This window comes from Acinetobacter sp. ANC 4805 (genome assembly GCF_022549495.1).
In the GTDB taxonomy this organism is placed as follows: Bacteria; Pseudomonadota; Gammaproteobacteria; order Pseudomonadales; family Moraxellaceae; genus Acinetobacter.
Map to the genome: position 1 here is coordinate 1 of NZ_JAKZGD010000004.1, position 57,671 is coordinate 57,671.

The 57,671-nt window shown below is 38.2% G+C and carries 47 protein-coding genes (1 of these 47 running past the window's edge); 21 read left to right on the forward strand and 26 right to left on the reverse strand.

Going from position 1 to position 57,671, the window contains the following annotated elements; genetic code table 11:
- The 3 genes from MMP60_RS06415 to MMP60_RS06425 all read left to right on the forward strand — a co-directional run.
- Positions 1-4,083: BapA/Bap/LapF family large adhesin (locus tag MMP60_RS06415; protein WP_241335507.1), on the forward strand; the 4,083-nt coding region annotated here is incomplete at its 5' end.
- 111 nt (positions 4,084-4,194) lie between these two features.
- The gene (locus MMP60_RS06420; protein ID WP_241335508.1) at positions 4,195-5,859 is read left to right on the forward strand and encodes a poly alpha-glucosyltransferase; all 1,665 of its coding nucleotides are present in this window, start codon (positions 4,195-4,197) and stop codon (positions 5,857-5,859) included.
- Between the two features lie 17 nt (positions 5,860-5,876).
- The gene (locus MMP60_RS06425; RefSeq protein WP_241335509.1) at positions 5,877-7,601 is read left to right on the forward strand and encodes a CapA family protein; all 1,725 of its coding nucleotides are present in this window, start codon (positions 5,877-5,879) and stop codon (positions 7,599-7,601) included.
- On the opposite strand, the gene MMP60_RS06430 is transcribed toward MMP60_RS06425, so the two are convergent.
- Positions 7,598-8,329, reverse strand: a complete 732-nt coding sequence (locus tag MMP60_RS06430; RefSeq protein ID WP_241335510.1) for a metalloprotease — start codon at positions 8,327-8,329, stop codon at positions 7,598-7,600. The two genes, MMP60_RS06425 and MMP60_RS06430, sit on opposite strands and share 4 nt — an antisense overlap.
- 92 nt (positions 8,330-8,421) lie before the next feature.
- Between MMP60_RS06430 and MMP60_RS06435 the strand changes: the two genes are divergently transcribed.
- Positions 8,422-8,739 carry an MGMT family protein gene (locus MMP60_RS06435; protein WP_241335511.1) on the forward strand — a complete coding sequence of 106 codons (318 nt, stop codon included), beginning with the start codon at positions 8,422-8,424 and terminating at the stop codon, positions 8,737-8,739.
- A gap of 96 nt (positions 8,740-8,835) precedes the next feature.
- Here MMP60_RS06435 and MMP60_RS06440 read toward each other — a convergent pair whose 3' ends face one another.
- The gene (locus MMP60_RS06440) at positions 8,836-9,273 is read right to left on the reverse strand and encodes a universal stress protein (protein ID WP_018676940.1); all 438 of its coding nucleotides are present in this window, start codon (positions 9,271-9,273) and stop codon (positions 8,836-8,838) included.
- Between the two features lie 211 nt (positions 9,274-9,484).
- Entirely contained in the window at positions 9,485-10,108 is a 624-nt protein-coding gene (locus MMP60_RS06445) for a CatB-related O-acetyltransferase (protein ID WP_241335512.1), read from the reverse strand.
- Positions 10,109-10,601: 493 nt separating this feature from the next.
- On the opposite strand from MMP60_RS06445, the gene MMP60_RS06450 reads away from it, so the two are divergent.
- A complete protein-coding gene (locus tag MMP60_RS06450) occupies positions 10,602-11,084 on the forward strand; it encodes a hypothetical protein (RefSeq protein ID WP_241335513.1) in 483 nt (160 codons plus the stop codon).
- An 89-nt stretch (positions 11,085-11,173) separates the two neighbouring features.
- Here MMP60_RS06450 and greA read toward each other — a convergent pair whose 3' ends face one another.
- The 3 genes from greA to carA form a co-directional block, all read right to left on the reverse strand.
- Positions 11,174-11,650 (reverse strand): transcription elongation factor GreA, encoded by a 477-nt coding sequence (gene greA, locus MMP60_RS06455; protein ID WP_018676937.1) that lies wholly within the window; start codon positions 11,648-11,650, stop codon positions 11,174-11,176.
- 91 nt (positions 11,651-11,741) lie between these two features.
- On the reverse strand, positions 11,742-14,975 hold the full coding sequence (gene carB, locus MMP60_RS06460) for a carbamoyl-phosphate synthase large subunit (protein WP_241335514.1): 3,234 nt from the start codon (positions 14,973-14,975) through the stop codon (positions 11,742-11,744).
- A gap of 14 nt (positions 14,976-14,989) precedes the next feature.
- Positions 14,990-16,129, reverse strand: a complete 1,140-nt coding sequence (gene carA, locus MMP60_RS06465) for a glutamine-hydrolyzing carbamoyl-phosphate synthase small subunit (RefSeq protein WP_241335515.1) — start codon at positions 16,127-16,129, stop codon at positions 14,990-14,992.
- Positions 16,130-16,490: 361 nt separating this feature from the next.
- Between carA and MMP60_RS06470 the strand changes: the two genes are divergently transcribed.
- Positions 16,491-17,099, forward strand: coding sequence for a hypothetical protein (locus MMP60_RS06470; RefSeq protein ID WP_241335516.1), 609 nt, complete (start codon positions 16,491-16,493; stop codon positions 17,097-17,099).
- A 51-nt stretch (positions 17,100-17,150) separates the two neighbouring features.
- Here the strand turns inward: MMP60_RS06470 and MMP60_RS06475 are convergent, their stop codons facing one another.
- Both MMP60_RS06475 and yhbY read right to left on the reverse strand, forming a co-directional pair.
- Positions 17,151-17,687 carry a DOMON-like domain-containing protein gene (locus MMP60_RS06475; RefSeq protein ID WP_241335517.1) on the reverse strand — a complete coding sequence of 179 codons (537 nt, stop codon included), beginning with the start codon at positions 17,685-17,687 and terminating at the stop codon, positions 17,151-17,153.
- A gap of 5 nt (positions 17,688-17,692) precedes the next feature.
- The gene (gene yhbY, locus MMP60_RS06480) at positions 17,693-18,019 is read right to left on the reverse strand and encodes a ribosome assembly RNA-binding protein YhbY (RefSeq protein ID WP_023274485.1); all 327 of its coding nucleotides are present in this window, start codon (positions 18,017-18,019) and stop codon (positions 17,693-17,695) included.
- A gap of 230 nt (positions 18,020-18,249) precedes the next feature.
- Here yhbY and rlmE point away from each other — a divergent pair, with 230 nt between their 5' ends.
- The 5 genes from rlmE (at position 18,250) to MMP60_RS06505 (ending at position 24,086) form a co-directional block, all read left to right on the forward strand.
- Positions 18,250-18,900, forward strand: coding sequence for a 23S rRNA (uridine(2552)-2'-O)-methyltransferase RlmE (rlmE, locus tag MMP60_RS06485; protein WP_241335518.1), 651 nt, complete (start codon positions 18,250-18,252; stop codon positions 18,898-18,900).
- A gap of 136 nt (positions 18,901-19,036) precedes the next feature.
- Entirely contained in the window at positions 19,037-20,932 is a 1,896-nt protein-coding gene (gene ftsH / locus MMP60_RS06490) for an ATP-dependent zinc metalloprotease FtsH (protein ID WP_241335519.1), read from the forward strand.
- A 133-nt stretch (positions 20,933-21,065) separates the two neighbouring features.
- Positions 21,066-21,920: a dihydropteroate synthase gene (folP, locus tag MMP60_RS06495; RefSeq protein WP_241335520.1), complete on the forward strand. Its 855-nt coding sequence runs from the start codon at positions 21,066-21,068 to the stop codon at positions 21,918-21,920.
- A 118-nt stretch (positions 21,921-22,038) separates the two neighbouring features.
- Positions 22,039-23,664 (forward strand): VWA domain-containing protein, encoded by a 1,626-nt coding sequence (locus tag MMP60_RS06500; RefSeq protein WP_241335521.1) that lies wholly within the window; start codon positions 22,039-22,041, stop codon positions 23,662-23,664.
- 107 nt (positions 23,665-23,771) lie between these two features.
- A complete protein-coding gene (locus tag MMP60_RS06505; RefSeq protein WP_023274488.1) occupies positions 23,772-24,086 on the forward strand; it encodes a DUF5713 family protein in 315 nt (104 codons plus the stop codon).
- Between the two features lie 28 nt (positions 24,087-24,114).
- On the opposite strand, the gene MMP60_RS06510 is transcribed toward MMP60_RS06505, so the two are convergent.
- Together MMP60_RS06510 and MMP60_RS06515 are read right to left on the reverse strand one after the other, a co-directional pair.
- A complete protein-coding gene (locus tag MMP60_RS06510; protein ID WP_241335522.1) occupies positions 24,115-25,716 on the reverse strand; it encodes a CocE/NonD family hydrolase in 1,602 nt (533 codons plus the stop codon).
- Positions 25,717-25,837: 121 nt separating this feature from the next.
- Complete coding sequence (locus MMP60_RS06515) at positions 25,838-26,791, reverse strand: DMT family transporter (protein WP_241335523.1); 954 nt, start codon at positions 26,789-26,791, stop codon at positions 25,838-25,840.
- 421 nt (positions 26,792-27,212) lie between these two features.
- On the opposite strand from MMP60_RS06515, the gene pnuC reads away from it, so the two are divergent.
- A complete protein-coding gene (gene pnuC, locus MMP60_RS06520; RefSeq protein ID WP_241335524.1) occupies positions 27,213-27,788 on the forward strand; it encodes a nicotinamide riboside transporter PnuC in 576 nt (191 codons plus the stop codon).
- A 39-nt stretch (positions 27,789-27,827) separates the two neighbouring features.
- Here the strand turns inward: pnuC and MMP60_RS06525 are convergent, their stop codons facing one another.
- Both MMP60_RS06525 and MMP60_RS06530 read right to left on the reverse strand, forming a co-directional pair.
- Positions 27,828-28,973: a glycerophosphodiester phosphodiesterase gene (locus MMP60_RS06525; protein ID WP_241335525.1), complete on the reverse strand. Its 1,146-nt coding sequence runs from the start codon at positions 28,971-28,973 to the stop codon at positions 27,828-27,830.
- A 136-nt stretch (positions 28,974-29,109) separates the two neighbouring features.
- Positions 29,110-30,723 carry a phosphoethanolamine transferase gene (locus MMP60_RS06530; protein WP_241335526.1) on the reverse strand — a complete coding sequence of 538 codons (1,614 nt, stop codon included), beginning with the start codon at positions 30,721-30,723 and terminating at the stop codon, positions 29,110-29,112.
- A 325-nt stretch (positions 30,724-31,048) separates the two neighbouring features.
- Between MMP60_RS06530 and MMP60_RS06535 the strand changes: the two genes are divergently transcribed.
- The 3 genes from MMP60_RS06535 to MMP60_RS06545 all read left to right on the forward strand — a co-directional run bounded on the left by MMP60_RS06535 (position 31,049) and on the right by MMP60_RS06545 (position 36,466).
- Positions 31,049-34,147 (forward strand): multidrug efflux RND transporter permease subunit, encoded by a 3,099-nt coding sequence (locus tag MMP60_RS06535; RefSeq protein ID WP_241335527.1) that lies wholly within the window; start codon positions 31,049-31,051, stop codon positions 34,145-34,147.
- Between the two features lie 312 nt (positions 34,148-34,459).
- Positions 34,460-35,800, forward strand: coding sequence for a magnesium transporter (mgtE, locus tag MMP60_RS06540; protein ID WP_241335528.1), 1,341 nt, complete (start codon positions 34,460-34,462; stop codon positions 35,798-35,800).
- A 72-nt stretch (positions 35,801-35,872) separates the two neighbouring features.
- Complete coding sequence (locus MMP60_RS06545) at positions 35,873-36,466, forward strand: DUF4112 domain-containing protein (RefSeq protein ID WP_241335529.1); 594 nt, start codon at positions 35,873-35,875, stop codon at positions 36,464-36,466.
- Positions 36,467-36,523: 57 nt separating this feature from the next.
- Here MMP60_RS06545 and htpX read toward each other — a convergent pair whose 3' ends face one another.
- The 3 genes from htpX to MMP60_RS06560 all read right to left on the reverse strand — a co-directional run bounded on the left by htpX (position 36,524) and on the right by MMP60_RS06560 (position 38,860).
- Entirely contained in the window at positions 36,524-37,429 is a 906-nt protein-coding gene (gene htpX / locus MMP60_RS06550; protein ID WP_241335530.1) for a protease HtpX, read from the reverse strand.
- A 211-nt stretch (positions 37,430-37,640) separates the two neighbouring features.
- Positions 37,641-38,501: a lytic transglycosylase domain-containing protein gene (locus tag MMP60_RS06555; RefSeq protein ID WP_241335531.1), complete on the reverse strand. Its 861-nt coding sequence runs from the start codon at positions 38,499-38,501 to the stop codon at positions 37,641-37,643.
- Positions 38,502-38,608: 107 nt separating this feature from the next.
- On the reverse strand, positions 38,609-38,860 hold the full coding sequence (locus tag MMP60_RS06560; protein ID WP_241335532.1) for a hypothetical protein: 252 nt from the start codon (positions 38,858-38,860) through the stop codon (positions 38,609-38,611).
- Positions 38,861-38,993: 133 nt separating this feature from the next.
- Between MMP60_RS06560 and ttcA the strand changes: the two genes are divergently transcribed.
- Complete coding sequence (gene ttcA, locus MMP60_RS06565; RefSeq protein WP_018677096.1) at positions 38,994-39,899, forward strand: tRNA 2-thiocytidine(32) synthetase TtcA; 906 nt, start codon at positions 38,994-38,996, stop codon at positions 39,897-39,899.
- Between the two features lie 200 nt (positions 39,900-40,099).
- Positions 40,100-40,483, forward strand: a complete 384-nt coding sequence (locus MMP60_RS06570) for an SCP2 sterol-binding domain-containing protein (RefSeq protein ID WP_018677097.1) — start codon at positions 40,100-40,102, stop codon at positions 40,481-40,483.
- Between the two features lie 51 nt (positions 40,484-40,534).
- On the opposite strand, the gene MMP60_RS06575 is transcribed toward MMP60_RS06570, so the two are convergent.
- From MMP60_RS06575 to trxB, 5 genes are all read right to left on the reverse strand, one after another.
- A complete protein-coding gene (locus MMP60_RS06575; RefSeq protein ID WP_241335533.1) occupies positions 40,535-41,644 on the reverse strand; it encodes a transglycosylase SLT domain-containing protein in 1,110 nt (369 codons plus the stop codon).
- Between the two features lie 875 nt (positions 41,645-42,519).
- Entirely contained in the window at positions 42,520-42,993 is a 474-nt protein-coding gene (gene greB, locus MMP60_RS06580; RefSeq protein WP_241335534.1) for a transcription elongation factor GreB, read from the reverse strand.
- A 229-nt stretch (positions 42,994-43,222) separates the two neighbouring features.
- Positions 43,223-44,038, reverse strand: coding sequence for an arginyltransferase (locus MMP60_RS06585; RefSeq protein ID WP_241335535.1), 816 nt, complete (start codon positions 44,036-44,038; stop codon positions 43,223-43,225).
- A gap of 28 nt (positions 44,039-44,066) precedes the next feature.
- Complete coding sequence (gene aat / locus MMP60_RS06590; protein WP_241335739.1) at positions 44,067-44,798, reverse strand: leucyl/phenylalanyl-tRNA--protein transferase; 732 nt, start codon at positions 44,796-44,798, stop codon at positions 44,067-44,069.
- A 93-nt stretch (positions 44,799-44,891) separates the two neighbouring features.
- Complete coding sequence (trxB, locus tag MMP60_RS06595) at positions 44,892-45,842, reverse strand: thioredoxin-disulfide reductase (protein WP_018679648.1); 951 nt, start codon at positions 45,840-45,842, stop codon at positions 44,892-44,894.
- Between the two features lie 281 nt (positions 45,843-46,123).
- Here trxB and MMP60_RS06600 point away from each other — a divergent pair, with 281 nt between their 5' ends.
- Both MMP60_RS06600 and rhtC read left to right on the forward strand, forming a co-directional pair.
- Positions 46,124-49,204: a DNA translocase FtsK gene (locus tag MMP60_RS06600; RefSeq protein ID WP_241335536.1), complete on the forward strand. Its 3,081-nt coding sequence runs from the start codon at positions 46,124-46,126 to the stop codon at positions 49,202-49,204.
- Positions 49,205-49,332: 128 nt separating this feature from the next.
- Positions 49,333-49,950, forward strand: coding sequence for a threonine export protein RhtC (gene rhtC / locus MMP60_RS06605; protein WP_241335537.1), 618 nt, complete (start codon positions 49,333-49,335; stop codon positions 49,948-49,950).
- 43 nt (positions 49,951-49,993) lie between these two features.
- Here the strand turns inward: rhtC and MMP60_RS06610 are convergent, their stop codons facing one another.
- The 6 genes from MMP60_RS06610 to MMP60_RS06635 form a co-directional block, all read right to left on the reverse strand.
- Complete coding sequence (locus MMP60_RS06610; RefSeq protein ID WP_241335538.1) at positions 49,994-50,281, reverse strand: PA4642 family protein; 288 nt, start codon at positions 50,279-50,281, stop codon at positions 49,994-49,996.
- Between the two features lie 125 nt (positions 50,282-50,406).
- A complete protein-coding gene (minE, locus tag MMP60_RS06615) occupies positions 50,407-50,679 on the reverse strand; it encodes a cell division topological specificity factor MinE (protein WP_004663449.1) in 273 nt (90 codons plus the stop codon).
- Positions 50,680-50,681: 2 nt separating this feature from the next.
- On the reverse strand, positions 50,682-51,494 hold the full coding sequence (gene minD, locus MMP60_RS06620; RefSeq protein ID WP_018679653.1) for a septum site-determining protein MinD: 813 nt from the start codon (positions 51,492-51,494) through the stop codon (positions 50,682-50,684).
- 65 nt (positions 51,495-51,559) lie between these two features.
- Positions 51,560-52,294 (reverse strand): septum site-determining protein MinC, encoded by a 735-nt coding sequence (gene minC, locus MMP60_RS06625; RefSeq protein WP_241335539.1) that lies wholly within the window; start codon positions 52,292-52,294, stop codon positions 51,560-51,562.
- Between the two features lie 118 nt (positions 52,295-52,412).
- Positions 52,413-53,471: a preprotein translocase subunit SecA gene (locus MMP60_RS06630; RefSeq protein ID WP_241335540.1), complete on the reverse strand. Its 1,059-nt coding sequence runs from the start codon at positions 53,469-53,471 to the stop codon at positions 52,413-52,415.
- A gap of 24 nt (positions 53,472-53,495) precedes the next feature.
- A complete protein-coding gene (locus tag MMP60_RS06635; RefSeq protein ID WP_241335541.1) occupies positions 53,496-54,413 on the reverse strand; it encodes an acyltransferase in 918 nt (305 codons plus the stop codon).
- A gap of 391 nt (positions 54,414-54,804) precedes the next feature.
- Here MMP60_RS06635 and MMP60_RS06640 point away from each other — a divergent pair, with 391 nt between their 5' ends.
- Together MMP60_RS06640 and rep are read left to right on the forward strand one after the other, a co-directional pair.
- Entirely contained in the window at positions 54,805-55,458 is a 654-nt protein-coding gene (locus MMP60_RS06640) for an OmpA family protein (protein WP_241335542.1), read from the forward strand.
- Positions 55,459-55,640: 182 nt separating this feature from the next.
- A protein-coding gene (rep, locus tag MMP60_RS06645; RefSeq protein WP_241335543.1) for a DNA helicase Rep crosses the window boundary here: on the forward strand, positions 55,641-57,671 show its 5' portion. The gene runs 9 nt beyond the window's last position; 2,031 of the gene's 2,040 nt are visible here — the first part of the coding sequence; it begins with the start codon at positions 55,641-55,643; its stop codon lies off the right edge, out of view.

Sequence of the window (57,671 nt, forward strand, 5' to 3'; positions counted from 1 at the left end):
GACCCAAGCGCAACCATCATCGTCAATGTGAACGGCATCGACTACACCGCCACCAACAACGGTGATGGGACTTGGACCTTAGCAGACAACACCTTGCCACTGTTGGCGATTGCAGCTTATCCAGTGATTGTAACTGCCACTGATACTGCTGGTAACATTGGTACAGATACGGGCACATTAACGATTGATGTGACAGCACCAACTGTAACCTTTGATGATTTAACGACTAATGATGCTACGCCTCAATTAACAGGTACGACTGATGATCCAACAGCAACAATTGTTGTCACTGTAAATGGCATCGACTACACCGCGACCAACAATGGTGATGGAACTTGGACATTAGCTGACAATACATTGCCTTCTTTAGCGGATGGAGGTTATACGGTCACTGTAACCGCAACTGATCCAGCAGGAAATGTTGGATTGGATACAGGTACTTTAGCGGTCGATGCAAATCCATTAGCAGCATTTGATAATTTTGATAATGCTGTGATCAGCCCACAACCTTTATTGGTGGTTGATGATCAAGTATTAGGAAGTGCAAGCTATCTCATCCTTACTTCATTAGTTGGGTTAGATCTTCAACTTGGAGCAAATTCAGTTGGTTTCACGGTCGGTGCAAATCAAGAAGGAACAGCAACATTTACCTATAGTTCCTTAATTGATGCGAGTTTGTTATCTGATTACCTTCTTGTTGTTCAAAAATATAATACGACAACTGGTCAATGGGAGTCATTGCATGGAGACAGTGATGCTTCTCTAATTAGTTTGAGCCTATTAGGTATAGGTGCGACACCAGGTGCAATTTTAGAAGGTTTAGATGAAGGACAATATCGTGCTTTCATGACTTTTGATGGATTATTGGGTGCAAGTGTACTCGGTACTTTATCTGGCACAATGGATGTTTATGACTTGACCCAAGTGGGTGGATATGAACTTGGTGATGCACAAGGTAATGTAATTACCGATGTAAACTCTAGTGGTGATGTCGATATTGTAACACCAACGACTTATGTAACTAGTGTAGATGGCGTTTCAATTGGCGCTGCAGGAACAACTATCTCAGGTGATTATGGTTCAATTACTTTCTACCAAGATGGTAATTATATCTATACACCACTTCCTAATGGCGCAGGTATTGGACAAACAGAACAGTTCAATTACACCTTACTTGATTCTGCAACAGGAGATCTGGCTCAAGCGACGCTTTACATTGATCTTGGTTCAATTAGAGCTGCTGATAACTTAATAGAAGCTAAATTAGATCCTCAACCATTATTAGTGGAAAATGATGCTGCTTTAGGTTCTTCTTCTTATCTCGCGCTCGTTTCATTGGCTGGGCTTGACTTCCAATTACTTGGAACAGAAGCCATTGAATTCTCTGTTTCAGATAATTTAGAAGGGGTCGCAACTTTCACCTTCAGTACTTTACTTGATGCCTCTGCATTAGGTGATTACACAGTTGTCGTTCAGAAATACAATGATATTACTGGTCAGTGGGAATCTATTACTGGTGGAACAGATGCTTCTTTCCTTGATCTTACCTTATTAGGTTCAACACCAGCAGCACAAATAGGTGGTTTAACTGAAGGTTCATATCGAGCATTTATGGCTTATGACGGACTTATCGGAGTTGGTCTTGGTGGTACTCTGACTGGTACGATGGATGTTTATAATCCACATATTATTGATAGTTATGAAGCTGTAGCCGTACATGGCAATCTAATTTCAGATCCAAATACGAATGGTGATGTTGATATTGCCACTACAAATACAGTCATCAGTGAGGTAAATAGTGTCCCAATTGATCCAGCAGGAACGACGATTACTGGAACTTACGGTAGTTTAGTGATCTATCCAAATGGTGACTATACTTATACACCAACTGCAAATATGGCTGGTCTTGGTCAAGTTGATCAATTTACCTACACACTATTTGATCCAATAACTGGTGATACTTCGGATGCAACATTCTATGTACATCTTGATAGTAATACGATTGATATGACTTGGAATGCAGCAGACCCATCTCAACCTGCAGTCATTAATGATCCATTACCTTTAGATGCATTCAGTAATGTTGATGTGGCTTCGATTGATTATCAGTATCCAGTAACAGTTGAAAATCTCAATAATGCAATTAGTTATAGTTGGTTATTGGGTGTTGGTGGGCTGGTGATTGGTAGCTCAAGTGGTTCAGCAAACTTTACGGTTGATCCAGGTAATCTGACTGACGCTGTAATTTCTGTGAACTTTGGTTCTATTGGAACACTACTTGATGGTCTTCACGTAGTTCTGACTCGAACTAACCCAGATGGTTCTAGCACTGTAGTTGCAGATAGCTCTAACAATGGTTTGCTTGATTTATTAGGTATCTTTGGCTCAACAGTTCAGTTCGAAGCTAAAAACTTAGCTGCTGGCACATACACCTTGTTCATGGAAAGTAATACTTTACTGACTGCACTAGGTAGCGTGACCGCAGACATTATCTTAAATCATGGTGATATTACCCAAGCTCCAGTTATTACTGGTGCAGCGATAACCGGTAATGTGATGTCAGATGATAATTCTGCGTTATACGGTATGAACTATGATCATGATTTTATTACATCAACCACAACAGTGACGCATGTCGCTTCTTCTGAGGTTGGCAATAGTAATAGCTTGAATGTGACTGTGGGTGTTCCAACGGTGATTGTCGGCAACTATGGTACATTGACCATTAATTCTGATGGTAGCTATAGCTATCAACCAAATGTGAATCCTGCAAACATTGGTAAGGTTGATAGTTTCACTTATACCTTATCTGATCCTACCAATGGGTTAGCTGATAGCACTGCATCATTACATATTCAAATCGGTTCTAATGATGTGAGCTTCACATGGGACCCAATTGATCCATCGTTAGATGCGGTTATTCCTGCTCCACAAGCAAATCCTGATACAGCAGCTTCATTAGTGGATGTGCAAAATGTGGTCGATAATAACTTCTTTAATGCGAGTGGTAACACACTAGGTGTTATTGCAACAACGCAAACTTATACAAGTAGTGTGTTTACTTTAACCAATAGTATGGATCCATCTGGAATCTTAAGTGTCAATGCCTTAGGCCTAGGTAATGCCAATGTAACCTTAGCGCTACAAAGACAAACAGGTCCAGCAACATGGGTAAATGTAACCACTGATGTTCATACTGGTGCTGTTCTAGCATTAGGTGAAATTGCATCGATAGACCTGTCAAGTTTGACTTTGATCGCAGGCAACTATCGCGTACAAACAACAATTCAAACCCCATTAATTGGCGGTGCAGTGATGTTGATTGCTACAAATGCTGATGTCGATATTACTTATGTTGATCAATTTACCAATACAAGTCCTACAGCTGATTGGATACATGGAAACATTTTAGAAGGAGATACACTTGGCGGTATTGCTGATGTTACAGTCGGTACACAGTTATATGTATTAAATCCTGTTTCTGGACTATACGAGTTAGCTGCTGGTCAAAGTATTGATACGGGCGAAGGCACATTGTACATGTATCGTGATGGTTCATATTACTATCAACGTGATATGGTGGTTTCATCTGCAACTGATGTAATCGATTATAAACTAGTGTCTTTTGATGGAACTGAAGTTCAATCAACTTTGACAATCTCTTTAGGACAACACTTCAATCTCAGCACATCAAACGATATTGTTACCAGTACATCTGGTAATGATGTATTGGAAAGTGCGACGGGTGGTGCAGATACATTAATCTTCAATGTCTTGAATAATGCTGACAATGCAGGCGGTAATGGTTATGACACTTGGAATGGTTTCCATGAGGGTAATACAGCAACAGATACAAATGCTGACATTATCGATATCTCTAATCTTCTTGTTGGTTATGCAGGGGGCGGAAGTGCAGCTTCATTAGCAGGTTTTGTGAGTGTTAGTTCAGATGGTACAACCACGACTATCAGTATTGATCGTGATGGTGCCGCTGGTGTTTATAGCAACGTTACTTTACTTACTATAGATGTTGATACCACATTGAATGATTTGATTGCGAATAATCAACTTCATGTTCTTTAAAATCAAATAAGTCAAAGAGAGAACCTTTGGGTTCTCTCTTTCATTTTAAGAACATCACAAAAATATGTGGTATCTTGTTTAAAATACTTAAAAATTCTAACAATACATACTATGACGATTGTGACAGCTTTAGCGCTTGAAAAGCTCAAATACGAATTGACTGGATACATCAAACAAGTTCAACAATATAGCAACTTAGATAAAACAGTACTTTTCTATTCATATGGAGAAAAGACCGAACGCTGTCAGGTCTGGAACTCATCGTTTTCAACATTTACGATTCTTGAAAAAGAGCTTTTTGAATTTCTCGATCAGCAGTTCACAATTAATAATAAATTAGCCGAATTATTAAAGTTTGATATGGCATGTAATATTCAACAAGAAAAATGGTATGAGATTGAGCAAACAATAAAAAACCAATTTCACAATAATCATTATCGTAAGAGCGTTAGTTTTGATGAGGATTTTCAACTTTGTTTTTTAGAACAAGAGCTATATGGTAAAGCGATTATTCGAGGGCTAAGTTACGATACACCTAACTTTTTTGATGAAAATAATCTAAATGTTGCCATTTTAAAAAAATATCCAAATAGCGATATAGTGCTAAAAATTGATGAAATTCAGCATATATGGACATTTGATACCCATGCTGTGTTTTATGAAAATGGGCAACTTATACCATTACAAAACTGTTTTACTGAAAATGGGATTCGTTATTCGACCGAACCTAAAAAACAACATTTTACTAAAATGATTAAAGGAAATACTGAGTTTTTATGCCAACAGATCCAAACGAATGGACGATTTATTTACGGTTTTTTTCCAGCCTATGATCGAGAAATTCGTAGTTACAATACCGTTCGACATTGTACGACGACTTATGCGTTGATTGAGACTTTGGCATTAGATTTACAACCAAATGTGGTGAGTAAAATTCAGTCTGCAATTGATTATGCATTGACAAATTTTTATGTCGAAAAAGAGGATGATCTCGCTTACATGTTAGATGGCGCTGATTTGAATCAACTTGATGAAATTAAATTAGGTGCAAATGCAGCCGCAATTTTAATGCTGACCAAGTATCAAAGTATGGTCGGGGATCAGTCTTATTTAAAATATGCAAAGGCTTTGGCGAATGGCATATTATCTATGATCGATAAACAAGGGGAAACAACTCATGTGCTGAGTTTTCCAAGTTATGAAATCAAAGAAAAATTTCGCATCATTTATTATGATGGTGAAGCTGCGCTCGCACTTTTACGATTGTATCAGCTTGATAATGACCAACGATTATTAGAAACGGTTCAGTTGATGTTTGAACAATTTATTGAAAAAAAATATGAGCGTTATCATGATCATTGGTTAAGTTACTGTACCAATGAGCTTACTAAGATTTGTCCAGAAGAAAAATATTTTCAATTTGGTATCAATAATTATTTAAGGCACATGATTTTTATCCGTAATCGTAAAACAGCATATGCAACTTTATTAGAAATGATGATGGCCGCTTATCAAATGCTATGTCGATTGCGGAATTTAGAGTTACCAGAATTATTTGCACAAGCACAATTTGATGATTTAAAGAAATTGATTGAGTTCCGAACCGAGTTTCAGCGAACTGGTTTTTTCTATCCTGAAGTGGCGATGTACATGGCACGCCCAGATAAAATCTTAAATGCCTTTTATGTTCGGCATGATCGTTTTCGGATTCGCATTGATGATCAAGAGCATAATCTTTCAGGTTATGTTGCTTACGTTCAGCATTATCAAGATTGAATAATTGAGGCTAAATCATGGGTGTACCTCAAGAAATAAAAATAATCAGTCAAATAGGACAAGAAAATTTTAAGCATGCTATTTGGCACACTCAAATTGAAGGGAATTGTATACACTGGATATTATTACTTTTAATATTAGAAAAAATCCAAAAAAATGAACTTAAATTTGACGATGAAATTTTGATAGAGCAACAACTTCAATTCTATTCGTTTGATTCTAGCCAATTGGAACAGTCATACAAATTAGGATTTATATTACAATATTTAGTTTTTACCCAGAGCTACGAACTCAGTTTGATCATTGCTAAATACATCTTTGGTGATGCGGGGCAAGCACAAAAAACAATTATTTCAAAAGCCAACGCGTTCGGGATACAAATATCTTTTACAACAGACACTACAAATACGATTCAAAATTTATATGGCTTAGCCCAAACTATTTTTAGTTTATCGATTGATCTGATTCGGCAAGTATTTAATAAACAATTAAGTGCGGGTAGTCAAAAAATTAGACCAATCAGCTCCTTATTTACTTGTCGTCAGCTAGATGCTGTTTTATGTTTAACAAACCAAAATAAAAATTCTTATTTTTCTTATTGTGATAAAAATCAAACTATTGGCATCTTTCAATTACTGGATGATGTCCATCGTATTGATCATTTGGCACCTTATTATCATTATTTTAATTCAGGTATACTACCTGCAAAGCAAATCTCTTTGAAAAGTCATTGTATCAATATTATTGGCGATACTTATTTTGGGGAACACTATACAAAACGAAGAAAAGCAAAGGGTATTGATGATGCTTTACAACGTTATGGTTATCAACATTCTTTTGAAAGGATAAAACAATTTTTTGCTGAAGATGACCTCAATATTGCCAATTTTGAAGCGGTTTTTAACTTAGATGAGTATTCACCTTTACGCGGGAAAAAAGACTTTATCTTGGGTGCAGACTCACAGCAAACATTGACTGAATTTAAGCGTGTTCATATCAATGCGCTGTGTCTTGGCAATAATCATTTAAAAGATTATGGCGCAGCAAGCCTGACTCATAGCTTGGCAGTATTAGATCAAAGTGAAATAAATTGGATTGGGGCGGGGAATAATCAGCAGCAAGCTCATCAATATTTTCAGATACAAACTCAACAGCAAAATGTTGCTATTTTTAATGGCTATTGGCATCGAAGCACTGTTTATCAAGATTATGATTTTTATGCGCTTGGTGATCATGCAGGTGTAGCTTGTTTAAATGCGATTTTATTTGAGCAGATCATCCAATATAGGCAGCTCCATCCAACGCATAAAATTATTGTCATTTGTCATTGGGGGCAAGATTTCCAAACAACACAAGTTGAACAAGAAAAATTGGCAGATATTTTGACTAAAATAGGCGTTGATTTAGTGATTGGACATGGTGCTCATACGATTCAACCGATTCAAAAAATTAATCATAAACCTGTTATTTTTGGGATTGGAAATGGGGTATTTAATAGTAATGGGGAGTTTGAAAAATATCAGGCTTTAGCCTATGGCCTCATTGTCAAAATTAATCTAATCGAAAATGTAATAAAGCTTTATCCTATATTTACCAATAACCTAGAAGCTTTTTGGCAACCTTATGCTGTGACTGATACTCAGTTTAAACAGGCAAAATTAAATTTAACCTCACGGCTGGCTCAAAAGGATTTCTTCGAAGGACAAGACTGTCTAGGGTACTATATTGAGATGAGCTTCTAAGGATATTTATAATAATTATCTAAAATGATGCTGAGTTGTTCTGCGGTGAAACCTAAATTACGCAAACCACCACTTCCGAGTTTACAATCATAACTGGTCATAATATTGGTAGGAGTTGTTTTCGTTGCATCAGGGGCACAGACATGTCCCAAACCAAAAGCATGCCCCATCTCATGAATAGATGCTGCTTGAGTTTGATAATTTAAACGTTCCCAATCAATCAACATGAATGGACGACCTTGATTTCTAAATCCCCAACTGGTGATATCACTATATTTAAGTTTTTCAGTATAGGAATCATAAATAATAAATAGGATTTCTTTACTTTTTCTGTGAGGGAAACAAGTGTCTATAGCATTGGGGAGATTCTCAGTGACTAGTGGTGAAGCTTGATTTAATTGATTTGTGAGATCGCATTTTTTCTTTGTAAAGTCTTGGTATGAGAGGTAATGATTAATTTTAAATTTAAATATTTTTTGATTTTTTTCATTTACAAAGTAATGATTTAAAATTTCTAGTTCTTTGTACATTTGCAGTTGAGTGTCTAATAATTTAGCTTGTGGTCTATTGATGGTAAAAATAAAACTAACGTATACGATTGGTAGATGATCCTTTGAGTCTATTGGGTATCGATAAGGTGTAATTTGAACATGAGATGATTGTTTAGTTGAGCAAGAGAGATTGATGCTTAGACAAAATATGATGAAGCAAATCATTTTTAGCTGCATTTTTATTCTCTAAATACATGAGTTATTTTATTTCTTGTTTAAGCTTTTAAGTGTCGCTTTAATCATAGTATCAGATTTTTATAGGTTATTTTATGCAAGATACCAATGAACTACATCGACAGATATTAGAGGTTATCGCTTTGATTCCGTATGGAAAAGTAGCAACCTATGGTCAAATTGCAAAATTAGCAGGTTTGCCTAAGCACGCTCGGCTAGTGGGTTATGTTTTGAAGCATTTAGACAAGAGTAGTGAAATTCCTTGGTATCGAGTGATTAACTCACAAGGAAAGATCAGTGTGACTCGCATCAATCAGCAAGGTGAGAATGTGCAACAGAGCTTGTTGGAGCAAGAAGGTACTTACTTACTTAATGGTAAAGTCAGTTTAAAAAAATTTGGTTGGATGCCTTAATCTTTAAATGAAAAACTCAATAATCAAAAAATAACCTGCATGAAACTTAAGGTTTTATGCAGGTTGCGACGCTATTTAAAACTAAAATCAGAATATTTAACGTACCACTAAAACAGGAATATGACTTTCGCCCAAAACTTTTTGAGCTACACTACCCAAGATAAATTTTTTGAAACCAGTTCGCCCGTGTGAACCCATAATAATTAGGTCAACACCTAAGTTTTGTGCAGCACTAATAATTTCCCCATTTACAGAAAAACCTTCTAGCACTTGCGTAGCCACCGTGAGTCCTAAAGCTTCAAATTTCTTTTCAGCTTTGGTTAAATTTTCTTGAACATAACTACGAACACGTTCGATCAATTCATTACTTTGACCCATGCGTAAGTATGCATCTGCCAAATATGGGTCTAAGGTCATCACTTGAACCAAAGTAATTTCACTATTTAGCGCTTTTGCAAGTTGAGCTGCTTGTTGAATGACGTTGTCAGAGATTTCAGAGTCATCGATTGCGACTAAGATTTTTTGATAACCCATGTTTATTACTCCTTATTATTGCACTTTGATTCGGTTCTAAATTTTTGTTTAAAATAAGATCTATGTTTTCATATTAAACTTATTAGTAGCATAATAAAACCTAGTAATTTCATAAGAATAATGAGGTGTTAAAGATGTTTTTATGTATTCAATTTATTGAAAAACATGTTGTTTTTTTAAATTTTCAAGGTAAATATTAGATTTGGAAAGATTATAGACTTTGGTCTAAATATGAACATAAATTTCCAAGCTGATCCGTTTGTAATTCTTCACGCATTTTTAAAATCTGCTTTTCATCTAGCTCATAAAGTTTGAGAGCAAGCAGCTTTTCAATATCTGTTTCAGAAAAGCGGTATTTAATGACTTTGGCTGGAACACCAGCAACAATTGCATAAGGTGGTACATCTTGGGTGACAACAGCACCTGTAGCCACAACAGCACCTTCACCTAGTTTCACTCCCTGCATAATCATGGCACGACTACCAATCCAACAACCATCGGCAATTACAGTGTCACCCGCAGGCAGAAAACTTCGTGTATCAAAAGGGAACGTCGAAATCCAATCGGGACGGTGGAGTTGATTACCACCCATCATAATTACGCACTCTGCACCAAAGCAGACAAAATTACCGATATGGAGTTGATCAATCGGCTTCTCAACTGTAGAGGCTTTATCATGTAAATAGCGAACTACACATCGTTCAAAGCCTTGATCCCAATAAGCAGAATAATAAGAATAATTGCCTTTGATATGGATATTCGGATTTTTCACCGTTTTGGAAATAAATTCGAATTCACACCAATGTTTAACAGGGGAGTTGATCAATGAATCCATAACTAAGACAAAATACTAAAAGAAATCTGCGCTATTATAGCTTTTATATCAGGAGAGAACGCTAGTTGAAGAAAAATTTCTAAAACCAAATCAACAAACATTCAATTTGATTGGGAAATACAAACCCCATAATGGCTTAGAGCAGTATTAAGAATAATCAGTACTGCATTGGTCATAAGATTGATATGGAAAGCTCATGCGATTGCAACAGCAATCCATAGGATTATTCTAGTAATCGCATACATAATGGTACTGATCAGTCGATTTTATATTTCTTTATTTCATTTTTATTGTATTTAGAAATAGGATGCTTGAAAAAAAGAACCCTTCAATCGGTTAAAAATTCATTTTTGATATAATTGAGTAAATTTTGCATATTTAATCTGATCGATGTTATTGGGAATAAAATTATGGATTTAAAGGAAAAAGAATATTGAACTGAATTTATTTATAAATATACAATATCTGAATTATAACAAAAGGATAAGCGTTAATGATTGAACCAATAAACGAAAGTTCAATTTTAAAAATTATTGGTGAAAAACCTTTATATATACATGATTTAATTAATTTAGTATTTGAAATTAAAAGAAAATTGAGAAGTAAAGAGTTAGATTTTTCTGCATTAATTCAACCGTATGGTGGTTCTGAATGGGAAAATTTAACGATGATGATTCCATATCTTCCACGAGAAATCATAGAAAAAAACTTAGATCAGTTATTAGAGGGTTTTATGGATCTAAATTGGCCTGGCTCTAGAATTTTGTATGGATATTTAGCTGAGATAGATATTTATAAACTAAAAGATTCTTTTGATCGAGTCATTGATAAAGCAATAGGCATGGATGATACCGAATGGGTATATTTCCTTTGCATCTTTATGAATGATGAAAGAGTTGGAATGAAAGATTCTTTTATTCCACAGATTGAAAAGAGTCATTCATTTCTAAAATCTCGAAATATAGATTATGATTAAAACTCTTAGGAGTGAAAATAAATACTAAGCTTTTAAAAGCTAACAAAAGAAAAACCCCTCAAATTGAGGGGCTAATTCAGTTTAGAATATTAAAGATATTCCACACTGACGATTTCGTATTCAACTTCACCTTGTGGTGTTTGAATTTTTGCTTCGTCGCCTTCGCTTTTACCTAAAAGACCACGAGCAATTGGCGAGTTTACTGAGATTTTATTGATTTTAAAATCTGCTTCATCATCACCTACGATTTTATAAGTCTTACGCTCTTCAGTGTCTAGATTTTCAATGGTTACCGTAACACCAAACACGACACGACCGTTTTGTTCAAGTGTTTTGACATCAATTTCTTGAGCTGCACCCAATTTACCTTCGATATCCTGAATACGACCTTCGCAGAAACCTTGTTGTTCACGAGCAGCATGATATTCAGCATTTTCCTTTAAGTCACCGTGCTCACGTGCTTCAGCAATCGCTTGGATAATACGTGGGCGATCCACTGTTTTGAGCTGTTGTAATTCTTTCTCTAAGGCAACCTTGCCTTCAGGAGTCATAGGATAACGTTGCATTTCAGTCCCTCTAAATTGGTTGGGAAAATACAGGATTAAAAAAAAGAAAAAGCCCGCCACCGATAAGGTGGCGGGACTTATCGGTAAAGAATTAACCTACAGTTTGTAAATCTTGCAAGCGGTATACATCCATTGGCAATTTCACAGCAAATGCTTGGCAAACAGCTTCTGCACCATTAATTGTCGTAGTGTAATACACTTTGCCTTGTAGGGCAGCACGACGAATCATGGCAGAGTCGTATTGAGCTTGTTTGCCTTCAGTTGTGTTGACAATAAGATGAATCTCACCATTTTTCAAGCGGTCTACAATATGTGGACGACCTTCAGTGACTTTATTGACAGCTTCACACTCAATGCCTGCTTCTTTCAGAACACGATGTGTGCCATTCGTCGCAACAAGTTTGAAGCCATATTCGATTAATTGTTTAGCAATATTGGCAATGTATTTCTTATCTGATTCACGAACTGATAAGAACGCATGCTTCACTTCGCCTTCTGTTGGCAAGCCTGGTAAACGTTCGTTTGAACCAAGTACTGCTTTGTAGAATGCTTCACCGAAAGTTTGACCTACACCCATTACTTCGCCTGTAGATTTCATCTCAGGCCCAAGCATTGGATCAACGCCTTGGAATTTAGCAAATGGGAATACAGCTTCTTTTACTGCAAAGTGAGTCGGGATGATCTCTTTGGTGAATCCTTGAGATTCTAAAGATTGACCAGCCATACAACGTGCAGCAACTTTTGCTAAAGACTCACCAATACATTTAGAAACGAAAGGAACAGTACGTGATGCACGTGGGTTCACTTCGAGTACATAAATGTCGTTGCCTTTTACTGCAAACTGAACGTTCATCAAGCCGATTACGCCAAGTTCTTTTGCCATTGCAACAGTTTGGCGACGCATTTCATCCTGAACTTCTTGTGAAAGTGAGTAAGGAGGAATTGAACATGCTGAGTCACCTGAGTGAATCCCTGCTTGTTCAATGTGTTGCATGATACCGCCGATCACAACGTCTTTACCGTCAGATACGCAATCAACGTCAACTTCAGTTGCATCATCTAAGAAACGGTCGAGCAGGACAGGGGCTTCATTTGAAGCTTGGACTGCTTCACGAAGGTAGCGTTTTAGCTCGTCTTCGTTATAGACGATTTCCATTGCACGACCACCCAATACATAAGATGGGCGAACAACCAATGGATAACCGACTTTAGCCGCTTCTGAAATACCTTCTTCAGCAGATTTTACAATGCTGTTATTCGGTTGACGAAGTTGCAAACGTTGAATCATTTGTTGGAAACGTTCACGGTCTTCTGCACGGTCAATTGCATCAGGAGATGTACCGATAATTGGTGTACCAGCTTCTTCTAAAGCACGTGCCAATTTTAATGGTGTTTGACCACCGTACTGTACGATTACGCCTTTAGGCTTCTCAGTACGTACGATTTCAAGTACATCTTCAAGTGTTACAGGTTCGAAGTACAAACGATCTGAGGTGTCATAATCTGTTGAAACTGTTTCAGGGTTACAGTTGACCATGATTGTTTCATAACCGTCTTCACGCATTGCAAGAGCAGCGTGTACACAACAGTAGTCAAACTCGATCCCTTGACCAATACGGTTTGGACCACCACCAATCACCATGATCTTGTCGCGGTTAGATGGATTTGCTTCACATTCTTCATCGTAAGTTGAGTACATGTACGCTGTGCCAGATTCAAACTCGGCCGCACAAGTATCAACACGTTTGTAAACTGGATAGACACCCAAGTTCCAACGTTGTTTACGGAATTGCTTTTGTGAAATACCCATCAAGTCCGCAATACGAAGGTCAGATAAACCTTTGCGTTTGAACGAACGGATATTGTCAGCATTTAAATCGCCAAAGCCTAAAGTTTTCACTTGAGCTTCAGTTTTAACGATGTCTTCGATTTGGATCAAGAACCAACGGTCGATTTTAGTTGCTTCGAATACATCATCTAATGAGAAACCATGACGGAATGCATCTGCTACATACCAAATACGCTCAGGACCTGGAACTTTAAGTTCTTTTAAGATGATATCTTTGGCATTGGCTGTACCAACTTCGATTTTTTCATCAAAGCCGCTGACACCCACTTCAAGACCACGAAGCGCTTTTTGTACTGATTCTTGGAAGTTACGACCAATTGCCATCACTTCGCCCACAGATTTCATCTGAGTCGTCAATACAGGCTCAGCTTGTGGGAATTTTTCGAAGTTGAAGCGAGGAATCTTGGTTACAACATAGTCAATTGCTGGTTCGAAGCTTGCAGGTGTGATACCGCCTGTGATGTCATTTTTCAATTCATCAAGGGTATAGCCAACTGCAAGTTTTGCCGCGATTTTTGCAATCGGGAAACCTGTTGCTTTCGATGCAAGCGCAGATGAGCGAGAAACACGAGGGTTCATCTCGATCACAACCATACGACCATCTTTCGGGTTAATACCGAACTGAACGTTTGAACCACCTGTTTCAACACCGATTTCACGAAGAACAGCAACCGATGCATTACGCATGATTTGATATTCTTTATCTGTCAATGTTTGAGCAGGGGCAACAGTGATTGAGTCACCTGTGTGCACGCCCATTGGGTCGAAGTTTTCGATCGCACATACGATAATACAGTTGTCGTTTTTATCACGAACAACTTCCATTTCGTATTCTTTCCAACCAATTAAAGATTCATCGATCAATAATTGTTTGGTTGGAGAAAGATCGAAACCACGTTCACAGATTTCAATAAATTCTTCTTTATTGTATGCGATACCGCCGCCAGAACCACCCATCGTGAATGATGGACGAATGATCACTGGGAAGCCGAAACGTGACTGAATTTCCAGTGCATGTTCCATGCTTTCAGCAACATCGGCACGAGGACATTCCAAACCGATTTTACGCATTGCGATATCAAAAAGTTTACGATCTTCTGCTTTTTCAATCGCTTCTTTTGATGCACCAATTAACTCAACATTGTATTTTTCTAAAATACCGTTGGCATCTAACGCAAGCGCACAGTTCAATGCGGTTTGACCACCCATGGTTGGGAGGACAGCATCTGGGCGTTCTTTTTCAATGATTTGTGCAACAGTCTGCCAAGTGATCGGCTCGATATACGTTGCATCCGCCATTGAAGGGTCAGTCATAATGGTTGCTGGGTTAGAGTTCACCAAAATAACACGATAGCCTTCTTCGCGAAGTGCTTTACATGCTTGTGCACCTGAGTAGTCAAACTCACATGCTTGACCGATCACAATTGGACCTGCACCAATAATTAAGATGCTTTTAATATCCGTACGTTTAGGCATTATTCGCTCCTTAATTACTTCTTAGATGCTTCAATAAGTTCGATGAAATGATCGAACAATGGAGCGCAGTCATGTGGACCAGGGCTTGCTTCAGGGTGACCCTGAAAGCTAAATGCTGGTTTGTCAGTGCGATGGATACCTTGGTTTGTACCATCAAACAGTGAACGATGTGTCACTTTTAAGTTTGCAGGTAAAGTACTTTCATCGACAGCAAAGCCGTGGTTTTGAGAAGTAATCATCACTGTACCATTCTCAAGGTTTTGTACAGGATGGTTTGCGCCGTGATGACCATGATTCATTTTCATGGTCTTCGCGCCAGAAGCGAGCGCTAAAATTTGGTGACCTAAACAAATACCAAAAACAGGTAAAGTTGTGGTTTCAACAATGGTTTTTACTGCTGCAATGGCATAATCACATGCTGCTGGATCACCAGGACCATTTGATAAGAATACGCCATCTGGATTTAAAGCGAGAACTTTCTCAGCAGGGGTTTGTGCAGGCACAACAGTGAGTTTACAGCCACGGTCTGCAAGCATACGTAAGATGTTGGTTTTGACACCATAATCGTATGCAACAACATGAAATTTAAATTCTGGTTGGCTAAAGCCTTGACCTAAAGTCCAAGAACCTTCAGTCCATTCAAAACCTTCAGGATCACAGCATTCTTTTGCAAGGTCTAAACCATTTAAACCACCGAATGCACGTGCTTTCGCAATTGCTTCTTCTTCAGTGATATTGTCACCAGCAAGGATGCAACCATTTTGCGCGCCTTTGTCACGTAAAATACGTGTCAATTTACGCGTATCAATATCAGCGATTGCAACAACATTATGTTGTTCCAAGTATTCACTGAGTGATTGTTCTGCACGGAAATTACTATGTAATAAAGGAAGATCACGAATAATTAAACCGTTCGCCCATACTTTATGGATGCGACCAGATTCAACGTCTTCGCTATTACAGCCTGTATTTCCAATATGGGGATAAGTCAGCGTCACAATTTGTTGCGCGTAACTTGGGTCAGTCAAAATTTCTTGGTAGCCAGTCATGGCTGTATTAAAAACGACTTCACCAGTCGTACTTCCTGGCGCACCGATAGACGTTCCTTTAAAGATCGTTCCATCTGCGAGGGCTAAAATGGCGGGGGTGCTCAAACCAAAGCTCCTGAACTAAAACCACAAAAATAGGGCTGTAAAAAAGCGAGTAGACATAAAAAAAGGCAGGCTGTCCTTTAAAAACACGCCCCTCCTTCCAGTCTGCTCGCTTGTAACTTAACAGCGCATTATACGCATGAGTGTGTGAAAAGTCTATGTGTTTTATTTATTAAAGTAAGTAATCGCATATTTTCTTTTATCTGTTTGGTTCATATTGTGTCTATTGCAAAATCAGTCATTCTTCTATCTATATCATGAGATATTATGCAAATTGTCTAACAATTTTTTAATGGTCTGAGTATAAAGCGTTTTATCTTATACTTAGCCAAAAAATCAACAATCAATATAGAGGGGAAACAAAATGGCTGAAAATCAAACAACAGCAGCAACTGAAGAAGTGAAAGATGTTGTGGCTGAAAAAACTGCGAAAGCAAAAGAAGTCGTTGCAGAGAAAACAGCAGAAGTGAAAGAAGCTGTTGCTGAAAAGACTGCTGAAGTGAAAGAAGTGGTTGCTGAGAAAACTGCAAAGGCGAAAGAAGTTGTTGCAGAAAAAACAGCAAAGGCGAAAGAAGTGATTGCTGAGACTCAAGAGCAGGCGAAAGAAGTGATTGCTGAAACTCAAGAGCAAGTGAAAGAGGTTTTAGCTGAAACTCAAGAGAAAATTGAGACTGAAGCGAAAGAACTCAATCAAAATATCCAAAATCAGCTTGCCCAAATCAAGCAAGATATTCTACAACGCATAGATGTCATTAAAACACAATTGAATTCATCACAAGGTAACTTGGTTGAGTTAACAGCTGCGTTGAAAACAGAATTGAATGCTTTGATTGAAGACTTAACCAAAGTCAGCAAAGAGCTTAAAGATGACATTAGTCAGATTTCTGTTAAGCATAAAGATACTTTAGTGGGTAGCTTTAAGCGTACTAAAGAACAAGCAGTTGAAGCTTGGAATAAAGTACGTGCAAGCTAATTGCAGATAGAGATGAAAAAGCGAGAAATTTATTTCTCGCTTTTTTTATGATTAAAATTGATGTAACCAATCCCGTTTATTGTGGAAATCTGCTTGGCGACCACTATGTTGCATTGCAAAATAATGCATGCCTTGTGTGGTATTTAACACAGCAGTTAAACCTAGATATAGGTCAGCCCACTTTAACTTATTTTGTTGCATAAATTGAGATAAGTCTAAACTGACATTTAAACCATAGTGTGTACGTTGTAAGTGGTTTAACTCAAGATCATAAGCAGCAATAGGTGGCATATCTTCAGGGAAACGATATTCTTCAAATTGATAGACTTGCCATGCTTGAGAGGGGGAGAGATTGATTTCACGATAGAAATCTTGATCTTTCACACCAATAAAGATTTCAAAGCAGGTGTTTTCCCATAAAAAGTCATGGCGTGGGTGTGCCGAGACTTTGTCTGGGTAAATCAAAAATTGATTTGGATCACGAACCCAAAAACCAACATTTAAAGTTGCTGGCGTTTGTTGCTCAATCGCTCCAACAACAGTAATGGCGCTAAAGCGATCAAAAGCAGATAGTTCATAACTTGCCATTGATATTACTTATTACTCAAATGCGCAAAACGAACTAAATTAGACAGGTGTTGATTTTGTTTTGCTGCTTTTTTATAAAGCAAAACGATTTTACCAATCTTTTGTACAGATTCTGCACCTGTTGCTTCAACAATTGCATCAATGGTTGCTGCACGTGCATCGCGGTCTTCACCCGCAATTTTCACTTTAATCAGTTCATGATCGTTGAGTGCACGATGAGTTTCTTCAATGACGTTTTCTGTAAGACCTTGGCTACCAATCATTACAACTGGATTGAGTGCATGACCAATTTGACGTAAACGTTTACGTTCATGGATAGATAAAGCCGCCATTAAAAATACCTGATTCGAGAAACGACCTAGTATAACTTGCATCCTGATTCTAAGATAGATTCAGAAGAGAGGCACTTGAAACAAATCTGTGCAAAATTGCTGAAAAATAACCAATCATGATGATCGGAAAAAATCTGTAAAAGTTCGTGTGAAGAACTATATCCGTACTGTAATAAGAGTAATTTTCACGTACAATGACTAATCAGAAGTTTTTTGAAATTTAGTGAGTTATGGCGACACGCATTACCAATCAAAAATTGTCTAAAAGCAGTCGTGCATGGATGAGAGAGCACTTAGATGACCCTTTTGTAAAGAAAGCACAAAAAGAAGGTTATCGCGCACGTGCAGCATATAAGTTACTTGAAATCCAAGAAAAATATAAAATGATCAAGCCAGGTATGACGGTTGTCGATCTAGGTGCAGCTCCAGGAAGTTGGTCGCAAATTGCAGGTAAACTAGTTGGATCAAATGGTTTAGTCATTGCTTCAGATATTTTACCAATGGATGCACTTCCAGATGTAACGTTCTTACAAGGCGATTTTCGAGAAGAAGAAGTTTTTGAAAAATTGTTAAATATTTTAAATGGACGTCAAGTAGACATTGTAATTTCAGATATGGCCCCCAATACATCAGGTAATAGGGCTGTTGATCAACCTCGCCAAATTTATTTATGTGAATTGGCTTTGGATTTTGCTCAGAAAGTACTTGGACCAAATGGACAATTTGTAGTTAAAGTGTTTCAGGGTTCTGGATTTGATGAGTTTAGAAAACAGGTGGTCGATAGTTTTGATGTATTAAAAACAGCCAAACCTGCGGCATCACGAGCTCGATCGAAAGAAGTTTTTTTGATTGGTCAAGGTCGCAAAAAGGCATTGCAATAAAAGTGTACTTGCCAAGTTGTTAAAAATTGTGCATTTTGTACCTTTTAAGTTTTTTGCAACGCAAATTCATTGCTGTTTTTGTGAAGGTCAGCCAAGATTAGGTATGATCAAATTAGATTGATATGGGAATAAAGCCTTGAGCGATTACTTCAAGAATGCCGTATTGTGGCTCATCATACTCGGTGTTCTGATTTTGATTTTTAGCAACGTCAGTGACCGCAATAAGCCTGCAGCGATGAAATACTCAGATTTCGTTGCAGCGGTGAATGCTGGGCAAATTAAACAAGTCACAATTGACGGTTTAAATATTAGTGGTGAAAAAACCAATGGTTCTTCTTTTGAAACGGTTCGTCCGCAAGTAGAAGACACTGAATTGCTACCAAGCTTGAATAAACAGAATGTAGTCGTTGAAGGTACTGCACCACAACGTCAAGGCATTTTGATGCAACTTCTCATTGCGAGCTTCCCTGTATTACTGATCATCTTATTATTCATGTTCTTTATGCGTAATATGGGTGGCGGTGCTGGTGGTAAAAACAGCCCAATGAGTTTTGGTAAGTCAAAAGCAAAAATGTTATCTGAAGATCAAATTAAGATAACATTTACTGATGTTGCGGGTTGTGATGAAGCTAAACAAGAAGTTGTTGAAATTGTTGACTTTTTGAAAGACCCTTCTAAATTCAAACGTCTTGGTGCAACCATTCCTCGTGGCGTACTGATGGTTGGTCCTCCAGGTACTGGTAAAACATTACTTGCGAAAGCAATTGCAGGTGAAGCTAAAGTTCCATTCTTTAGTATCTCTGGTTCTGACTTCGTTGAAATGTTTGTTGGTGTCGGTGCATCACGTGTTCGGGATATGTTTGAGCAGGCGAAACGCCATGCACCATGTATCATCTTTATTGATGAGATTGATGCAGTTGGTCGTCATCGTGGTTCAGGTACTGGTGGTGGTCATGATGAGCGTGAACAAACCCTAAACCAAATGCTTGTTGAAATGGATGGTTTTGAAGGCAATGAAGGCGTGATCGTTATCGCTGCAACCAACCGTGTAGACGTACTTGATAAAGCATTGCTTCGTCCTGGTCGTTTTGATCGTCAAGTGATGGTGGGTTTACCAGACATCCGTGGTCGTGAGCAAATCTTGAATGTTCATTTGAAGAAACTTCCTTCGGTTACAGGCGTGGATGTTAAAGTCCTTGCTCGTGGTACGCCAGGATTCTCAGGTGCGCAACTTGCGAACTTAGTCAATGAGGCTGCATTGTTTGCTGCTCGCCGTAATAAAAACACGGTGGATATGCATGACTTTGAAGATGCAAAAGACAAGATTTACATGGGCCCAGAACGTAGATCGATGGTGATTCGTGAAGAAGAGCGTCGTGCCACAGCTTATCATGAAGCTGGACATGCCATTGTTGCTGAAATCTTGCCGGGTACAGACCCAGTGCATAAAGTAACAATTATGCCACGTGGTTGGGCATTAGGTGTAACTTGGCAGTTGCCGGAGCAAGACCAAACTAGCCACTATAAAGATAAGATGTTGAATGAGCTTTCAATCTTATTTGGTGGTCGTATTGCTGAAGAAGTCTTTATTAATCAAATGTCGACTGGTGCATCGAATGACTTTGAACGTGCAACCAAAATGGCGCGTGCAATGGTGACTAAATATGGTATGTCTGATGCGCTCGGTGTGATGGTCTATGAGGATGAAAACCAAAACGGTTTCTTCGGTAATGTCGGTAGCCGTACTATTTCTGAAGCAACACAACAAAAAGTTGATGAAGAAGTACGTCGCATCTTAGACGAACAATATAAAGTTGCACGTAATATCTTGGAAAATAACAAAGATATCGCACATGCAATGGTGAAAGCGTTGATGGAATGGGAAACCATTGATCGTGACCAAATCCGTGACATCATGGAAGGTCGTGAGCCTCAACCACCAAAAGTTTATGTTGCTGAAAATCCAGTGGCTGCATTTGAACCTCCTAAAGATGGTCCATCTACACCGCCACCATTACCAGCAATGGGTTAATTAGAATTAAATAAATCAGAGCGACTTAGGTCGCTCTTTTTTTGTCTGTATTTTGGTATAAGCTGAGAATAAATCATCAACCTTCAAACGACAGTCTTGTTAAAATAACCGTACTAAAGTGCGGAGAGTTTTGATGCAGTTGATGCCATTACCACAATGTCAGTTACAGTGTGGTCGTTTTACATTGGATTTATCTCAACCTCAAATGATGGGCATCTTAAATGTTACCCCTGATTCATTCAGTGATGGCGGGCAGCATCATCAAAAAGACCTTGCCATTCAACATGCTTTGCAGATGATTGAAGAGGGTGCAAGCATTATTGATATTGGTGGAGAGTCAACTCGCCCAAATGCATCACCTGTTGAGCTAGAAGAAGAAATTCAGCGTGTCATTCCTGTAGTTGAAGCTTTATCAAACTATGATGTCATCATGTCGATTGATACCAGTCAGCCTGAGGTGATTCGAGCTGCCGTGAAAGCCGGTGCGCATATCTGGAATGATGTTCGTGCTTTAACTCGTCCACAAGCTTTAGAAACGGCAGCTGAATTAAATATCCCTGTGGTGTTGATGCATATGCGTGGTGAACCGACCAATATGAATCAGCTAGATCAATATCAGGATGTGACCGAAGAAGTAATTTTTGAATTGCAGCAGCGGCTTAATCAAGCAATTGCGGTCGGGGTAAGCAAAGAAAATATTATTATCGACCCAGGTTTTGGTTTTGCCAAGAATGCACAACAGAATTTTCAATTGCTGAATGAGTTTTGGAAACTAAATCAGATGGGGTATCCGATCTTGTCTGGACTGTCACGTAAACGTTTTATTGGTGAAGCATTGAATGGTATACCTGCACAGGAACGTGCGGTTGGAAGTGTAACGGGGCATCTACTGAGTATTCAGCAAGGCGCTAGTATTGTTCGAGTGCATGATGTTAAAGCCACCAATGATGCGATAAAAGTTTGGAATGCGATGCGTTTAGTTCAGTAATTACAGAGAAATAATGAAGATAAAGATACATTCCAATACGATGTATCTTTATCTTTTTGCATACAATCACTTCAATCTTGTCATTCATTTAAAAGACATAAAAATTGGGGATTTTAATATGCATCAATCTACAAAAATACTGACCTTAACCTTGCTAAGTTCCATGATGATCGCCTGTGGTAATCCAGTAAAGGAACGTAGCCATGTAGTCGCTCCTGCGTCTTTGGTCATGTCTAATATGGCAGCGGATAGTACTCGAAAGATGATTGCTCCTGCTGCTTACATGGCAGTAATGCCTAGTCCAGAAAGCGTGCGACTAGAACAGAATACTGAAAAATATCAAAAGAATGAGGTCAATCCTATTTATCGGGTTGCAGATCAAGCAGTCTCAACTTTTAGTATTGATGTGGATACGGGTAGTTATACCAATACACGTCGTTTCCTGAATGATGGTCGTTTACCTCCTGTTGATGCAGTCCGTGCAGAGGAAATGATTAATTATTTTGATTATCAATATCCGCAACCGAATAGTATTCACCCATTTTCAGTCAGTACTGAAACTGTAGATTCACCGTGGAAAGAGAATGCTAAGTTGATCAAAATCGGCATTCAAGCAAAGGACTTAACAACCAAACAACTTCCACCTGCCAATCTCGTTTTCCTTGTTGATGTGTCTGGTAGTATGGATGCAGCAGATAAATTACCCTTAGTTAAGCAAACTCTTAGATTATTGACCGAGCAATTGCGACCTCAAGATAAAGTCACGATTATTACTTATGCCAGTGGTGAGAAACTCATTTTAGAACCAACGTCTGGTGATCAAAAAGACAAAATTTTAACCGTCATTAATGAATTACAGGCAAGTGGGGCAACCGCAGGCGAACAGGCAATTCAACTGGCTTATAAACAAGCTGAAAAAGCCTTTGTGAAGAATGGAATCAATCGTATTTTATTGGCAACTGATGGCGACTTTAATGTAGGTATTACTGACTTTAGTACTTTAAAAGGGATGGTGGCTGAGAAACGTAAAAGTGGTATTTCTTTAACGACATTGGGCTTTGGGACAGGAAATTATAATGAGCAGTTGATGGAGCAACTGGCGGATGCAGGAGATGGTAATTACAGCTATATTGATAATAAAAATGAAGCGAAAAAAGTGGTACAACGTCAGCTTTCGTCAACACTGGCAACGGTTGCTCAGGATGTCAAAATTCAGGTGGAGTTTAATCCTGCCACAGTAAAAGAATATCGCTTAGTCGGCTATGAAAACCGTATGTTGAAACAGGAAGATTTTAATAACGATAAAGTTGATGCGGGCGATATCGGGGCAGGGCATAACGTTACGGCAATTTATGAAATCATTCCAGTGGGGCAGCAAGGCTGGCTCAATGATTCACGTTATCAAGCATCAACAAAGACAGATGCAGCGAAAAAGGCAGAATATGCTTTTGTAAACTTGCGCTATAAATTACCAAATCAAGAAAAGAGTATTCTATTAAGCCAACCTGTGAAAGCAGAAAGTAAAACGCTTGTTCAAGCCAATAACGATACGCGTTTTGCGATTGCAGTTGCTGCGTACGCTCAGCAATTAAAAGGTGGGCAATATAATGGTACAATGGGTTGGGATCAAATTATTCAATTAGCAAAACAATCTACACAGCCTGATCCTTATCAGATGCGAGAAGAATTTATTGAGCTTGCGAAAATTGCTAAGAGTTTAAGTGCAAAAAAAATTAATGATTAACTTTATCAAAAGCGGTCGGAAACAACCGCTTTTTTTATGCCTAAATATCGTGATTTGTATGGGATTGTGTTATAAGCATGGCGTTTTATTAACATATAATTTTATTTATGTTTGAAGATCTCCTCCTCCCCATGTTTGATGATGAATATTATCCCGATATTCTTGTCGCAGAAGTTAAACAGCATATTCAACAGTTTTTGAAAAAAGTAGCTCGTTCTGGTTTGTCTGAAGCAGAAATTTATCGTTTTGCCCATCAAACAATAATTGAAATAAATGAAATGAAACCTCAGTTTGAGGACTTAGACTCAAGCTTGGATGATACTGCTGCGGATTATATTGCTGAAGCAATGATGATGATTGTGCAAGAAGCAGGTTATTTTGATATTGAAATGGAAGAATTGATTGTCAATCGAGAGTGGTAAAAGTCACTCTCGATTTTTATAAAAAAGATTATTTTGTCGTGGTTGCATCCCAGAGTTTTGGTAAAGTAATTTGTCCTGAAATCCATGCTTCAATTTTAGGCTGTTTAATTTTTTGATAATAAATACTTTCTGTATGAATCAGTAAGCCCAAAGTATCACCTTGATTTAAACTTCCATTTATACTTGGTAATTCAATTGTTTGATTATCTTGTTGATCCGATTTTGATCCAAAAACAACTTGATCAAAAGCCAGCTTTTTGTTTGGGTTCAATGCTGCTGTTTGATCATTGAAGATCACATATTTTCCAGTTTTCTTCGACTTTATCGCAACAGAAATAAATAAAGTAGGTGTTGAATCTTTCGATTGCGTTTCAATATTTAAAGCGAGCTGTGGTGTGCCTGTAATATGCATGACTTCAGTCATAGTCTGAATTGGAACAAAGATTGGGTGTGAATTTTTTGCTTCAATCCAAGTTTTATTTAAGGTGTAATGTGTCGCGGCATCTAAATCTTTGAGCTGCTGAACGGGGCTTTTATCAACACATAACTCAGGTAAATCATTTGTTGCGGCTTGGTCTTTGAGTTTTTGATCGAACCATCCCATGATTGTGCTTTGTAATTTATATTGCTTTTGATTCCCACAGGTAACAGATTTCCCAATATACCAAAAAGGAGTATCACCTAAAGGGGAGTGTTGGGCAAAGGGTTGCAAATGTCCGCCTTGCACACCGATTAAATGCACTTCATGTTGGGCTTTTTGAATACATTGAGCCGCTTTAACGCCTTCATTAAAAGGAAATAATACATCTCTAAAGCCTTGGATAATGAGCGCATCTGCTTTTGGCGCTTGAGCATTTTCACAGAACCAACTGGCTTGATGCGTTTTTAGAAAATGATAGGTCGATTGTTTTAATTGTCCTTGCTGCGTATCTTGATAGGCTTGTTTAAGTTCGGGATCAAATTTGTTCCAGTTCCACCAGTCACCAATTAAATTTAAGAAACTTAGCCAATCTCCTTTTGGAACGCCATTGGGTACAAGGCTATCGACGATATCATACCAAGTTGTGATTGGTACAATTGCTTGTAGGCGAGGGTCTAAAGCAGAAGCAATGTATTGCACACCGCCTGCATAAGATTCGCCAATCATGCCTGTACGAACACCATTTTGATTTTGTGCCAGTTGTGGCAAGTTTTTTTCAGCCCAGTTCATGATGCTAATCACATCTTGAGCTTCTTTTTCGGGATCCGTTAAGCGGATTTTACCCTGACTATGTCCATGTCCACGTTGATCATAGCTAATCACCCAATAGCCATTTTTCCATGCTGTTTTAGCAACTTGCCCCGTTGGCAGTAAAAAACCGTACAGACTGAGTTCAGGTCGTTTCATGCGAGATAACCCAAAACCATGTGTATGTAGTAGCAAAGGTGCAGTTTGATCTGCTTTTAAATGAGGCTGATACACTGTAAAAGCAAGCACTGTACCATCTGAGGCAGTTGTTTTTGCTTGAAAATAACGTTGTTTTAATTCAATAGGTTGTTGTTGAACTGTTTGAGGTCGTAGGGTTGCATGTACACAACCTTGTAATAGGAAAAATACACCGAACCAGATCCATAAAACATTTGAACGCATCGATTTTTTCATCCTTGAGCAAATCTTTGGGAAGCTATAATGTGATGAACGCTAGTTTACTGTGTGAAACTCGCCGAGACTATAAAAGGATAGGTCATTTTACTGACCTACCAGTTTCGTTCTATTTCATGTGACGTGAGTTGGAACGATAAGCATATAAGAATAACCCTGCACACAAGAAAATTAAACCTAAGATTAGGTGTGAGCTAAGTGGTTCATGATTGAAAAATATGCCCCATACACTTGCTAACACAGGGGTGATAATTGTAATTAACATGACTGTGGTTGGATTGAGTTTTTGAATCAGATGGAAATAAAAAATCATCGCCAAAACTGATGAAAATACTGCGCTATACAACAAAGCGAGACTGACTTGTAGACTTGGAAACTGTACTGGTGCTTGAGCGATAAAGAAGGGTAATAAACACAGATAGCCAAACCATGAAATCAGTGTTGATCCTGTCATTTGAATGATTGGGTGAATCTCCGCACCAATTTTTGCCACGAGAAACATTGAGATCACATAAAGTAATACGGCAATAATTTCATAGCTAACACCAATGATATCCATTTGAATGTGATCAGAACCTATGCCCAGCGTGAGTGATAAGCCTAAAATGGCAATTATTAACCCATACCATTGGCGTTTTAAAAAATGTTCACGTTTTAAAATAAAAACTGCAATCAAGCCAGACCATAAAGGCGCTGTTCCATAAATAATCGAGATCATCCCTGATGAGACTTTGCTTGCACCCATATAACAAAAAGCCATTGAACCAAATAATCCAAGCGCACCCGCCGCATAACTCATCATGGCTTTAAAGTTCAAGATAAGTTTAAGTCTGAAATAAAACAGACAAAGCAACGCAAGTGGAATGGCGAGGCTGAATCGAAGAAATAAACCCCAAGCCCAATGAATTTCATGCACAGTCCAGACGGCTGCTAACGGTGTAAATGACCAGATCAGCACAACTGCAATAAATTGACCGACTGTAGCTAGGCGAGGGTGAGTAGGGGCTACAGTCGGTTGAATCTGTGTCGTTTGTATAAAATTCTTTTGCTGAAACTGTGTCATGGAAATGCTCCTGTTATCGTTGTGATTGCAACGCTGTATTTGAGTAATTAAAAATGAAGGCAATAAAAAAGGTCGCTCTTGAGGCGACCTGTACTTTTCAAATGATGAGCTTGTTAAATTGTCATCGGATGAAAGAGATGTGCAAAGTCACCGTGCATAAAAATGCAGACACGTCGCCACATTGGATTGGCGGGAATGCAATCCTTAATGTGAATAAGACGAGAGGGTGAAACTTTACGAATCAACATGTGAGAAATTTTAAAATAAGCTTTACATTTTTATAGCATAAGGCTTGAGTGAAAAATAGCCTTTAGCTTTAAAAATATGGCGAATAGAAGCATATCAGATCAAGATTTTTGGCTTGCTTAAATAAAGAATATTTCCATAATGTTGTCATTCGGATTTTCAAAGTAGTTTGCTCTTGTCTTCTTTAGAAATTATTGCCGTTATTATTAGTGTGATCGGCGTTGCGCTCACGATAAAACGGAATATGTGGTGTTGGTGGTTTAATTTTTTTGCATTTATTTTATATGCTTACCTTTTTTTCACCTTTAAATTATACGGCGAAACGATTTTACAATTCTTATTTATGCTGATTAATTTCTATGGTTTTTATTATTGGCTTAAAGGTAAACGCCAAGACCATGAGATTCGGATCGAACCAATTGCAGCCAAAACGGTATTGATGCAAATGTGTTTAGCAGCAATTGGTGGATTATTATTTGGTTTAACACTTAAACATTTTACCGATGCTGCTGTACCGATTTTAGATGCGCAGCTTGCTGCATTTAGTTTATTGGCAACCTATTGGACGAGTCGTAAACATATCGCAACGTGGGTACTTTGGGTTTTTGTCGATATTGTGTATGTTGGTATGTTTATCTATAAAGAATTATTCTTAACTGCAGGTTTGTATGCCGCTTTTGTTTTGTTAGCAGCTTATGGTTGGTGGCAATGGGAGCAAGTTAAGCAGAAACAGTTGGCGTCTCAAACATAAATAAAGGCAGTCAAACTGCCTTTATTTATGAGTCTTGGATTATTTAGAGGTACTGAGGAGATAACTTTGTACCGCTTGACGACCTAGCGCAGGGTCATCCGTGAATACACCATCTACGCCAGCCTTGAAGTAAAGTTGCATTTCCTTGATTGAACCTGTCTCACAACGCTCGGCTGCTTTGGACGTATCCTTACTACATTTTAAGCTGTCTGGTAGGAAATTATTTTCAGGGCGAAAGGTATAAGGATGTACTTTTAAATTGACTTTATGGGCATCTGCGATAAAAGAGGTGGTCTGTGTCATTGCGACATCTTTAAAGACATAGACTTTCCATGGACCCACACCATTGGCGTAGGCCGAAACGTCTTTGAGGCCTTGTGCCGTTGCTAGATCCGCATAGGTTCTAGGATTGTTTTGTGCAACATAATCTGCTGGTCTTGCTTCAGGCGAATCATAGAGCTGAATCAATTGTGCATGCTTAACACTCTTGTGTAAATCGAGTTGGTTTTTTAAATATTTTAAATTTCCAACTTCAAAAGACTGTAAATAAATAGGGGCAATATCACGGCTATATTGGTATTTGGATAAGGTTTTTAACAAAGTATCTTCCATTGCCAAATTCTGTTTTTGGAAATAGGTTGGGTGTTTGGTTTCTGGATAAAGACCAATAATTTTGCCCGTTTTTTGATAATGCTTTGCAGCTAAATCAATGATTTCATCGAGTGTCGGGATTTCAAATTGATCATTATATTGCGTATTGGCAGCACGATACTGGGGAATACGCTCACGTGCTTTGAGCTGTTTTAGCTCGGCCAAAGTAAAATCTTCAGTAAACCAGCCTGTTAAACTCACGCCATCAATGACTTTGGTTTTTTTACGATCGGCAAACTGAGTTAACGTTGCGACATTGGTTGTACCACTAATTTCGTTTTCATGGCGAGCTACTAAAAAGCCATCTTTGGTCGAGACTAAATCAGGCTCGATGAAATCAGCACCATCATCAATCGCTTTTTGATAAGACTCTAAGGTATGTTCGGGGCGCAGCGCACTCGCTCCACGATGTCCGATGACCAAAATTTTCGGTAATTGATAACTCGATTGAGTGCTACTGTTTTGATCATTATTGTCATCATTACAACCCACAAGGCTGATGAGGCTAAGACAAACAACTGCTTTTTTTAACATTATGATGCTCAAATGTTTTTATTAAAGTGGTTAGTTTGTCGTGGAAATTTATCAAGGGGATGACAGTTCAGTGATCGTTTTATGAAAAAATCAGTGTTTATAAAACAACTAAAATAAAAAATAGTCTGATTGAATGTTAAGACTTATTTTTCCAGTAGGGCCAATTCGCTTCTGGCGTAAAATGATAATTATCATCTAGCCAATAGCTCTGTGGTGGAGCGGATTTATCTTTGAGACCCATAATATGCATAAGATTATTATCGAGTTCTGCTGTGTTTAGGGTTTTATCTTTATTCACACCCGTGACTGGTATTTTGTCGTACCACATCATGACAGGGACTTGATAGCCAGCTTTGGTGTTTGGGCTATGACCAGCATAATCAATTTCATGCCCGACTTCATTACCATGATCAGAAACCATGGTAAATGATCTAAAATCAGGTTTATGATCCGCCTGTAAAGTCTCTAAGAATTTTACGAGCAATGAATCTTGATATAGCATTGCATTGTTATAGTCGTTTCGTAATGACCGAATCCAAGGATCAATATTTCTGTCCTTGAGATCGCGTTCTACGGCATCATTACTGTCACTACTAAATTTATTAAACATAGTTGAATAGCGCTCTTGATAGTTCGGATGTGCGCCAATCAAATGCAAAATAATCAATTTTTTAGGATTTGGATCTGCTAATGCTTGCTGATAGACAGGCATTAATGTTTCATCCAAAGAGGTACTGCTACGTCCAGAGCGTGTATTTTTATAAACAGCTTTATCCGCATAAGACCCAAATAATGAGGATAAATAGCTGTCATCTTGGTTGCTTAACCAATAAATCTTATAACCTGCTGCACGAGCGTATGCCAATATACTTTCGGGGGAATATTGGTCATGTTCAGATGCGGGGCTTTCAGTGAGTAACACACGTAATGCATTAATGGTCGAAGGTGAGGGTGAAAATGCATTACAAAAGATACGAAGTTGATCAATTTTCTTTGCTAATTCTGGTGTGGTATTTCTTGGATAGCCACAGACCCCTAAATTTAAGCTGGTTAAACTTTCTGAAAGCACCAACACATGTGTTTGCTTTTCATTTTTAGGTGTTGTTAGGATTAAACTTTGTTTTGCGCTCAGATCCCATTGATGATGAACGTCTTTATGTTGTTTAATTCTATTTTGAAAATCTTGAATTTTAGTTTGATAGTCTGACCAAAAAACCATGGGGTGGACTTTACGTGAAGGCTTCATTAAATAGCTCGTCACGGTTAATAATACCAGTAGAATGATGCAGCTACGATAAATCCGACTATTCCAAAGTTGATTGAAGTGTCTTGTTTTAATCAGTTTAAAAGCTGAGAAAATATAGATTGCCAATAAGGTTAGTAAACCAAATATAACGATTGCAATTGTGTTTAGATGAAGTTGTAAGAATTCCCATGTTTCTTTTTGATTGGTATTGGCAATTGCTTCAACAATAAAATACGCTTCATTATCACTATTAAATAAAAACCACGTACTAGAACGAAGTAAGGCATCTAACCAAGCAATAAACCACCAAACGATTGAAAGCATATACCAATAGATAATCTGCTGTGAAATCGCGAGGTAAATAAAAGCAACACCAGGTAAAGAGAGAAAGCCAAGTCTTAAACCATCGGATAAGTTCCCTGCAAAAATCAGCAAACCGCCCGTGATCAGCGCAGGCAGTAAAATAAGTAGCAGGATATTAAACCTTGTTAAGCTGGCCTTCATAGACGCCTGATAAAATGGGGGGAGAATAGAGAGCGTGCTACTATCGGTTTAAGTGCGTTAGGTGTCAATGTGAAATTAAAAAGTATTTGATTGTGTAGTAAATAAATTGTTTGGAGTTGTTCCATTTTTTAACTCAATGGAGCATTTTCGATTGTTATTATTATTCAATAATATTCATGATTTCTCCGTAATTGTCGCTTTTTGCAATGATATGTTAATAACAATGGTGTTTGCTTGAAAGCTCAGCAATGATGATTGTTTGAAAATAGTACTCTCTCCCTATCTTTCTGAAAAATAGACTGTTTCAAAAATGGAATGAACAGCCATGTTATCTAAGTTTTTTATTGAGCGCCCGATCTTTGCAACCGTACTTGCAATTATGGTGATGGCTTTTGGTATTTTCTCTATTTTAAATCTCCCAGTAGAGCGCTATCCCGATATTGCACCACCTCGTATTACAGTCTCTACCACATATACGGGAGCTTCAGCTGAAACCGTTGAGCAAAGTGTGACTCAAGTTTTAGAACAACAAATTAAAGGCATTGATCATTTACTATATTTTAGTTCAACCAGCGATTCATCTGGTCGTAGCCGAATTAACCTTAGTTTTGATATCGGTACCAACCCTGATACAGCACAGGTACAGGTACAAAATAGTATTAATGGTGTGTTGAATCGTTTACCTGAAGAAGTACAACGACAAGGTGTAAATGTTTATAAATCACTTGGCGATACGCATATGGTGATTGGCTTATATGACACTACAGGTCGTAGTAGCAATATCCAGATTTCAGACTATTTAGCAGACCATATCGAACAAAATATTGCTCGAATTGAAGGCGTTGGTGAAGTTGATGTTTTTGGTTCGCAATATGCCATGCGAATTTGGTTGAACCCACTCAAGTTAAAACAATATCTGTTGATTCCGAGTGATATTCGTGCAGCAATTGAAGCTCAAAATACGCAAGTTGCAGCCGGTTCGATCGGGGCTTTGCCTGCTGTATCAGATCAATATTTAAATGCAAAAGTCAGTTCAGGTTCACGTTTGCAAACAGTTGAACAATTTGAAAATATTATTATTAAAGCCAATGTGGATGGAAGCTTTGTTTATTTAAAAGATATTGCTCGAGTTGAATTAGGTGCAGAGAACTATCAATCATTCAATACCATTAATGGCTATCCATCTGCGGGGATGGGCATTTCACTGGCATCAGGTGCCAATGCCTTAGCCACTTCCGCAGCCATCAAAGCTGAACTTGATCAGCTTTCAGCAAAGATGCCACAAGGCTATAAAGTCGTTTATCCGCGAGACAACACGCCGTTTGTACAAGAGTCGATTAAACAGGTCGTGAGTACGCTATTTGAAGCCGTGGTATTGGTTGTGGTGGTCATGTTCCTATTTTTACAAAATTGGCGCGCCACGCTTATTCCGACTTTGACTGTTCCGATTGTAATTTTAGGTACATTCACTGTGCTGTATGTACTTGGATTCAGTGTCAATACTTTAACTTTATTTGCAATGGTGTTGGCGATAGGTCTATTAGTCGATGATGCAATTGTTGTGGTTGAAAATGTTGAACGCTTGATGCATGAGCAACACCTTTCAGCGAAACAGGCTGCGATTGCTTCCATGCAAGAAATGACGGGCGCTTTGATCGGGATTACCTTGGTGCTGACGGCTGTATTTATTCCTATGGCATTTTTTGGCGGCTCTATGGGTGTGATTTATCGACAGTTTTCGATTACATTAGTTGCTGCGATGATTCTTTCATTACTGGTTGCTTTAATTTTAACACCCGCCTTATGCGCACTTATTTTAAAACCCAATCCTCAGCCTGCCAAATGGGCACAGTGGTTTAACCAAAAATTAGATCAATTAAAACAACGCTATTTACAATCTGCCCAATACAGCATCCAACATAAAGCAATCGTTTTAGTGTTATTTGTGGGTTTAATTGCGATATTTGGTTTGGTTTATAAAACCCTACCAACGAGCTTCTTGCCAAGTGAAGACCAAGGAATTTTGAGTGTGCAGTTCAAAACTGCGGAAGGAACGCCGTTACCGAGAACACAAGAAATGGGGGAGCAAATTCGCCAATATTTTGCTGATCATGAAGCTAAAAATGTTGAGGTTATTTTGGTTCGTTATGGGCGTAACAATTCAGGTACAGGGCAAAATTTAGGATCGGCTTTTATTGCTTTAAAACATTGGGATGAACGTAAAGGACAGAAAAATGCAGCACAAGCGATTCGCCAACGTGCAATGAAGTTTTTTAAAAACAATCCTAATGTACAAGTAAATGTGATGATGCCTGCTTCAGTCAGTGGTTTGGGACAAACCAGTGGTATCGACTTTTGGATTCGAGATATTAATGGTCAAGGTCGGACTTTCTTAGATCAAAAATTTAAGGCGCTACAACAGCAGTCGGAAAATCAAAATAGTTTTGAAAATATTGATAAACAAACCACTTCCGATAAAACGGAGCTGAAAGTTCATATTGATCAAAAACAAGCAATGGCAATGGGGCTCACTCAAGCGGCAATGAACAGTACATTATCTGCTGCGTGGGGTGGAACGTATATTAATGACTTTATTGATCGTGGACGAATTAAGCGAGTCATGATGCAAGGTGATGCACAGTTTCGTTCCAAGCCTGAAGATTTACAGTATTGGTCTGTACGTAATAACCAAAATCAAATGGTGCCTTTTAATCAGTTTGCTCAAACGGCATGGCATGGTGAACCTGATGTGGTCACGCGTTATATGGGTTATGCAGCAGTTCAAATGCAAGCAGATGTCAAAGATGGATTTAGTTCGGGTGTTGCCATGAACGATTTGAAAAAGATGGTGAATCAGTCTGATGATCTAGATTTAGCCTGGAGTGGTTTATCTTTTCAAGAACAGCAGTCAGGTCAAATGGCAATCTGGCTATATCTGGTGTCCGCAGGATTCATTTTCCTGTGTCTTGCTGCTTTATATGAAAGCTGGAGTATCCCAACTGCAGTTATGGCTGCAATCCCATTGGGCATTGGTGGCAATATCTTGTTTGCTTACTTGACTGGTTTTCCAAATGATATTTATTTCCAAATTGCCTTGCTCACAACGATTGGTTTGTCGTGTAAAAATGCGATTTTAATTGTTGAATTTGCAGCAATTGCTCAAGCACAGGGGCACAATGCAGTTCAAGCTGCTTTACAAGGAGCAGGTTTGCGTTTGCGTCCAATTTTAATGACCTCTTTTGCTTTTGGTGCAGGTATTTTACCACTCGTTTTTGCATCAGGTGCAGGGGCGGTGAGTCGTCAAGAAATTGGTACGAGTGTATTGGGTGGCGTTATTTTTGGAACCGTATTGGTGCTGATTTTTATTCCTTTTATGTATGTATTGGTGTCTAATGTTTTCAAAGTAAAATCAAAGCAGTGTTAAAAATACAGAATATGCTGATTTGTTGGTCACAAAACTGATGAGCAATTGATCGAGTCACTTAAACAGTTGATTCTCTTAATTGTTCATTTTTGTTGCCTACGTTGTGAATAGAAAAAAAGGTTTGTAGTATTGCCGTGCCGTATAAGCGGTTAAATGAGGTTTTGTTCGTTCAATGGACATACACAGTTGTGATTTATTAAGAATTACACATTTTTATATTCATCAAAATCTGAATGAAGAGCATTATTCGAGCGTCATATAATCGGTCGTATTGGCTCTTCATTGCTGGTGATTGGTCGTGAAGAGGCAAACATGAGCTATAATAACTTCTTATACTTATTAAATGATGCGCTAAAAAATAATCATATCGAACTTGCACTTGCATCATTAAAAACTTTCCGTGCCGCAGACATTGCAGATTTATTAACTCAATTATCTATAGAGCATAGCCAATTGTTGTTAATACACTTACCTGAGCGTGCCTATATTTTTTCTTATCTGCCACCTACTCAACAAGTCAAATTCGCTAAGGCAATACCCAGAAATATTTTTGCAGAAATTATTGGCGAAATGCCATCGGATAAACGAGCTGATGTATTCAAACGTTTAGATGAAGCACAGCAAAATGCATTATTGCCTGCTCTAGCACAAGCTGAAAGAGAAGATATTCGTCAACTTTCATCTTATATTGAAGGGACGGCTGGCGCAATTATGAGCTCTGAATATGCCACATTGAAACCGAATATGATGGTGAAAGATGCCATTAATATGTTGCGTTTTGAAGCACCTGATACTGAAACCATCTACTTTGCCTATGTTTTGGATCAAGCCCGAAAAATTCTTGGAGTTTTATCTTTAAAGCAATTAATCCTTGCACCCGAAGAACAGAATATTAATGAGTTAATGGAAACGAATCTGTTAACAGCTTATGTTGATACCGATCAGGATGAAGTCGCTAAAATTATTGCCCGTTATGATTTATTAGCACTGCCAATTATTGATCATCAAGACATGATGGTTGGAATCGTGACTTATGATGATGCAATGGATGTTGCGAGTGAAGAAGCAACAGAAGATTTCTTAAAAGTTGGTGCGGTCAATGCTTCATCTAAACTCAGTATTAAATCTGCGCCAATTCTGCAACTTTATCAAAAGCGTGTTTTTTGGTTAGTGTTTTTGGTCTTTGGTAGTTTACTGTCAGGGATTGGGATTGCTCACTACGAAGATGTGATTGCTCAGCACCTTGTTTTGGTCTTTTTTCTCCCACTTTTGGTTGGGAGTGGTGGTAATGCAGGTTCTCAGTCTTCCACGCTAATGGTTCGTGCTTTAGCCACAGGCGATGTACAGTTTAAAGATTGGTTCCATTTACTTGGACGTGAGAGCCTCGTTGCATTGTGTTTAGGTGGAACAATGGCAATTGCTGTATCAGTACTTGGTTATTTCCGTGGTGATGAAATGGTGGCACTGGTCTTGGCGCTGAGTATGATGGGCATTGTGCTGATGGGCTGTCTGATTGGGATGAGTCTGCCTTTTATTTTAAATAAAGTCGGGCTTGATCCTGCAAGTGCATCAGCCCCTTTAGTGACGTCCATTTGTGATGCAACAGGGGTGATTGTGTACCTATTTATTGCTTCAATGATTTTATTCCATTAAGTAATAATAACTGTACCGACAAAACTGAAAAACTACTTTATTCTCAAGGATAAACATCATTTTGGGTTAGAAATGACAGATCAAACAGGGCAGAAAAAACTCAGCAAGCAGCAAGCGATTGCCGTAGAGCGTGATTTGGCAAAATTCGCCAATACAATGGATAGCTTGGTTCGGATTCCATTTACCAAACAGGGCGTTGGTGCTGATGCTGCATTAAGTACGATTCCATTTGCAGGGGATGTTGCGGGTTTTATTTTGACATTGTATGCCTTTAAAAAAGCAAGAGAAGTCGGTGTGCCACAACATAAACTGAATGGTGTGCTCAAACTGGCGATTATGGATATGTTCGTTGGTTTTGTGCCGATTGTGGGAACGTTATTTGATGTGTTTATTCGCCCAAGTCGAAGAACATTGGAAATTGTACATGAGCATATCCGTGAGGAATATCAAGTGTACAGTGATATTCATGTAATCCATCCTTTCTTACATGAATCACTGGAACAAAAACAGAAAACGTCAGCCTTTTGGCGTAATCCTGTGGTGAGTTGGGTGTGGCTACGTATTCCAGATTTACTCGGTATTGTTGTACTTATTTTACTGGCTGTATTGGTATGGGCAGGCTTTGGCTATCTCTGGCAATTTTATCAATCTTTTCAGACCCCTTAATTGATCCTCAAAAATAAAGCCTCCATCACGGAGGCTTTATTTTTTATCTGATACTGATTATTGAACATTTAATTGCTGTAATGCAGCAACACGTTGTTCAATGGTTGGGTGGGTTTGGAATAAAGCCGCTAAGCTAAAACCTTGTTCCTTACCTTCCGCAATCGCAAATGCTTTCATTTCTTTCGGCATTTGATCTGGCAGTTCTGATTCTGCTTGTAAACGAAGTAGTGCAGAAATCATCGCCTGTTTACCTGCTAAACGTGCGCCAGCTTCGTCTGCGCGATATTCACGTTGACGAGAGAACCACATCACGATCGCAGATGCCATGATACCAAATACGATATCGAGCACCATTGTAATGGCAAAATAAGCAAGTCCAGGTGCTTCACCATCTTCACGACCAAAGACGTTACGATCGATAAAGTCACCTACAATACGTGCAAAGAACATGACAAAGGCATTGACGACACCTTGAATCAGCGCAAGCGTCACCATGTCACCATTTGCAACGTGACCAATTTCGTGTGCAAGTACGGCACGCAGTTCATCTTTATTCATACGCTCTAATAGACCAGTTGATACAGCAACCAGAGCATCGTTTTTATTCCAACCTGTTGCAAACGCATTTGATTGGTAAGAAGGGAAAATACCAACTTCAGGCATATTAATACCTGCGCGTTGAGATAATTGAGCCACTTCTTGTAGTAACCAAGCTTCGGCTTGACTACGTGGTGCATTTGGGTCAATTAATTCAGTTCCAGTGGTTTTTTTAGCCATCCACTTCGACATAAATAGGGAAATAAAAGAACCTACCATACCGAAGACAAAACAGATCACTAATAGGTTGCCTAGGTTTAAGCCACCCGCACCATGGTAACTACCGACACCGAAGAGTGACAAAATAATGCCAGCTACAACCAGTACCGCGAGGTTGGTTAGCAAGAACAAACCAATCCGCATCATTGAGAAAACCCTCTTGTAAATAAATATTGATCTGATTTATAAATTAAATCACAACAATAATATGCAGGGCGAACCTCAAAAATTCAAGAAAAAAATAGATATAGATACATTAAGCTAATAAAACGATCTATAAGCTTTCAATGGTGATATGAGCGTAATTTTTATAAAAAAGTAAGAAAAATCATGTGATGAGAATCAGTGATCTGAATAATTAATCACCTACCCGAATGCGTGCAGAAGCAGTTGCATTTGTAGTGGTATATGTCCCTGGTGCATCTGTGAACGTACCATCAGCTAAGGTGATAATTTGGCGATTATATTGTTTAGGGGGGGGGACAGGTTCTGGGTTAGATGAGGTGTAATTTGCAGATTGAGCAATTACTTGAGTATTCGCCGCATTTGAATTGGATGTAGAACCTAAGCTCGATGAATAAAGATTTTGATAACGGCTTGTCACACGACGCACATAATCTTGTGTTTCTCGAAATGGTGGAACACCACCATATTTATCAACATTACCTTCACCTGCATTGTATGCAGCCACAGCAAGTTGGGTATTACCATTAAAACGTTTTAATAACCAACTTAAATATCTCGCCCCACCAAAAATATTTTGTTGAGGGTCATAGGCATTACTGACATTGAAACGACGTGCAGTTGCAGGCATAAGTTGCATTAAGCCCTGAGCGCCGACAGGTGAGCGTGCATTAATATTAAAGCCTGATTCAGTATGCATGACGGCTTTAATTAAACCTTCAGAAATGCCATGTTGTTGAGCAGCTTGGCGGATCAGTTGGTCAAAGGCATTTTTATTACGGCTATAACTTGGCAGAACAGAGGCTTCACTTGAACCCCAATTACTATAACTATGAATATTACTGTCAGGATAATAGGTTGCTTTTACAACTTTTAGATGGCTGTATTCTGCTTTCTTTTTATTGGTCAGCAAAGTTGTGCCATTATTATCTTTAAATTGATAAATCGTCTGCCCAGCATAACTTGATACTGTACAATTTAGAAAACCGATCGTCCCCAAGCAAAGGGCAAAAATATATTTTGTTTTGTCCATCATTATAATATTCACAAAAGATGAGCATAAGTTCTTCACAGCAGTGTAACAAAAAAAAGTGGAAAAAGAACTTTGGCTACAATTTTTTTATTTTCACTGTCTGACAAAAATCAAGTCCATTTGTGCGAATGTTCAGCAAAAAAAATTAAAATATTTTTTTTAAAATAGAAGTCTTGACTTAAATAAGTCATTGATTTTTTTCTATTAAAAATAGTGGTTAAAAAATGATCAATTTGATTGTAAGCCTTATTATCAGCTAAAAACAGTTTGTCAATAGCGAAGAAATCCACAATTTTATCCACAGCTTTTGTGGAAAACTGTGGAAAAGTTTGAAATATAAGCAATCCAGACAGTTTTGACATAATTTGGTCACAATTTTACCAGTATGAAACTGAAATATGACGATTGGACGAAATTGAAAAATTCTTTAGGTGCGCATCTTTTCGGAATGGGATAAAATCTCGCGGTATTTTTGTTTATGAGTAAATCACGTCTATGTACGCGCCAGTGGAGTCCAACCAAGGATTTAATTTTAAGCCTGAGCTTCCGACGAGTTCGGCATATTATCGCCTGTTGAAAAAGCTACGTCGTCAAGTTGGGCATGCAATTCGTGATTACAACATGATCGAAGATGGCGATAAGGTCATGGTATGTGTATCTGGCGGTAAAGACAGTTATACCTTGCTCGATATTTTATTACAGTTCAAGCGTATCGCGCCGATCAACTTTGATGTCGTTGCTGTGAACCTCGATCAAAAACAGCCAGGTTTCCCAGAAGATGTTTTGCCGCGCTATATGGAAGAAAACAATATTCCATATTACATTCTTGAAAAAGACACTTACACCATTACTAAGCGTTTGACTCCAGAAGGCAAGACCTATTGTGCCGTGTGTTCACGTTTACGCCGTGGTTCGCTCTATGGCTTTGCACAAGAAATAGGGGCAACTAAAGTCGCTCTAGGTCACCATCGTGATGACATCATGGCAACCTTCTTCTTAAATTTATTTCATGGCGGTAGCTTAAAAGCAATGCCACCGAAACTTCTTTCCTCAGACAAGAAGAATATTTTGATTCGTCCTTTGGCATATGTCGAAGAAAAAGACATCATCAAATATGCTGAATTACGTCAATTCCCAATTATTCCGTGTAACTTATGTGGTTCACAAGAGAATTTACAGCGTGCCATTATTAATGACATGCTACGTGAATGGGATAGACAACATCCTAAACGCTTACATAGCATTTTTGGTGCATTACAGAACGTATCGCCTTCGCAATTGGCTGACCGTGAATTATTTGATTTCGAAGCTTTGGATAGTCAACGTGAATTTGACTTAAAAGACCCAGAAGAGATGAAAAATCGCCTTGATGTAGTCAATTTAAGTTTCGCTGCTGAGTAAAATATAAGTTTTTTAAAAAAGACACTTAAATAAGTGTCTTTTTTTTTATAAAAAAGCCTAAAAAATTGAATTCTTCGTACAAAAAGTCATAGCCTAAAATAAAAATTACGTGCTATAACAGGGCACAAGCAAATTGCTTCATGTAATGTCATCTGGATAGATGGCACAAGAAATTGAACAAATACATTTGAGGAATAATCATGGCTGCATTTTTAACTGATGATTGGTTTGCAACTGTTGAAAAACTTACTGCTGAAGCGGGTGATTTAAACTTACCACCAGCACTTGCGAATTTAGCGATTAACTTAGTTGTAACCGATGCAGCTGGTAATACCGAATTGGCTTTAGATGCAGGTAAAATCCTAAAAGGTTTATCTGCGAATGCAAAAACAACTTTAAATATGGATGCTGAAACTTTACGTAAAGTATTCTTAGAGTTTGATATGGCTGCTGCAATGCAAGCATTCATGACAGGTAAAATCAAAGTACAAGGCGATATGTCTCAACTTATGGCTTTACAAACAGCTAAGCCAAGCCAAGAACAAAAAGATTTATTCAAGAAAGTACTTGAGCAAACTGCTTAATTCCTTTCTAAAAAAAGCTTACCGATTGGTAAGCTTTTTTATACCTTAAATTTAGATATCAATACGGCTGCTAGTCTTTAAATGCTCTAAGTAGGTTCGGATACGTGTTACATATTGAACAGCTTGCTTATAACGACCATTTTGAGCTTGGTTACGCTGTAAATAATCGTATAAATTTACCCATTGATTTGGGTTCTTACCTTGAGCTTTGATTCGTTTCTGAATCTGGTTCACTGCGCCTGGTCCCATATTGTACGCCACTAAAGCATACCAATTACGGTCTGGGTAAGGTACATTGCTAAATTGGTCTAGCATCAGATCAAAGTATTTGGCGCCGCCTTGAATGCTTTGTATTGGATCTGATCGGTTACTGACACCCATTGCTTGTGCTGTACTATTGGTCAACATCATTAAGCCACGTACACCAGTGGGAGAAACTGAGGTTGGTTTAAGATAAGACTCTTGATAGCCAATTGCTGCGAGTAAATGCCAATCTAGATTATATTTAGATGCACTTCGTTTAAAACTTGCTTTATAAATTGGTAAACGCTGATTTAGATCTTTCTGAATCGTAGACCAGGCTTCAGGTTTCACTACATTCCGATTATAGAATGAAGCGAGCTGTTGCGTTGTACCCAATTGCTTACTTTGACAGACAAAACCACTTGCGGTAAGCGTTAATGGATCATCTGCTTGCTGAAGTACCCAATTAAGTTGTGGATTTAATCCATTTTTACTTAAGCTGGATTGATCACCACAGCTCGCCGAAAAGGAAACAAGGTGTTTGCTTTCAATCGTTGCAAGATTTGCAGTGGTCATCGCTATGTTGGCTTTGCCTTGAGCGATCCATTTCAATGCGGTGGCATTGTCAGGAACTGTTTTAAAATCAAGTCTGACATTTAAGCTTTGGGCATAGTTGCGTGCTAAGTCATAACCAAAGCCATGTAAAAACTGACCGTCTTTAAATACAGTTGTTGGATTTTCAACTGCAACCACTGTTAAAACATTCGTTGTAACAACAGCATTGTATTGATGTGATTTTTCTGCATTCAAGCTATTGAATGGAATGATTGCAATTCCGAGTGCGACAGCTTGAAATGAAAGTTTGGAAGATAAAGAGTTAAGGCTAGGCCTCGACCCAGAACTTGAATTACTGTGCATGTTGTCTCCGCTACAGGTAATTTATGCCCAAAAAGTTCAGCAAAACAATGCTCTAACTTTTAAAAGTTGATAAATTCAATAAGGGTGGGCAAGTCATGACGCCATTCAAAATGACATAGGATTGATGGAAGAAATGATGATTGTGTTACACACCATTCACAAAGTGTACAAAAAACAAACAAAATCAACTTAGGGGCGCATATTAATCGTCAAAAAAGGGATTGTCAAATTTTGATCAGTAAAAAAATGAGAAACACCTCACAAATACTTGATTAAGAAAAGAATAAAATTTATACACTGTTGTGGTGTTGAAATAAGGAATACAATGCAAAAACTTGTAAATTAAATGTTGTATTAACGTAGTTGGATTTATGAGAGAGTGAAAAATTTGACATACTCTTCCAAATATTAAAGTGCCATTTATGAAACTTGAGCCATCTAAAATAAGTGACTAAGCAATGTGCTGGCGAAGATTTCAGAATAATTGAAGATTATGGATTACAGTTTATTCAACCACAAGCGATCTTAAATTTTAAGATATTGCCAATAGAATTACAGAACAAGGTAACTTCATAAATATAAAAGAATTTCAAATTCTATTGAACTACAACGTGATTTAGCTTAAATCATTGTTTAAGTAAATGTTTCTATCATATGAATCATAGCTTATTTTTATAGCAGAGTTGATTAGTACATACGATGTATACATATTCGCTAAGTAGTCTGTAACGTTTTGAGCTTTGCTCGTGGCTAAATTGCATGTTCCTAAGAAAACGATATTGTTTGTCTATGATTCAAATTTTCTATACTGATAACTAAAGGAAAATAATTTTCTTATCCGATATAAATCAGCTTCAATCGAGAGAGTTTAAAGTTTAATGGGTATAGCTGATATTTGTTATGTACCAAACTTTTGTACTATTAGGGGCTTGCACTTGAATTTCATCATCCACAGATTTACCTAAACAAGCTTTAGCTATAGGAGATTGGAGCGAAATATAGTCTTTACATCCATAAATTTCTTCATCTCCGACGATGCGGAACTTAATAATTTGACCATCGTCATTTTCTAATTCAACCCATGCTCCAAAATAAGCCTTTCCATCTTGTTCTGGACTATATTCAACCTTATGAGCAACCTCAAAAAGTTTAGTTAAGTATCTAATTCGACGATCGATTTCTCTTAGTTTTCTCTTGTTGTAGTGGTAGTCAGCATTTTCCGATCTATCACCGAGGCTTGCTGCCCATGATACGATTGCCGTAATTTCTGGACGTTCTTTACGTACTAAATCATTTAACTCATCTTGTAAGCGTTGATAGCCTTCAGCTGTAAGTAACTTGCGATTCAAGATAAATACTCCAAAGCCTTAAATAAGGCATCAAATATTGAAATTTTATGTATGGAGCGCCACGTACTAAATGATTGGCGCGGTGAATTCATTGATTTTACTAATGAATATTCTGAAGAAAAACTCCCTAGTTCAGATAAATTTTGGGTACAAGATGGGCAAGATTTGTTAGCTCTCCTAAATAAGAGGAGAGCCAACAGCGTATGATAAATTATTTGAAAACATTTCCTTATTTAATAATTAAATTATTCCACTCAGAAGGTAGGGTACTCATCAATGAGTTGCCGAGCTGATGGATTTCATTTTCTGAGAGCGGGCGATTAAGTCGACGCCATTGCCCATCAAGCAATAATTCCAGTGGTGTATATTGCGATTTATAATTCATTTTGGCTGAATGCGGCACCCAATAGCCTAGATATAAGTAATCTAGATTGAGCGTGCGTACATATTCAATTTGTTTAAGGATCGCAAATACACCCAATGAACGGCGTTGTTCATTTGGATCGAAAAAGGTATAAACGGCAGAGAGCCCATCATCCATTAAGTCACATGTGGAGACCGCAATCAGTTTCTGATCATCCCAAAGTTCGATAAAGAAACTTTCTGTGCAGCTATGAACTAAAAACTTCTCAAATTGATCCAAACTTGCAGGATACATATCACCATCTGAGTGGCGTTCATTAATGTATCTTTCATATAAATCATAATGTTGTTGAGTGGCTTGCGAGGTTGGCAAGATACTCATTGTTAAATCTTGATTGCGTTTCCATGCCTTTTTTTGGCTGCTATTCATTTTAAATTCTTGAATTGGAACGCGACAAGATAAACATTGACGACATAAATGGCATTCAGGTCGATAAACAAAGTCACCGCTACGACGAAAACCAACACGTGAAAGTTCAGACAATGTCACCACATCAATACGGTGAATCGGGTCTAAAAATACCATCCGAGCTGACTTATTATCAAGATAACTACAGTCGTGTGGCGGCGTAATATAATACTGTAAGTCATTTAAAAGGGACTTGGGTTGGTATGATTTCATGAATCTGTCCCTCCAAGGTGTTAATCCATTAACCGTCTAATTTTGCACAAAGTGCTATTGTTTTACTTGAAAATACACGTTCTTGATAACTTTTCCAATTGATAGAGGGGGCAATAATTACATCTTGTAACGATTTTAGATAGACTTGGCGAGAAAGTGTACAAGCACCCAAGCTTAAAAGATGGTCATTGACCAATTGGCAATCTATCCAAGGTAATTTATTTTCCTGACCAATCAACATCAGTGTGTAAAAAGCCATTTTAGAAACGTCGGTTTCAGTACTAAACATGGACTCACCAAAACAACCTTTTCCAATCGTTACACCATATAAACCACCGACCAATTTTTCTTGGTGCCACACTTCTACACTATAGGCATAGCCTGCTTCGAATAAGGCACAGTACCCTTGAATGATGTCTTCACTAATCCATGTTTCATTGGCATAACTACGTGGGCGTGAGCATGAGCGAATGACATCTTCAAAAGCATGATTAATGGTAATGTGATAATCATACTTTTTCATATTTCGAATCAGCGATTTACTTGGTTTGTACGCATAAGGCTCAATAATACAGCGAGGCTCTGGACTCCACCAACAAATCGGTTCATCTTCGTTGAACCAAGGGAATAGACCGTGTGTGTATGCTTCAAATAAGGTAGAAGGGGAAAGATCTGCACCTATGCAAATAAAGCCATGTCCTTCTGGATCGGCTTCAATAGGATCTGGGAAAATATATTGTGATAAAGGTAGCGCTTGCATAGTTGCTAAAGTGAATAAGAATGATTCTAAATTAACGCAACTAGAGTGCGTTGACAATCTATTCCAAATTGTCAACGCAAGAGAATATGGAGATTAGTTCAAATTATCGAGATATTTTTCAGCATCCAAAGCAGCCATACAGCCTGAACCTGCTGAAGTGATTGCTTGGCGGTAGATACTATCTGCTACATCACCTGCGGCAAATACGCCTTCAATAGAAGCGGCTGTTGCATTGCCTGAAGTGCCACTTTGAACTTGAATATATCCATCACGCAAGTTCAACTGGTTTTCAAACATGCTGGTATTTGGCTTGTGTCCAATCGCAACAAAGAGACCTTGAACCTGAATATCTTGTGTGCTTGCATCTTGTGTGGACTGAATTCGAACAGCAGTTACACCAGTTTTATCACCTAGAACTTCATCTACTTGATGATTCCAAATAATACTGATTTTGCCTTCTTTCTCTTTTGCAAAAAGATGATCTTGTAAGATCTTTTCAGAACGCAAACTATCACGACGGTGTACTAATGTGACATGTGCAGCGATATTTGAAAGATAAAGTGCCTCTTCAACGGCAGTATTACCACCGCCTACAACCATTACATTTTGGTTTTTATAGAAGAAACCATCACAAGTTGCACAAGCACTTACACCTTGACCCATAAATGCTGTTTCAGATTCAAGACCTAAATATTGCGCAGTTGCTCCTGTTGCAATAATAAGAGCATCACAAGTGTACTCTTCCATATCACCTTTTAACACGAATGGACGTGTTTTAAGATCTACTTCATTGATATGGTCATAAACAATTTCTGTACCGAATCGTTCTGCATGAGCTTGCATACGCTCCATTAATACAGGACCAGTTAATCCTTCAGGGTCACCTGGCCAGTTATCAACTTCAGTTGTCGTTGTTAATTGACCACCCAATTGCAGACCCGCTATGAGTGTTGGTTTAAGATTTGCACGCGCTGCATAAACTGCTGCGCTATAACCAGCAGGACCAGAACCCAAAATAATTAACCGTGAATGGCGAGCGCTCATTAAAGAACATCCTTTTTATATTAAAACTGTTAAAATTATACGTTAATCCACATCAAAGTGGGGTGGATAATATTGATAAACCTAATCGAATTGAGCTATATCATGGAGAGCATTTACTGATATTTCATCAATGTTTGCAACAACAATGGATGTTAACAACAACAGTAAACAATCGTGCATCTTTTTTGTAAGAACGAGTGCATAATATAAAACTTATTGATCAAGGTCAGTTAGACCTTAATCGATACCTACAAATAACAAATTGGGTTACAGGACTGTATATGGCTGCGGTGTCAAGTGTTTATGCACAACGCTTTTTAATGACATTATTTTTGATTTCTTTTGGCATTTATCTATTTCTTGCCACAGTAACCTACACACCTTTTGATCCAGGTTGGATGCATATTTCAAGTGATACGCAACAGGTCTCAAATGCAAGTGGTGTTGCAGGTGCTTGGATTGCAGATTTGTTATTTGGTTTTTTAGGTTGGGCAAGCTTATTTATTCCTCTATTCCTGTTTATAGAAGCGATTCAAGTTTGGTGGCCTAGAAGTTTTTTAAATCGTCCATTTCGTTATGCTGCTCAGTTTTTCTTGATTCTGTCTATTTCGAGTTTATTGTATTTGCATTGGAATGTACCTGCGGATACTTTAGAAAATGCGGCAGGTGGTATCATTGGGTATGAATTAGGTCAGAGCTTAGCTCAACTTTTAACGATTTATGGTGCAACATTTTTTTTACTTTCATTTAGTATTTTATTACTGACCCTAGCTTTTGGTATCCAGTGGAACAAAACTTGGGCAACATTAAAAAATACGCCAGCTTATTTACAAGATTTATTCTATAAAAATATACCACAACATGAATCTGCATATGATTTGACTGAGCAATTGGCTGTAGCACAAACGCCTGTTTTAAAGACGAAGTCTTCACTGCCCGCTGATGAGCCAAGCATAGTAGAAACAGGAGAGATGAACCAAAAGGTAGAACCGAGCGTTCAGCCTAAGTCTACGGCAGTAGAGAATGCTCATCATCAACTATTAGCAGAAAAGTTGTTTGCAGATGTCGTTGCTAAGGAACAGCAAAATGCTCAACAGCAAGACGTATTGTCAGCAGAAGGCTTTGAACAAACTTTAAAACATGCCCATCAACTAGAGGCCGAGAGTCAGCGTTTAGTTCAAACAGGGGAGGTATGGCGTGCGCTACAACATGATGATGCGAGCCATAAACAAGAAATTGATGCGCTTTTAAGAGCAGCTGATGATGCAGAAAGTGTTCCATTTCAATATTCACAATCAGATAGTGCATCTTTAACTCAGCGTTCGAGTCAAAGTCATGTTGATTGGAATGATGACCAAATCTTTGATGAGTTATTGGCTGCTGTGCCAAATAGTAAAACTGCAACTGATGTGCATAAACCATTTACTCAAGAGCTATCATCAAACCCTCATACAGAAGTAGATGAAATTGAGTTTGAAATAGATACCGAAGTAGCAGTTATTGATTCTACTCCACCATCAAATGTCATTCATTCACATACCACTACTGTTAAGGAGATGGGGCACGATGATAAACATGCTTTTGCAAGTGATGACTTTGATGATTTCGATGATCTTTTAATTGATGATAAAGATGGAAAAACTGAGCTTCAAACGACAAGCTATGCTCAGCCTCAGACTTTTGTAAAAGCACCAATTGAAGTTGAAGCGCCTAAAGAAACATTATCAAAAGAAGCATTTATTGAGGCATGGCAAGAAACTGCGGGTAAAGTTGAAGAAAATTTTGATATTGAAGATGATTTTGACTTAGATGCACCCTTAACAGATTCATTTGGTCGCCCAATGTCGCGAGCAATGCAAGTGGCACAAAAACGTCGTGACTTGCCAACCTTACCTGGTTTAGAGTTATTGGATAAGGTCGATCCGAATAAAAAGGTGAATTTTACTGCTGAGCAATTAGCACGACTGTCAGAACTTTTAGAAATTAAACTACAAGAATTTAATGTTAAAGCCCAAGTTGTAGAAGCTCAACCTGGGCCAGTGGTGACTCGTTTCGAACTTGATCTTGCGCCAGGTGTGAAAGCATCTAAAGTCACCAATATTTCGCGTGATTTGGCACGTTCAATGTCGATGGCATCTGTTCGTGTGGTCGAGGTTATTGCAGGAAAACCGTATATCGGTATTGAAGTCCCGAATAGTAGTCGTGAAATGGTACGCTTGATTGAGCTGTTAAAAACGCCTGCATTTGAAGATCCTGCGGGCTTGCTCTCAATGGCAATGGGTAAAGACATTTCTGGTAATCCTGTGATTACAGATCTCGGCAAAGCACCGCATATGTTGGTTGCGGGAACGACTGGTTCAGGTAAGTCCGTTGCAGTCAACTCGATGATTTTGTCGATGTTATTAAAATACACGCCTGATCAATTACGTTTAATTCTAATTGACCCAAAACAGCTTGAATTAGCCAACTATAATGATATTCCACATTTATTAACACCCGTTGTCACTGACATGAAAGATGCGGTAAGTGCATTAAACTGGTGTGTTAATGAAATGGAACGCCGCTATAAATTAATGTCTTTCCTTAAAATTCGTAAGCTAGCAGACTATAACCGTAAAGTGGAAGAAGCAATTGCCAATGGTGATGATCTGATTGATCCGACATGGAAAGCCAGCGATTCGGTTGTGGGGGAACGAGCACCGCGTTTGGCACCATTACCATCGATTGTGATCGTTGCCGATGAATTCGCCGACATGATTATGCAGGTCGGTAAAAAAGCGGAAGAAATGATTACACGCTTAGCACAAAAATCACGTGCAGCAGGTATTCACTTATTACTAGCAACGCAACGTCCATCTGTAGATGTGATTACAGGCTTGATTAAAGCGAATATCCCAACACGTGTCGCTTTACGTGTAAACAGTAAGATTGATTCACGAACGATCCTCGATGCAGGTGGAGCAGAAGACTTATTGGGGCATGGTGACATGTTATTCTTAGGGCCAGGTAAAATTGAGCCTGAGCGTGTGCATGGTGCTTTTATTAGCGATGATGAAGTGAACCGTATTTGTGATGCATGGCGTGAACGTGGTGAACCAGATTATGTCGATGAAATCTTAACGCCATTTGATGAAGAACCAACTTCACGTGGTTTTGAAGATGGTGATGGTGACCCAAGTCGTGATGCACTTTATGATCAATGTGTTTCTTTTGTTTTAGAAACACGTAAGGCTTCAACTTCATCGTTACAACGCAAATTTAGTCTTGGCTATAACCGTGCGGCGCGTATCATTGATCAGATGGAAGAGAATGGAATCGTGAGCTCGATGGGAGCAAACGGTAAGCGCGATATTTTAGTTTAATCAAAATAATTTAGTAAGAGAGCCTCTATTCAGAGGCTTTTTTACATTATTTTTTGTGTATTTTATATGGTAATAATCACGTTTTTTATTTAAGCTTGACCTTTAAAATCTCAGTTTTGAGGTCAATCGTGTTCATTGCATTAGGTACACTCATTTTTATTCATTTTTGTGCATTGATTACGCCGGGTCCAGATTTCTTTTTGGTTTCACAAACTGCAATCAGTCGCTCCCGTAAAGAAGCTGTATTGGTTGTTTTGGGTATTTGCCTAGGTGCAATGCTATGGTCTTTATTAGCATTAATGGGACTGAATATTATTTTTGAGAAAATGGCATGGTTGAAACGAGGTCTGTTGATTGTAGGTGGTTTGTATTTGTGCTGGCTCGGGTTTCAAATGCTTAGATCTGCTTTCTCTAAAAATAATCAAACGATTACTCCAATGATTTTGCCACAATCACCTTATTTATTCTTTATGAAAGGCTTGTTGACAAACCTATCAAATCCTAAAGCGGTCATTTATTTTGGTAGTGTATTTTCATTGTTCCTAGCGAACCCTTTATTTGATCAACACCACTCATTACTTTTCTTTATTATTGCGATCGAGACCTTACTATGGTTTTTAGTGGTGGCTTTTGTATTTTCATTACCTACATTTAGAACAGCGTATCAAAACTTTGCGAAATGGATTGATGGGATTTCTGGTGGAATTTTTACTCTATTAGGGATGTATCTGATTGGAAGTCGATAGCAATAATAGACCTAAAAAAGCCTGCTTGATGCAGGCTTTTCTATTAAGCAAATTTTGCTAAAACTTCTAAGAAACCACCTTTCTGACGTGGAAATTGAGCGATCACGTCATGAATACGCTGTCCTTCAGGATTAGTTGCATTCAGGTCACGACCATCAGCTAAAAATTGAGTAATCAAGCGCTCATAGTCGAAAGGGCGCATATGTTTGAACGCATGATAGAGCACATGAAAGTCAGCATTTACATCTGCGGGTGGAAGTTGGTTGAGGTAGGCAAAAACACGCTCATCTGACCATTCTTCATTGAAAGTTGCTGGCTGTGATAATGCCATGACAATCTCCTCAGTCTTAAAATAATAAAGGCAAAATACGAGACCGAATAAATAACAAAGCATCGCTTTGTCCAGTCGCAAGGTATTTTGCCTTTATTTGCGAAAAATCGCTAATGAAAAAACTTCTATCGATCTTCAGGTAAATTGATATTCATTTCTAACATTTCGATATTTGCTTCTGAACGAACTTGCATTTGAATATGCTGTTCATCTACGCCACGAACGTAACGACTGACCACTTGCATGATTTCTTTTTTCATTTGGTCAATTTTGTCTTGGCTTAAGCGGCGGCCTAAACCTTGTTCAGATGCAACAATAACTTTTAAGCGATCTTTGGCTGTTTGCGCACTTGATGGTTTTTCATCACTGCTAAAAAGTTTACTCCAAAATCCTGCCATAATTACGCTCCAAATAGTCTAGCTAACCAACCTTTTGGCTGTACTGCAATGTGTCGATAAGGACGATCTTCGCCGAGGAAACGAGCGACTAAATCATCATAGGCTTGCCCAGCTTTAGTTTCATCATAAAGAATTACAGGTTTACCTTCGTTAGATGCTTGTAGTACGCTTGGACACTCAGGAATAACTCCTAAAGTCGGCACACGTAAAATATCTTTAGAAATATCATCAATCGTTAACATTTCTTGTTTGTCAGCACGTTCAGGGTTGAAACGTGTGATACAGAGATGTTTACGGATACGGCCTTCGTTGTGTTCAACTTTTTTGGTTTTACTATCAAGCATACCAATAATACGATCTGAGTCACGCACTGATGAAATCTCAGGGTTTGTCACAATGATTGCTTCATCAGCATGGTACATTGCCAAGATTGCACCACGCTCAATACCCGCAGGTGAATCACAGATAATATAGTCAAATTCTTGAGCAAGCTCATCAATCACACGAGCAACGCCTTCATCACTCAAAGCATCTTTATCACGTGTTTGTGATGCAGGGAGGATGTACAAGTTCTCAATTTCTTTATCACGAATCAATGCTTGTTGTAAGCGAGCTTCATTATTGATGACATTCACAAAGTCATAAACTACACGGCGTTCGCAGCCCATGATCAAATCAAGATTACGTAAACCTACATCGAAATCAATCACAACAGTTTTATGACCACGTAGGGCTAAACCTGTTGCAAAAGATGCACTTGTTGTAGTTTTACCTACACCACCTTTGCCTGACGTTACGACAACAATTTTGGCCACCGAATCCACTCCTATTTATGGTCATACGCCCCTAAAAGGGCTTTTTTGGTGTTTAATAAGTTAAATTAAAACTGTAAGGCTTCAAATTCAAGCTCTTGCTTGTTATTTAAATAAATATGCACGGGTTTTTTGATCATATCCTTTGGAATATCATCTGCGACACAATACGTCCCAGCAATAGAGATCAATTCAGCTTCTAATGAATGACAAAAGACTCGAGCTGAAGTATGGCCGCCTGCACCTGCAATGACTCTACCACGAGCGTTGCCATAAATGTGAATATTTCCAGACGCAATGACTTCAGAACCACTGTTCATACCCGCATTGAGGATAATATCGCCCTGATCTTGTACCAAACATTGCCCAGTACGCAAAATCTCATCATGATAAGAGGTAATATGCGTGGTTGATGTTTGTTTTTGCGGTGTTTGTATTTCTGGACTTTCTGGCGTTTTTTCAGCAGTCGTCTTTTCAGGGCTATGATCAACGATTTGTTCTTTCGATGCTTTGATACGTTGCAAAGGTTGGTCTGCAGGTAGGACAGGGAATTGAATGGCGCGAGCCTCATCACCCAAGATACCATCAATCACCGCCATTGGTTGTAAACCAAGATCGATGAGTAGTTGAATTAATGCAATCAGCTCTTGTTCAACAGTACTATCAATAATGACTAGAGTTCCAAGATAAGAACCTTCATTGAGTGTGCTTGAAAGTTGCTGGCGGATTGCATTATGGTCATTTGTGTCGAACGTAAGTCGACTAAAATTTACCATTCTGCCCGTAATCCGTATATCAGCCATAATTTATCCTTAAGGGCTTTTTGAAGCACTCTATTGTGTTAAAGCATGTTGTAAATAAAAGCAGATGCTAGAACAAATTACAGGAATTCTCTAGCTAGATTGGTAAATTTTCTTGTAATCATTCTGCTTTTTTATCCAATTGATCATATTCATGCAAGGTTTGCTGCCATTGTTTGATTTTTACTTGTTTTCGTATGGCTGCGAGGCTCTCAAATACAACTGATTCAACCAATTCTTCTAAGTAGTGATTATCAATATTTAGCTCACTGACTTTTTCTGCAATCAATTGATAATTCTCATTTGGGTTGTGTGCAGAGCCTGCTGTAAAAGGTTCAATTAAACCAATACTAATATTTTCACCTAAACGTTGCCCAATACTTTGAATCTGTTGTTCAATTCTTCCACCAACAAGAGGAATTAAACGTAATAACTGGGTCAGTTCAGGCGTATCTTCAATCGCTTGATTGACAATAATGCCTACTTTTTTCGTAATCATTGGTTGTTGTTCTTGCAATGTTTTTGCTAAGGATTCTTGTAGTAAAGAAGATAGCGCCACAGTAAACAATTGACGATGATGATCAACGAGATCATGAATAATTTTTTTATGACTCGAACTGGTTTCAAGTTCTTGTCGAACGCCATCTATGACCGAAATGACAACGCGATCAGAGAGTTCTTCCATGATGACACTATAGTAAAACGCTGCTTTAATACGAATGTTATCAGGTACAACTTTATACCCAAGTTCATGTAGGCGATATGCAATAATACCTGCGCGAAATAAACGAAGAAAACGTAAATGGGGAATAATCGCTAAGATTTCGTACCAATGAATAAATGGGAAAAACCACCAACGCGCATGGTGTTTATTCACAATCGCAATAGCCCATCGTACGGCAAGCTCAGTGATTAAAAAAATAATAAACCATGCTTCTGTCGTAATCACCCAAGGGTGTAAGTAACTACGATAAAACTCAAGCACATTGGGTAAATGAATTGTATTAAAAAACCATTCGCCAATATTACTCATTAAAAAAAAGTTCATGCCTAAGCAGAACAAATTAAAAACAATAATAAACACCATGAAAATGTCATAAACAAGAAACAGTTTAAAAAACTTACTGTTTGGATTTACAAGGCTATATTTAGAGTTTTGTTTTGAGTCCTGCTGAGTCATGTGGTGAGTCAATTCCTAATGAGACTATTGATAATATTTAGATTTCATTTGTGAAATCAATTGGTCTTTTTCTGTCCAGATTTGATCGACCCATTGCTGAAAACGTTCGCGGTAAATTGGGTCATCTTCATAATTGCCATGAAGTAACCAATCTGGAATATCAATCTTACGCAAATCTACAGCAATACGTGAGACATCACCTAACCAAAAATCACCATAATCTGGCGCACCGTCTGGATAAACAATGGTCATATCGACTAAGGCATCGATTTTATCGCCTAAAATATTTAAAGCCAATGCTAAACCACCTGCTTTGGGTTTGAGTAGATTCTGATAAGGTGATTGCTGCTCAGCATGTTTTTCCGTAGTAAAACGTGTTCCTTCGAGATAATTAAGTAAGGTAAAAGGCTGACTTAATAATTGTTCACAGGCTTTACGTGCTTCTAGCATATCACGGTGTTTTAGCTCAGGATTTTTTGCCACTTGCGCTTTACTATGGCGTTTCATCATCGGGAAACCCAAAATCTTAAATGCTTGCCCAACAAAAGGAATGAAGATGAGTTCCCATTTGGTAAAGAAGCGAGTGAGTGGCATGCGAGTCAATCCAAAATATTGATTAACTGTGGTATCCACCCAACTTTGATGATTACAAATCATCATATAACGACCTTCTAAATTGAGGTCAAGTGCTTTATCAATACTTATATCCCATTGTAGATTGGGGAGAACTTTTTCAATCAACTGGTTGTTAATACCAATCCAACTATTGGCCAATTGAATATTGGTTTCATCTATTTTTTTTGATTTTTTGAATAGCTTGGTGATACCTAATGTTAGAAGAGGAGGCCCATGAAAAAAAGTGCTTCCAGTAATCACTGAGCCAACCGTAAGTCCTTTACCAACCTTTTGCAGTAAGGATGCTTTTTTATTTGTGGTAGACATAAATCAAACCTTGAGTGCAGATTTTTGAAGAAAAGAGGTCTTTCAACTATAAACAACAGATATTTAAATACAACTGTATATTTAGTAATGTTCACATTTTTTATATATTTTCAGCACTTTTAGATACAAACTCTAAATCAGCCGAATTTTTCAAATCAAAGATAGCATACGTTTACGTAATTTTCGTGAATGTGATTTTTATCTCATCTTGTTTGTATTCTGTGAAATATAAACATTGGAGGAAATGTGTGGATATATTCAAGAAAAGTGCATCAAAATATTACAAAAATACAAATAAACTGTTTATTATTAACAAAATATCAATGGTCTAGCTTGATTTTCTCATTCATTATTTGTTTAGACAACAAAATACATAGACAGGAGCTACGCAATGCGTGCATTAGTAATTTCAACACTAGTCGGGGCTGGCTTGGTACTTTCAGGTTGCCAAACTACAGGTAATAATATTGGCGGCGTTGAATATGATAAAGCTGCTTTAGGTGCTTTAATTGGTGCTGCTGCGGGTTATGGTGTATCTAAAGGTAATGCTAACTCATCATCTCAAAACAACCGTGCTGCTGCTATCGGTGCGATTTTAGGTGGTGCAGGTGGTTTATATCTCGATAACAAAGAGAAAAAATTACGTGAGCAAATGGCGGGTACAGGTGTTGATGTAGGTCGTAATCCAGATGGTTCTGTTCAATTAATCATGCCGGGTAGCATTACATTTGATACCAATAAATCAAATATTAAACCTAACTTCTATGGCACTTTAAACAAAGTTGCACAAGTTTTGGCTGAAGATAATAAGAGCGCGATTTTGGTAACAGGTTATACAGATAATACAGGGAATGATTCTATCAACCTCCCATTATCTCAAGCACGTGCACAGTCAGTGAAAAACTATTTGTCTAGCCAAGGTGTTTCAGGTGGTCGTATTGATGCACAAGGTCTTGGTTCTGCAAACCCTATTGCAAGCAATAGCACCGCTGCTGGACGTGAGCAAAACCGCCGTGTAGAAATTAGCATTTATGCGAAACAGTAATTTTTACTGAATTCTAAAACCACCTTCGGGTGGTTTTTTTATCACTTTAAAAATCTCGCGACAACCTATGGCGCGTTATTGAGATAAGGCATCATAATTTATACATATCCCAAGATTTACTATTGGGATTCTAAAACAGAGATGTCTATAATCATGCTCGAAAACGAGAGAGGTATTCCGAGATGTCATCTGCCAGTCAACTCAATGACAAGCAACTTGAAGCCATGAAATATGTTCAAGGGCCATTGTTGGTGCTTGCAGGTGCAGGTTCAGGTAAAACCTCCGTAATTACTCGAAAAGTTGCTTTCCTCGTACAGCAATGTGGTATTCCTGCACATCGTATTACTGCAATGACCTTTACCAATAAAGCTGCACGTGAGATGAAAGAACGTGTAGGTAAATTATTGTCTCGTGAAGAAGCTAAAGGACTCTCAGTTTCGACTTTCCATACTTTTGGTCTGAATTTATTACGTTTAGAATTAAAAAACCTACCACTTAAAGCCAACTTCTCGATTTTAGATGCGGATGACTGCAAACGAATTCTGATGGACTTAATGCAACGTGACAATTTGTCAGGTGCAGAGAGTAAAGAACTCATCGCAAAAGCAATGAAGAAAATTTCAGATTGGAAAAATGATCTAGTCTTACCTGAGCAAGCCCATTCAACTTGTGAAACTGTTGATGATGTACAGTTAGCGCATTTGTATCAACTTTATGAACGTAACCTACGTGCCTATAATGCAGTCGATTTTGATGATTTGATTGTAATGCCTGCTCGCTTACTTCAAGAAAATGCTGAAGTCAGAGATAAATGGCAAAACCGTGTTCGTTACTTATTGGTGGATGAGTATCAGGATACCAACACGGCACAATATACTCTGGTAAAACTTCTTGTTGGCGTGATGGGGCAGTTCACCGCAGTAGGTGATGATGACCAATCTATTTATGCATGGCGTGGTGCAAAACCTGAAAATATGGCTTTGCTCAAAGAAGATTTTCATAATTTAAAAGTCATCAAACTTGAGCAAAACTACCGTTCAACCAGTCGTATCCTAAAAGCAGCAAATGCTGTGATTGAAAACAATCCGCATATTTTCGATAAGAAATTGTGGAGTGACAAAGGGCATGGCGAAAATATTCGTGTGATCACATGCCTAAATGATGATGATGAGGCAGAGCGCGTTGTCAAAGACCTTATCACGCATAAGTTGATGAATGGTAAAAACTGGAAAGACTATGCCATTTTATATCGTGGTAATTTCCAAGCGCGGGTATTAGAAACCCAACTGCGTCAAATGCAGATTCCATATAAATTATCAGGTGGGCAATCTTTCTTTGCACGAGCAGAGATTAAAGATGTGATGAGCTATTTACGCCTCATCATTAATCCTGAAGATGACAGTGCATTTTTGCGTATTATTAATACGCCAAAACGTGCGATTGGACCTGTTACCTTAGAAAAACTGGGTTTATTTGCCCAAGAAAATACGTTGTCCTTATTAACAGCATCGTCTGATCAACGTTTAGCAATGGTATTGCCAAAGAAAGCGGCAACGCAATTGCATGAGTTTGCTGACTTTATTGCAACCTTTACGCGTGAACTTTTAGATGATGATGAGCCAATGCCAAAGGTTCGTCAAATGATCAATGAGGCGGGCTATATTGATTATATCCGTGAGCAAGCGGCGACTCCTGCACAAGAAAAAACCAAACTTGACAGTATTGAAAGCTTATATAGCAGTATTCAAAATCTATTGAATCGTACAGATGATGTTGATGAAAAAAATATTGAAAGTGTGATTCGTAAACTGGTATTGCTCGATATGCTAGAGCAACAGCAGGAAGAAGAAGATACCGATAAAGTCAATTTATTAACATTACATGCGGCAAAAGGCTTGGAATTCCCTTATGTGTATATGATTGGCTTAGAAGAAGAGCTATTGCCACATAAGAACTCAATTGCTTCTGAAACCATCGAAGAAGAACGTCGTTTGATGTACGTTGGTATTACTCGTGCTCGCCAAGGTTTAACCTTGACGCTTGCCGAACAACGTAAGAATGGTGGTCAAATGCGTCAAATGACACCAAGCCGTTTCTTGGATGAATTGCCACAAGATGATTTGGAATGGCATGGCCGCAAAAAGAAACTTGCGCCAAATGTTGATCCCAAAGAGCAAGCTCAGCAATATCTCGCAAACTTAAAAGCATTATTG

Bases quoted from the DNA above. Each gene is read 5' to 3' on its own strand.
- MMP60_RS06420 (WP_241335508.1), top strand. From the start codon at position 4,195: ATGACGATTGTGACAGCTTTAGCGCTTGAAAAGCTCAAATACGAATTG.
- MMP60_RS06425 (WP_241335509.1), top strand. From the start codon at position 5,877: ATGGGTGTACCTCAAGAAATAAAAATAATCAGTCAAATAGGACAAGAA.
- MMP60_RS06430 (WP_241335510.1), bottom strand. From the start codon at position 8,329: ATGCAGCTAAAAATGATTTGCTTCATCATATTTTGTCTAAGCATCAAT.
- MMP60_RS06435 (WP_241335511.1), top strand. From the start codon at position 8,422: ATGCAAGATACCAATGAACTACATCGACAGATATTAGAGGTTATCGCT.
- MMP60_RS06440 (WP_018676940.1), bottom strand. From the start codon at position 9,273: ATGGGTTATCAAAAAATCTTAGTCGCAATCGATGACTCTGAAATCTCT.
- MMP60_RS06445 (WP_241335512.1), bottom strand. From the start codon at position 10,108: ATGGATTCATTGATCAACTCCCCTGTTAAACATTGGTGTGAATTCGAA.
- MMP60_RS06450 (WP_241335513.1), top strand. From the start codon at position 10,602: ATGATTGAACCAATAAACGAAAGTTCAATTTTAAAAATTATTGGTGAA.
- greA (WP_018676937.1), bottom strand. From the start codon at position 11,650: ATGCAACGTTATCCTATGACTCCTGAAGGCAAGGTTGCCTTAGAGAAA.
- carB (WP_241335514.1), bottom strand. From the start codon at position 14,975: ATGCCTAAACGTACGGATATTAAAAGCATCTTAATTATTGGTGCAGGT.
- MMP60_RS06470 (WP_241335516.1), top strand. From the start codon at position 16,491: ATGGCTGAAAATCAAACAACAGCAGCAACTGAAGAAGTGAAAGATGTT.
- MMP60_RS06475 (WP_241335517.1), bottom strand. From the start codon at position 17,687: ATGGCAAGTTATGAACTATCTGCTTTTGATCGCTTTAGCGCCATTACT.
- yhbY (WP_023274485.1), bottom strand. From the start codon at position 18,019: ATGGCGGCTTTATCTATCCATGAACGTAAACGTTTACGTCAAATTGGT.
- rlmE (WP_241335518.1), top strand. From the start codon at position 18,250: ATGGCGACACGCATTACCAATCAAAAATTGTCTAAAAGCAGTCGTGCA.
- folP (WP_241335520.1), top strand. From the start codon at position 21,066: ATGCAGTTGATGCCATTACCACAATGTCAGTTACAGTGTGGTCGTTTT.
- MMP60_RS06500 (WP_241335521.1), top strand. From the start codon at position 22,039: ATGCATCAATCTACAAAAATACTGACCTTAACCTTGCTAAGTTCCATG.
- MMP60_RS06505 (WP_023274488.1), top strand. From the start codon at position 23,772: ATGTTTGAAGATCTCCTCCTCCCCATGTTTGATGATGAATATTATCCC.
- MMP60_RS06510 (WP_241335522.1), bottom strand. From the start codon at position 25,716: ATGCGTTCAAATGTTTTATGGATCTGGTTCGGTGTATTTTTCCTATTA.
- MMP60_RS06515 (WP_241335523.1), bottom strand. From the start codon at position 26,791: ATGACACAGTTTCAGCAAAAGAATTTTATACAAACGACACAGATTCAA.
- MMP60_RS06525 (WP_241335525.1), bottom strand. From the start codon at position 28,973: ATGTTAAAAAAAGCAGTTGTTTGTCTTAGCCTCATCAGCCTTGTGGGT.
- MMP60_RS06530 (WP_241335526.1), bottom strand. From the start codon at position 30,723: ATGAAGGCCAGCTTAACAAGGTTTAATATCCTGCTACTTATTTTACTG.
- MMP60_RS06535 (WP_241335527.1), top strand. From the start codon at position 31,049: ATGTTATCTAAGTTTTTTATTGAGCGCCCGATCTTTGCAACCGTACTT.
- mgtE (WP_241335528.1), top strand. From the start codon at position 34,460: ATGAGCTATAATAACTTCTTATACTTATTAAATGATGCGCTAAAAAAT.
- MMP60_RS06545 (WP_241335529.1), top strand. From the start codon at position 35,873: ATGACAGATCAAACAGGGCAGAAAAAACTCAGCAAGCAGCAAGCGATT.
- htpX (WP_241335530.1), bottom strand. From the start codon at position 37,429: ATGATGCGGATTGGTTTGTTCTTGCTAACCAACCTCGCGGTACTGGTT.
- MMP60_RS06555 (WP_241335531.1), bottom strand. From the start codon at position 38,501: ATGATGGACAAAACAAAATATATTTTTGCCCTTTGCTTGGGGACGATC.
- MMP60_RS06560 (WP_241335532.1), bottom strand. From the start codon at position 38,860: ATGTCAAAACTGTCTGGATTGCTTATATTTCAAACTTTTCCACAGTTT.
- ttcA (WP_018677096.1), top strand. From the start codon at position 38,994: ATGTACGCGCCAGTGGAGTCCAACCAAGGATTTAATTTTAAGCCTGAG.
- MMP60_RS06570 (WP_018677097.1), top strand. From the start codon at position 40,100: ATGGCTGCATTTTTAACTGATGATTGGTTTGCAACTGTTGAAAAACTT.
- MMP60_RS06575 (WP_241335533.1), bottom strand. From the start codon at position 41,644: ATGCACAGTAATTCAAGTTCTGGGTCGAGGCCTAGCCTTAACTCTTTA.
- MMP60_RS06585 (WP_241335535.1), bottom strand. From the start codon at position 44,038: ATGAAATCATACCAACCCAAGTCCCTTTTAAATGACTTACAGTATTAT.
- aat (WP_241335739.1), bottom strand. From the start codon at position 44,798: ATGCAAGCGCTACCTTTATCACAATATATTTTCCCAGATCCTATTGAA.
- trxB (WP_018679648.1), bottom strand. From the start codon at position 45,842: ATGAGCGCTCGCCATTCACGGTTAATTATTTTGGGTTCTGGTCCTGCT.
- MMP60_RS06600 (WP_241335536.1), top strand. From the start codon at position 46,124: ATGGCTGCGGTGTCAAGTGTTTATGCACAACGCTTTTTAATGACATTA.
- MMP60_RS06610 (WP_241335538.1), bottom strand. From the start codon at position 50,281: ATGGCATTATCACAGCCAGCAACTTTCAATGAAGAATGGTCAGATGAG.
- minE (WP_004663449.1), bottom strand. From the start codon at position 50,679: ATGGCAGGATTTTGGAGTAAACTTTTTAGCAGTGATGAAAAACCATCA.
- minC (WP_241335539.1), bottom strand. From the start codon at position 52,294: ATGGCTGATATACGGATTACGGGCAGAATGGTAAATTTTAGTCGACTT.
- MMP60_RS06630 (WP_241335540.1), bottom strand. From the start codon at position 53,471: ATGACTCAGCAGGACTCAAAACAAAACTCTAAATATAGCCTTGTAAAT.
- MMP60_RS06635 (WP_241335541.1), bottom strand. From the start codon at position 54,413: ATGTCTACCACAAATAAAAAAGCATCCTTACTGCAAAAGGTTGGTAAA.
- MMP60_RS06640 (WP_241335542.1), top strand. From the start codon at position 54,805: ATGCGTGCATTAGTAATTTCAACACTAGTCGGGGCTGGCTTGGTACTT.